Here is a 56826-nt window from a genome sequence, read left to right on the forward strand (position 1 = left end):
GGTCGGTCGTCTGCCCGGCGATCTTGGGCAACCAGAAGAAGGCCCGGCCACCCACCGCTGGGGTGGCCGGGCCCACCGCGCCGCCTCCCGCGACCCGCGTCCGATTCCTCCAAGACACCCGCCCGCCGCCCGCCCTAGCGTGACCGCCATGAAGGTCCTGCACCGAACCGGCCTCGCGCGCGCCGCGGAGTTCATGCGCCTCAACGGGCGCCTCATCGACCGGCACCGCTTCGCCCTCCACTTCCGCGGCGCCCCCGCCGCGCCCCTCCTCGCCGCCCTCCGGGCCTACGAGAACCCCGACGGCGGCTACGGGCACGCCCTCGAACCGGACCTGCGCGGCGAGGACAGCCAGCCCGTCCCCGCCCAGCACGCCCTGCAGATCCTCCACGAGGCGGGAGCCGACGACGACCCCGCCGTCACGCGCGTCGCGGACTACCTCGCCTCCATCACCGCCGACGGCGGAGGAGTGCCGTTCGTCCTGCCGACCGTCCGCGACGCCCCCCACGGCCCCTGGTGGCGGACGCCCGACGACCCGCCCGCAACGATCAACCCCACCGCGACCCTCGCCGGCATGCTCCACCGGGCCGGCGCCGACCACCCCTGGCTCGGACCCGCCACCGACTTCTGCTGGCGCTACCTGGAGACCCCCGGCGCCGAACCCGGCGCCTACGACGTCCTCGCCGTCCTGACCTTCCTCGACCACGTCCCCGACCGCGACCGCGCCGAGACCGCCTTCACCCGCGTCCGCGACCTCCTCGCCGCCCACGCCGCCAGCGACCACCAGGGACCGCTCGACTTCGCCCCCGCCCCCGGCGGGTACGGGCACCGGCTCTTCGACGCCGACGCCATCGACACCCGCCTCGACGCCCTCATCGACGAGCAGGACGACGACGGCGGCTGGGACGTCGCCTTCCCCATCTGGACCCCCGTCACCGGCCCCGAATGGCGCGGCCACGTCACCGTCGAACGCCTCATGACCCTCCGCGCCTACGGGCGCCTCAAGCCCTGACCGGTCCCGGAGGCGGTCACAGCAGGGTCCGGACGGGCTCACCCGCCAGGGCCCTCACCTCGTGCGCGAAATGGGCCTGGTCGGCGTAGCCCGCCGTGAACGCGACCTCCGCCAGCGGCCGGCCGGCCCGCGCCAGCCCCAGCGCCCGCTGGAACCGCAGCACCCGCTGCAGCGTCTTCGGCCCGTACCCGAACGCCGCCAGCGACCGACGCCGCAACTGCCGCTCACCCAGCCCGAGCGCGTCCGCCGCCTCGCGGACCGAGACCTCCGCCAGGCGCCCCGCCATCGCCGCGACGAGCGGATCCGCAGGCACCATCCGCGCCCGCAACGCCTCCACCAGCGCCGCGCGGCGGTCGCTCGCGGCCGCCACCGCCTCCGCCAGCCGGTCGGCCTCCCCGCCCCACAGATCCCGCAACGGAACCCGCCCGTCCCGCAGCGCGTCCGCCGGGACGCCCAGCACCGGCGGCGCCGCCCCCGGCGCGAACCGCACCGCCGCGAGCTCCTCGCCCGGCCGCACGACCGCCGGCATCGGGCCCGTGTCCGGCCCCGCCACCAGGATCCCGCCGCCCGTCCAGATGAGGTCCACGCAGCCGTCCGGGAGCACGCGCTGGACGAACGGCTCGGCGTCCGGCGGCAGCGCCGCCGTCCACGAGCACGCCAGGCCCGGCGTCCGGTACTCGCGGTAGCCCATGGGATTCACCCTTCCTGCATACCACCCGCGTTCCCGGGCAGGGCCTCCAGGACACCGACCAACGGAGGAGACCGATGCCGAACAACGATCTTCAGGGCAGGACCATCGCCTTCCTGTGCGCCCCCGAGGGCACCGAGCAGGTCGAGCTGACCGAGCCGTGGAAGGCCGTGGAGCAGGCCGGCGCCACCCCGCGCCTGGTCTCCACGCAGTCCGGCCAGCTCCAGGCCTTCGACCACCTGGACAAGGGCGACACCTTCCCCGTCGACACCACCGTCGACGCCTCCGACCCCGCCGAGTTCGACGGCCTCGTCCTGCCCGGCGGCGTGGCCAACCCCGACTTCCTGCGCACCGACCCCGGCGCGGTCGCGTTCGTCCGCTCGTTCTTCGACGCGGGCAAGCCCGTCGCCGTCATCTGCCACGGGCCGTGGACCCTCATCGAGGCCGACGTCGTCCGGGGGCGGACCATGACGTCCTGGCCGAGCCTGCGGACCGACCTGCGCAACGCGGGGGCCACCTGGGTGGACGAGGAGGTCAAGGTCTGCGAGGACGGTCCCAACGTCCTGGTCAGCAGCCGCAAGCCCGACGACCTCAAGGCCTTCTGCCAGGCCGCCGTGGAGGCGTTCAAACAGTGACGCGGCCACATGTGGTCTAGACCTCTGACCTAGACCACTGGGTGAACCCCGGGGGACCATATCCTGCACGAATATCCGTACCGACAAGTAACTAAGTACGGTTGTTGACGTGACCCGTCGAGCGAAGATCGTCAGCACCATCGGTCCGGCCTGCTCCAGCAGCGAGCAGATCAACGCCCTCGTCGAAGCCGGCATCGACGTCGCCCGCCTCAACATGAGCCATGGCGACTACGCCGTCCACGAAGAGGTCTACCACCGGATCCGCGCCGCCGCCGACGCCACCGGCCGCGGCGTCGGCATCCTCGCGGACCTGCAGGGACCCAAGATCCGGATCGGGCGCTTCCCCGACGGCCCCGTACGGCTCACCCTCGGCGACGAGTTCACCATCACCACCGACGACGTGCCCGGCACCCGCCGCGAGGTGTCCACCACCTACCAGGGGCTGCCGGGCGACGTCGGTCCCGGCGACACCGTCCTCATCGACGACGGCCGCGTCGCCCTCAAGGTCACCTCCGTCGAGGGCGCCCGCGTCCACACCACCGTCACCGTCGGCGGCATGGTGTCCGACAACAAGGGCCTCAACCTGCCCGGCGTCCCGGTCAGCGTCCCCGCCCTCACCGAGAAGGACGAGCGCGACCTGCGCTGGGCCCTGCGCCTCGGCGTCGACCTCGTCGCCCTGTCCTTCGTCCGCACCCCCGCCGACGCCGACATCTGCTACCAGATCATGGAAGAGGAGGGCATCCGCGTCCCCCTCATCGGCAAGATCGAGAAGCCGCAGGCCGTCGAGCGGCTCCCCGAGATCGTCGCCGCCTTCGACGGCATCATGGTGGCCCGCGGCGACCTCGGCGTCGAACTGCCCCTCGAACAGGTGCCGATCGTCCAGAAGCGCGCCATCGAGCTGTGCCGCGAGAAGGCCCGCCCGGTCATCGTCGCCACCCAGATGCTCGAATCCATGATCTCCGCGCCGCGCCCCACCCGCGCCGAGACCTCCGACGTCGCCAACGCCGTCTTCGAGGGCGCCGACGCCGTCATGCTCTCCGGCGAGACCAGCGTCGGCCAGTACCCCATCGAGTCCGTCCTCACGATGAGCCGCATCGTGCAGACCGCCGAGCAGGCCTCCCTCCAGGCCACCCACACCCTGGAGCGGATGCCCGAGACCGTCGGCGGCGCCATCGCCCGCGCCGCCGCCGAGGTCGGCGCGATCGTCGGAGCCGAGGCCCTCGCCGCCTTCACCATGTCCGGCGAGACCGCCCGGCGCCTGTCCCGCTACCGCTCGCCGATCCCCCTGCTCGCCTTCACCTCCGTGCCCGCCGTCCGCGGCCGGCTCGCCCACGTCTGGGGCGTCGAGACCTTCATCGTCCCGCAGGTCGACCACACCGACACCATGGTCCGCCAGGTGGAGCAGGCCCTCCTCGAACTCGGCCGGTTCCAGAAGGGCGACAAGATCGTCGTCGTCGCCGGCTCGCCCCCCGGCACCCCCGGCTCGACGAACGCCCTGCGCGTGCACAGCCTCGGCGACGCCATCGCCATCCCCCACTGACCACCACCCCTGCCGGGCACCGCGCGACCCGCACCCCGCGCGGTGCCCGGCTCCTTTCTCCCCTTCCACGCCCGGCCCCGGCGGACCTCGCGCGGCACGCGCCAATCACCGCCCGGTCTCAATTCCGCGACGCTCCGGAAACCCGCCGCGCCCTCAGTGCTTCGGCCCGACGAACGCGTCCAGCCGCGCCACCGCCTCCCTTCTCGCGACCGAGATGTTCTTCGCGTTCATCTGGGTCCACGCGACCCCGAGCCGATCAAGCGCACCGGTGAACAACCCCTGGATGTCCAGCGACACGCTCGTGAAGTTGTAGCGGGGGTACTCGTACCATCGATCTTCGTTCTTGAGCGGCCGCCGGACGCGGTTGATGAAGCGACACCCGTCGGAGTGGAGCAGCCCGCGGACGAACTCCTCGGCGAACTCGTCCACGATCTCCTGCTGCCAGGGATGGAGTTCTATCTTCCGCTCGTGCTTCTTGCCCGGCCCATGCTGGGGGAAGAAGCAGGGCCAGTGCTTGGAGTGGCTGTTGACCTCGACGCACCCGACCCGCTGGATGATCCGTACCCTGTTCCCCGGCCGGACGGCGCCGACGGCCGCAACGCACTGATCGATCAACCCGGGCCAGGCGTCGGCGCAGGCGATCCGGAGAGCCCAGATCGTCTTTCTGCGGTCGCCCACGGGGCTTATGCAGCCGTCGCCCAGATAGAGGCCGAGGAGATAGGCGTAGGAGTCTTTCGGTTCGGGCGGCCGGGGTAATGCCGTGCACCGCGGGCAGTCTCGGTGGGGCTGGACGTAGAGATCGCGTCCTTCTTCAGTTCGCAGAAGCCATTCGCGGATCGCGCCACGCGAAATGCCCGTCCGGCGGCTGACGTCGCTGATCGTGAGGCCCTGTTCCAGCAGCGCGAGAGCGTGACGACGCACGGTGGTGTCATACATGCGCTCAGTGTCGCGAGAGGCTACGACAAAACCGTGCCGGCCGGGAGAGGCGCTAATGGGGGACGGCGAAAGCCGATTTGGACCGCTTTGCGGAGAGGTGCCCCGAGTGGGATTCGAACCCACACTTGATGTGGTTTGAGCACATTGCCTCTGCCATTGGGCTATCGGGGCTAATGTCCTGATAATTTGGACATCTAGGTTGTTCGTGAGGGACGGGCTCTACGGGTAGCCCTGGCGGGGACCAGGGTAGCGGGTTTCGGTAGGCTCGTGGGCGTGGAGAGCGCTCGGCGGGTTGTGATCGCGGAAGACGAGGCCCTGATCAGGCTGGACCTGAAGGAGATGCTTCAGGAGGACGGCTACGAGGTGGTCGGGGAGGCCGGGGACGGTGAGACGGCCGTCCGGCTTGCCGGGGAGCTGAAGCCCGACCTCGTGATCCTCGATGTGAAGATGCCCGTGCTGGACGGCATCTCGGCGGCCGAGCGGATCTCAGCGGAGCGGATCGCGCCGGTGGTGATCCTGACCGCGTTCTCCCAGCGCGAGCTCGTCCAGCGGGCGACCGACGCGGGCGCGATGGCCTATCTCGTCAAGCCGTTCTCCAAGACCGACCTCACGCCGGCGATCGAGATGGCGGTCAGCCGGTACACCGAGCTGCGCGCGCTGGAGGCCGAGGTCGCGGGGCTGCAGGAGCGGCTGGACACGCGCAAGGTGGTCGACCGCGCCAAGGGGCTGCTGCAGCAGGCGCACGGGTGGTCCGAGCCCGAGGCGTTCCGGTGGATCCAGAAGACCTCGATGGACCGGCGGCTCACGATGCGGGCCGTCGCCGAGGCGGTCGTGGCGGGCGCCTCCGGAGGCCGGGACGAGCCCGCCGCGGGCTGACTCCTCAGCGCGGTCGAACGCCCGGTTGTCAAGGTCCAAAGCGAAGGTACCGGACCGGGCCGTTGACGTCACGTTTCGTAATCGTCCCAGGCAATGCCCGGTATCGGATGGGCACAGGGGAGTAACGAACGAGTAACCCTTCGATCCGGGGGTCCTGCTCTGGGGTGGGTCGACGGTGTACGACATACCTGGTCCCCGAGTGACCGGTTTCCTCCTTTCGGGGGGGTCGGCGTCGGGGCTTCACTCGTACCCGATCCACCCGGATCCGGATGGAAAGGTTGGGCACCTTGCGGCGCAACATGATGAGGATCACCGGCGCGGTTGCGGTGAGCGCGGCGCTCGCGCTCAGCGCCGTGGCGTGCGGTGACGGCGATAGCGACTCCGGCAACGGCAACGAGGTCACGATCGGGTTCATGGGTGACCTGACCGGTGAGAACTCGGGCCTGGTGATCCCGCCCAAGCAGGGCGCGCAGCTGGCCATCGAGCAGTACAACGCCACGAACCCGAAGGTCAAGATCAAGTTCAAGACCTACGACAGCCAGGGCAAGCCGGAGCAGGCGACGACGCTGGCGCAGGGCGCCATCAAGAACGACAAGATCGCCGGCCTCATCGGCCCCGCGTTCTCCGGTGAGTCGCAGAGCGTCGCCCCGATCCTCGAAGAGGCCAAGGTCCCGAGCGTGTCGCCGTCCGCGACCAACATCACGCTCGGCGAGAAGGGCTGGAAGTACTGGCACCGGGTGGTGGCCGACGACGCCGTGCAGAGCGAGGGCGCCGCGAACTTCCTGGTGAACTCGGTGAAGGCGAAGAAGCTCTTCACGGTGTCGGACAACCAGGACTACGGCAAGGGCCTCGCCGACGCCATCGGCAAGGCCGCCGGCGCCAAGGGCGTGCAGACCCAGACCGACGCGGTCGACGACAAGGCGACGGACTACTCCTCGACCGTCAACAAGATCAACCAGTTCAAGCCGGACGCGGTCTACTTCGGCGGCTACTACGCGGTGGCGGGCCGGCTGTTCAAGCAGCTCCGCGAGGCGGGCTACAAGGGCAAGATGATGTCCGGCGACGGCTCGCTGGCGACCGGCCTGATCGAGGGCGCCGGCCAGGAGAACGCGCAGGGCGCGCTGCTGAGCTGCGGCTGCCTGATCGATGCCGAGGGCAAGACGAACCCGAAGGCCAAGAAGTTCGCCGACGACTACAAGGCGAAGTTCAACTCCGAGGTCGCCATCTACTCGACCGAGGGCTTCGACGCGGCGACGGCGTTCATCGAGGCGGTCAAGGCCGGCAAGACCTCGCCGGAGGACATCAACAGCTTCCTGAAGACCGAGGACATCCAGGGCGTCGGCAAGCAGATCAAGTTCGCCGAGAACGGCGAGCTGGCGGCCAAGGACATCTTCATCTACGAGGTGAAGGACAACAAGCTGCCGCTGCTCGGCAACAGCAACGAAGCGAAGGTCTCGTAGGCGTCACCACGCCCCGGACCGACCGCCCCCGTCCCGGGGGCCCCTGATGGCGCGGGAGCGGGAGCGCTACAGCGCTCCCGCTCCTTTTGACGAAGGCGACCGAAGGTGCTCGACGACTTCATCAATCAATTCTGGCCGTCGACCGTCGACGGGCTGGCGCTGGGCGCGATCTACGCGCTGCTGGCGCTGGGCTACACGATGGTCTACGGCGTGCTCCGGCTGATCAACTTCGCGCACGCCGACATCTTCATGGTCGGCACGTTCGCCGCGCTGTGGACGGTGCGAACCCTGGACGTGTCCGCGGTGGGCGGCGTCGCGCTGATCGGCGTGGTGGCGCTCATGGCGGTCGTCGGCGGCGCGGTCGCGGGCGGCGGCGCGATGCTGCTGGAGGTGGCGGCCTACCGGCCGCTGCGCAAACGGGGGGCGTCGAGACTCGCGGCGCTGATCTCGGCGATCGGCGCGTCGATCTTCATTCAGCAGCTGATGGGCACGGTGCTGATCCACAAGGTGTTCGGGACGTCGAAGGAGGGCGGCAAGCTCGACGTCAACGAGCACTTCAAGAAGCTGTCGGACGTCGTGGACGTCGGCCCGATCCTGATCCGCAACGACCAGTTGATCGTCTTCGTGGGCGCGGTGCTCATGATGATCGCGCTGGACCAGTTCGTGAACCGCACGAAGCTCGGCCGGGGGATCCGCTCGACGGCGCAGGACCCGGAGACGGCCGTGCTGATGGGCGTGAACATCGACCGGGTGGTGCAGGTGACGTTCCTGGTCGGCGGGGTGATGGCCGGCGTGGCGGCGGCGCTGTACTTCCTGCGCTTCGAGAGCACGAACTACTTCGTCGGCTTCCTGCTCGGCATCAAGGCGTTCACGGCGGCGGTGCTCGGCGGCATCGGCAACATCCGGGGCGCACTGGTCGGCGGCTTCACCCTCGGGCTGCTGGAGATGTACGGTTCGAGCTTCTTCGGTTCCCAGTGGCGCGACGTGGTCGCGTTCTCCGTGCTGATCTTGGTCCTGATGTTCCGTCCCACCGGCATTCTCGGTGAGTCCCTCCAGCAGGCGCGCGCATGAACCTCACGAAGAACGGAAACGGCAACGGCGGCGCGGGCGGTCTCCGCTCGGCGCGCGACATGTTCTCCCTGGATCCGCTGCGCGACTGGTGGGGTTCGGCTCCCGGCGCGGTGCGGTGGGCCGTCTACCTCCTGCTGATCGTCGGCGCGCTGCTGCTGCCGAGCGAGGCGATCGGCTCGTTCATGGCGCCGAGCGGCAGCGACTGGCCGTCGATGCTGAGCAGCCAGATCGCGATCTACGTGCTGCTGGCGATCGGGCTGAACGTGGTGGTCGGCATGGCCGGTCTCCTCGACCTCGGTTACGTGGCGTTCTACGCGGTCGGCGGCTACACGATGGCCATCTTCGCGACGCGCTACGAGTGGAACTTCTGGGAGTCGCTGGGGCTGGCGATCGGGTTCTCGGCGCTGGCGGGGGTCATCCTCGGCGCGCCGACGCTGCGGCTGCGCGGCGACTACCTGGCGATCGTGACGCTCGGCTTCGGTGAGATCGTCAAGCGGACGGCGAACAACAGCTCGTACGTGAACGGCCCGCGCGGCGTGCAGGGGATCCCGCATCCGCCGTCGCTGTCGGAGTTCGAGATCCTGGGCGTCCAGCCGCTGAAGTACGGGCTGCTGGACGCGCGGCCGTACTACTACCTGCTGGTGCTGTTCATCATCATCGCGATCGTCTTCGTGAAGCGGCTGGAGCGGTCGCGGGTGGGCCGCGCGTGGGCGTCGATCCGGGAGGACGAGGACGCGGCGGAGCTGATGGGCGTGCCGACGTTCAAGTTCAAGCTGGCGGCGTTCGCGATCGGCGCGGCGATCGGCGGCAGCGGCGGCGTGGTGTTCGCCGGGCAGATCACCTCGATCAACCCGCAGAACTTCGAGTTCCTCGTCTCGGCGCTGATCCTGGCCGGCGTGGTGCTGGGCGGCTCGGGCAACCTGCCGGGCGTGATGCTGGGCGCCGCGGTGCTGGCGTGGCTGCCGGAGCGGTTCCGGTTCCTGCACGACTACCGGATGCTGATCTTCGGTGCCGCGCTCGTCGTGATGATGATCTTCCGTCCGGAGGGTCTGTGGCCGTCGCGGCAGCGGAAGGCGGAGCTGGCCGAGGGCACCGGCGGCATGGGCAGCATGGGCGCCGAGGTGGCCGGTCCGGGCCAGTCGGACGCGGCCGCCGTGGAGGAGGGCAAGTGAGCGAGGCGAAGGGCGCGTCGCCCGTCCTTGAGCTGCGGGACGTCGTCATGAGGTTCGGCGGCGTGGTCGCGCTCAACAAGGTGGACATCACGATCCGCGAGGGTGAGATCTTCGCGCTGATCGGCCCGAACGGGGCGGGGAAGACGACGGTGTTCAACGTGACCACCGGCGTCTACCGGCCGACCGAGGGGCAGGTGGTGTTCCGCGGGAAGCGCATCGACGGCAAGAAGCGCTACGTCGTGACGAAGCTGGGTGTGGCGCGCACGTTCCAGAACGTGCGGCTGTTCCACAACATGACGGCGCTGGAGAACGTCATGGTGGGCGCGGACGCGCACCACCGGACGGGGTTCGTCGGGGCGGCGCTCGGGCTTCCGTGGCACCGCCGCGAGGAGCGCCGCGGGCGCGAGCGGGCGCGGGAGCTGCTGGAGCTGGTGGGGATCCCGCACCGCGGCGAGGAGGCTGCGAAGAACCTGCCGTACGGCGACCAGCGGCGGCTGGAGATCGCCCGGGCGCTGGCGACCGAGCCGAAGCTGCTGCTGCTGGACGAGCCGGCGGCGGGCATGAACCCGGCGGAGAAGGTGGCGCTGCAGCAGCTGATCCGCGACATCCGGGACACCGGCGTGACGGTGCTGCTGATCGAGCACGACATGAGCCTGGTCATGGGCATCAGCGACCGGGTCGCGGTGCTGGACTTCGGTCAGAAGATCGCGGACGGCCTGCCGGCCGAGGTGCAGAACGACCCGCGGGTCATCGAGGCGTATCTGGGGGCTCCGGCCGATGCTTCTTGAGATCAGTGACATCCACGTCCACTACGGGAAGATCGCCGCGCTGAAGGGCATCACCGCGGAGGTCGGCCAGGGGGAGATCGTCACGCTGATCGGCGCGAACGGCGCCGGGAAGACGACGACCCTGAAGACGATCTCGGGGCTGCGGGGCCTGTCGTCGGGCGCGATCAGGTTCGACGGCGAGGACATCAGCAGGATGCCCGGGCACAAGCGGGTGCTGGTCGGCATCGGGCAGGCGCCGGAGGGCCGGGGGATCTTCCCCGGCATGACGGTGGAGGAGAACCTGCTGATGGGCGCCTACGCCCGCAAGGACGACCCCGCCAAGGAGCTGGCCGAGGCGTTCGAGCTGTTCCCGCGGCTGGCCGAGCGCCGCAAGCAGCTGGGCGGCACGATGTCGGGCGGCGAGCAGCAGATGCTCGCGATCGGGCGGGCGCTGATGGCCAAGCCGAAGGTGCTGCTGCTGGACGAGCCGTCGATGGGGCTGGCGCCCATGCTCGTCCAGCAGATCTTCTCGATCATCCAGGAGATCAACCGGCGCGGCACGACGGTGCTGCTGGTGGAGCAGAACGCGCAGCAGGCGCTGCAGATCGCGCACCGGGCGTACGTGCTGGAGACCGGCCGGGTGGTCAAGTCGGCGCCGGCGGCGGAGCTGCTGGACGACCCGGAGGTCCGGGCCGCCTACCTGGGCGGCGAGCTGGGCGACGGCGCCGCTCCGGCGGCCGGGGAGGCCGGTCCGGCGTCCGAGGGCCCGGCCGAGGATCCGGCCGAGGGTTCCGGGGGCGGCTCCGGCGAGGAGTCCGCGAAGTAGCGGCGCGTCCGAGCGCGTCAGGCCCGCTCGGCCCGGTTCGTCCGGGTCGGGCGGGCCTCGCGCGTCGCGGGGTCCTTGCGCGTCGCGGGGGTCAGGGCAGTCGGATCTCCGCCGGGGCTGGGTCGGTCGTGGCGCCGACGGGCGGGGAGCCGTACAACCGGACGGACTTGGTCCTGGCGCCGCGGGGGACGTCGAACCACAGGTCGAACTCGACGCGCATGGACGCCCCGACCGAGAGCCGCTCCGGCTGCCGTTTGATCATGGTGGCGTTGACGTCGGGGGAGTAGGTCCTGCCGTCGGTCGTGACGAGCCGCTGCCGCCAGGTGTCGAAGACCTGGATGTCGCGTCCGGTGTTGACGGCCAGGACGCGCACGCGGGTGAAGGCGCCCTTGGCGTTCATGGAGGCGTGGGTGCCCATGACGTCGGTCATGGCCTCGCGGAAGCCGACGACGGTGAACCGCATGTCGGCGCTCCTGCCCGTCTTGCCCTCGGGGACGGCCTCGCCCTCCCGCGCCTTCTCGGCGGGGATCTTGTAGTCGGGGAGGGATGTGGCCTGCCCGGAGCCGGAGCACCCCGCGAGCGGGAGGGCCGCGGCGAGGGCGAGCGCGGCGCCCGCGAGGACGGTGCTCGCACGGCGCAGGGGGCGCGGGCCGGGGGTGCGCGTGTCAGCGTGGCGCATGCTCGGACGGTACGTCCGGGGCCTGGGACGGGTGAACGGGCGGGATCGTTTCGCAACGCAACCGCAACCGGTGATGAACCTACGCCGGTGTCGGGCGGCGGCGACCGACCCCGGACATGCGTTGACCCGGGGTCACCTTTGGGGCCGTACGAACCTTCCCCGGGCGCGTACGTTGTCTACTCGGTGACCCCGGGCCGGTCTGATCCACGCTACAGACCCGGGGGCGCGCATCGCAAAGAAAGCGCGGATCACGCCGTGTCAGCGGCCGGGCGGGGCGTCGCGCAGCATGCAGGTGAGGCGCGCGGTGCAGACCCGCCGGTCCTGGTCGTCGGTGATGACGATGTCGTAGGTGGCGAGGGTGCGGCCCCCGTGCGCGCGGGTCGCCACGCCCGTGACGTGCCCGTCGGTGGCGGACCGGTGGTGGGTGGCGTTGATCTCGATCCCGACGGCGATGCGGTCCGGGCCCGCGTGCAGGGCCGCGCCCACCGAGCCCAGGGACTCGGCCAGCACGCAGGAGGCGCCGCCGTGCAGCAGCCCGTACGGCTGGGTGTTGCCCTTGACCGGCATCCGCCCCACGACGCGCTCGGCCGAGGCCTCCAGGTACTCGACGCCCATGTTCTTCGCCAGGTCGCCGTGCGCGTCGAACTCCTCCCCCGCGAGGATCTTCGCGCCCAGGTCCTCCGGGCTCGCGCCGTCGGTGTCAGTCACTTACGCCTCCACAAAACTGTCGTACGCGCAGACTAGAGTCCTGGTGTGGCGACCTCACCAACGACCCCTGACAAGCGCGACCGGCTACTGCTGCTCGACGGCCACTCCCTGGCCTACCGGGCGTTCTTCGCATTGCCCGTGGAGAACTTCTCCACGACCGACGGGCAGCCGACCAACGCCGTGTACGGCTTCACCTCGATGCTCATCAACGTGCTGCGCGACGAGCAGCCGTCCCACATCGCGGTGGCGTTCGACCGCTCCGAGCCGACGTTCCGGCACGAGCAGTACGTGGAGTACAAGGCGGGCCGGCAGAAGACGCCCGACGAGTTCCGCAGCCAGGTCAGCCTGATCTTCGAGGTGCTGGACGCGCTGCGCATCCCGCGGCTGTCGGTCGCCGGGTTCGAGGCCGACGACATCATCGCCACGCTGTCCGTCCAGGCCACCCGCGCGGGGATGCAGACCCTCATCGTCACCGGCGACCGCGACGCGTTCCAGCTGGTCGACGACTCGGTGACGATCCTGTACCCCGTCCGCGGGGTGTCGGAGCTCGCCCGGATGGACCCCGCCGCCGTCGAGGCCAAGTACGGCGTCCCGCCCGAGCGGTACCGCGAGCTCGCCGCCCTCGTGGGGGAGAGCAGCGACAACCTGCCCGGCGTGCCCGGCGTCGGCCCGAAGACCGCCGCCAAGTGGCTCAACAAGTACGGCGACCTCGACACCCTCGTGAACCGCGTCGACGAGATCAAGGGCAAGGCCGGCGACAACCTGCGCGAGCACCTGTCCGGCGTGCTGCGCAACCAGCAGATCAACAAGCTCGACTGCGAGGTCGGCCTGGAGCTGACGCCGCCGCAGCTCGCGATGGGCCAGTGGGACCGCGAGGAGATCCACACCCTGTTCGACTCGCTGCAGTTCCGCGTCCTGCGCGAACGGCTGTACTCCTCGATCTCGGCCGCCGAGCCCGAGGCCGAGGAGGGCTTCGACGTCGAGGTGGAGTCCCTCGACCCCGGCGCCCTCGGCGCCTGGCTCGACGCCAACACCGCCGAGCGGATCGGCGTCGCCGTCACCGGCACCTGGGGCCGCGGCACCGGCGAGATCACCGCGCTGGCGCTGGCGTCCGGCAAGGGCCCCGCCGTCCACCTCGACCCGGCCGAGCTGATCGAGGACGACGAGCGCGCCCTCGCCGCCTACCTCGCCGACCCCGCCCGCCCCAAGGCGATCCACGAGGCCAAGGGCCCGATGCTGGCGTTCGCCGCGCGCGGCATGCGGCTGGAGGGCGTCACCAGCGACACCGCGCTCGCCGCCTACCTCGCGCTCCCCGGCCAGCGCACGTTCGACCTCGCCGACCTCGTCCTGCGCTACCTCCACCGCGAGCTGCGCAGCGAGACCGAGGACTCCGGCCAGCTGACCCTGGACGGCTCCGGGGAGGAAGAGGCCGCCGAAGCCCTCGCCGTCCGCGCCCGCGCCGTCACCGAGCTCGCCGACGTCCTCGACAAGGACCTCGACAAGCGCGGCGCCACCCGCCTCCTGCGCGAGGTCGAGCTGCCGCTGGTCGGCGTCCTCGCCGCCATGGAACGCGCCGGCATCGCCGTCGACGCCGACCACCTGGCGGGCCTGTCGGCGTCCCTGGGCGGCCAGGTCAAGGAGCAGGAGCAGCTCGCCCACGCCGCCGTCGGGCGCGAGTTCAACCTCGGCTCGCCCAAGCAGGTCCAGCAGGTCCTGTTCGACGAGCTGAACCTGCCCAAGACCAAGCGCACCAAGACCGGCTACACCACCGACTCCGAGGCCCTCACGACCCTCCTGGAGAAGGACGGCCACCCCGTCCTGGAGCACATCCTGCGGTGGCGGGAGGTCGCCAAGCTCAAGAGCATCGTCGACTCCCTGATCCCCATGGCCGACGACGCCGGCCGCATCCACACCACGTTCAACCAGATGATCGCCGCCACCGGCCGGCTGTCCTCCACCGACCCCAACCTGCAGAACATCCCCATCCGCACCGCCGAAGGCCGCCAGATCCGCGAGGCCTTCGTCGTCGGCGACGGCTACGAGTCCCTCCTCACCGCCGACTACTCCCAGATCGAGCTGCGCATCATGGCGCACCTCTCCGAGGACGACGCGCTCCTGGAGGCCTTCGGCTCCGGCGCCGACTTCCACACCATCACCGCGTCCCGCGTCTTCGGCCTCCCGCCCGAGCAGATCGACTCCGAACTGCGCGCACGCATCAAGGCCATGAACTACGGCCTCGCCTACGGCCTGTCCGCCTACGGCCTCTCCCAGCAGCTGCGGATCTCCCCGGACGAGGCGCGCGGCCTCATGGAGGAGTACTTCGAACAGTTCGGCGGCGTCCGCGACTACCTCCGCGACATCGTCGCCAAAGCCCGCCAGGAGGGCTACACCGAGACCATCCTCGGCCGCCGCCGCTACCTGCCCGACCTCAACTCCGACAACCGCCAGCGCCGCGAAATGGCCGAACGCATGGCCCTCAACGCCCCCATCCAGGGCTCGGCCGCCGACATCATCAAGGTCGCCAGCCTCAACGTCGACCGCGCCCTCCGCGACGCCGGCCTCACCTCCCGGATGCTCCTCCAAGTCCACGACGAACTCGTCTTCGAAGTCGCCCCAGGCGAACTCGACGACCTGAAAACCCTCGTCAGCACCCAGATGGCCGCCGCCTACGAACTACGCGCCCCCCTGAGCGTCTCCATGGGCACCGGCCGCACCTGGCAGGACGCTGCTCATTAAATTGCTTTTTTCTCCTCCTTCGGGCCTGGCGGCCCTCCATCGTCGATAAAAGCGGGCGATCGCTGGCATCGCTCCGTCTCGCCTTGCGGCTCGCTGCGCGATCAGGTTCTCGCTTCGCTTGAACCTGCCTTCGGACGCGATCGCGACCATTGAGGTTGTTGAGGGGTTGCGGTGGGGGCTGGGGTTGTTGTGCTGTGTTTTTTGCAGTGCTCTCCTGCTTCGGGGCTGGTGGTCCCCCGTCGTCGAGTACTGGGGGCGATGGCTGGTATCGCTTCGTCTCGCCTGGCGGCTCGCTGCGCGATCAGGTTCTCGCTTCGCTTGAACCTGCCTTCGGACGCGTTTGCGGGTTCTGGTTGGTGTGGGGCCCTGGGACGGGTGATGTGGGCACAGTGGTGGGTGCTGGGTGGTGTGCGCGGCTCAAACTGTGCGGGGCGCTGCTGGCCCGGCTGCTGTGCGGGTGGGGCCGCGCTCGGTGGTGGTGGCAGTCGCCTACGAGCTGGTCTTCTCGGTTCTGCGGGGCGCACGGGCACCGTCATTGGTGTTCGCGGTGATGCCGCGGGCCGTGGACGCGGGCGTTGAGTTCGTTCCGCTCGGCGGGGCGTGCGGGCTCGTGGCGGTCGGAGGCGGCTTGGTGGTGAGTGCTCTCAATGTTGGCTGCGGCACCGGCATGACTGCCGGCTGTGCATCGCGGTCGGGTGGTGGGTAGGCGGGGCGCTGCGCCGCTTCTCATCGGGCACGCACGTTCTGCGGAAGGTGGAACACCGCTTGGGCTCTTCCCCCGATGGGGTGGCTGAGGGGCGCTTCGGTTGGCTGCCTGCGCTGATCGGCGCGGTGGGGTGAGTTGTCGCCGCGGTTCTGGATCGGAGTGAGGGCGTCGGGTGCCGGGGGCGCGGGGTTTGGTCTTCCGTATCTGTCAGCGTGCGCCGTTCTGCTGGGAGGCGGTGTTTTGGGCCGTCGTGCCTTTCGGCCGTGGAGTATGCCTTTGTGGGGGTATTTATCCTGGTTTGTCGGGTTGTGGTGATGGGGTGAGTGGAGGTTTGTGGCGGGGGTGTTGTTTTTCGGGGGTGGGTGGGTTTTACCGGGGGTTTTCGGACTTGGTTCTCTGTGGGGCGGGGTGGGAGTGGTGCGTGGGGATCATTCGGGTACGCCAGTGGGTGTCCGTAGATGTCCGGGGGGTCGTACGCTGTCCCCCTGGTCCTGTTCGGGTCTACCGGCGGGGGTACTGTGCCTCTCCTTCACAAGATCGCTGGAGTTGTGGTCGTCTGTGCCGTGGTCCTGGGGCTGACGCTTCCCGGGGGGCGCAAGGAGCATCGCAAGGAGAACGTGGCCCAGCGGGCCGGGGCCGCCTCTGATGCGACGCCCACCGCGCGGGCGGCCAAGGCGGGGATCACGCCCGTTCCCGGGCCGCCGGGGGCCTCGGGGAGTGCGGCGCCTTCGGTGACGGTGTCCACGCCCATCGCCGCGGCGGCGGCCGGGGCGGTCGCGGCCAAGGCCAACGAGCTGGGGCAGATCCCGGTGCTGATGTACCACCGGATCATGAAGAAGCCGGAGCTGTCGCTGGACCGGTCGAGCAAGGAGCTGTACGACGAGCTGACCGGGCTCGCCAAGGACGGCTACTACCCGATCACGGCGGCGGAGTTCGTCAGCGGGCGGATCGACGTGCCGGCGGGCCGGCACCCCGTGGTGCTGACGTTCGACGACAGCACGCCCGGGCACTTCGGGCTCGACCCGCAGGGCAACCCGGCGCCCGACACGGCCGTGGCGGTCATCGAGCAGGTCGCGCGGGAGAACCCGGGGTTCCGGCCGGTCGCGACGTTCTACCTGAACAAGGAGCTGTTCGGGATGGACGAGACGCGGGCCGCGGCCGGGCTGGGATGGCTCCGGCAGCACGGGTTCGAGCTCGGCAACCACACCGTGACCCACCCGAGCCTGTCCGGCATGTCCGAGAAGGGCGTGCACAAGGAGATCGGGGACATGGAGGACCGGATCGTCCGGCTCACCGGGGCGCACGCGACCACGTTCGCGTACCCGTTCGGGGCCGTCCCGAAGAAGAAGGCGTGGGCCGAGAAGCAGGACGGCCGGTACGCCTTCCAGGGGATCTTCCTGGCCGGGTGGCGGCCGTCGGTCTCGCCGTTCGACGCCGACTTCGACCGGTGGAACATCGACCGGGTGCGGTCCGAGGGCAAGATCAAGGAGAACGACTGCACCAAGTACTGCTCCACGGCGTGGCTGGAGTACCTGGACAAGAACCCCGACGAGCGGTACACATCAGACGGAGACCCGAACACCGTGACGTTTCCGAAGGCGGCCGAGGACCGGATCGCCAAGCAGTACCGGGCCTACGCGCGGATGTACTGATCGCGGCGCCGCCAGGCGGATTGACCCCGGGACTTCGGTCCCATATCCTGATCGCTGCGCTGTGGGCCTGCGCGCGCTTCGGACGGAGCAGGCTCGCGCTCGGTCAGGTCGGCGACATCGGTTCGGTTCACTGACGCGGCGGTTGCCCGCGTTCCCTTCCGGTCTTCGGCAGGGCGGATAACGGCCCTCCGCGCACAAGCCCATCACGACTTCCATGTCCGTACCGGAGCCAGCCGACACATGACGAGCAGCACCGAGGCCACCTCGACCACCCCGCAGGTAGCGGTCAACGACATCGGGTCCGAGGAAGCCTTCCTCGCCGCGATCGATGAGACCATCAAGTACTTCAACGACGGCGACATTGTCGAAGGCACTGTCGTCAAGGTCGATCGTGACGAGGTCCTCCTCGACATCGGCTACAAGACCGAGGGCGTCATCCCCTCGCGTGAGCTGTCCATCAAGCACGACGTCGACCCGAACGAGGTCGTCTCCACCGGAGACCACGTCGAGGCCCTCGTCCTCCAGAAGGAGGACAAGGAGGGCCGGCTGATCCTGTCCAAGAAGCGCGCCCAGTACGAGCGCGCCTGGGGCACGATCGAGAAGATCAAGGACGAGGACGGCATCGTCACCGGCACGGTCATCGAGGTCGTCAAGGGCGGTCTCATCCTCGACATCGGGCTGCGCGGCTTCCTGCCCGCCTCGCTGGTCGAGATGCGCCGGGTCCGCGACCTGCAGCCCTACGTCGGGCGCGAGCTCGAGGCCAAGATCATCGAGCTGGACAAGAACCGCAACAACGTGGTGCTGTCCCGCCGCGCCTGGCTGGAGCAGACGCAGAGCGAGGTCCGCCAGACCTTCCTCAACACGCTGCAGAAGGGCCAGGTCCGCAAGGGCGTCGTGTCCTCGATCGTCAACTTCGGCGCGTTCGTCGACCTCGGCGGCGTCGACGGTCTGGTGCACGTCTCCGAGCTGTCCTGGAAGCACATCGACCACCCCTCCGAGGTCGTCGAGGTCGGCCAGGAGGTCACGGTCGAGGTCCTGGACGTCGACATGGAGCGCGAGCGCGTCTCCCTGTCGCTCAAGGCGACCCAGGAAGACCCGTGGCAGCAGTTCGCCCGCACCCACCAGATCGGGCAGGTCGTCCCGGGCCGGGTCACCAAGCTGGTGCCGTTCGGCGCGTTCGTCCGCGTCGAGGAGGGCATCGAGGGCCTGGTGCACATCTCCGAGCTGGCCGAGCGGCACGTGGAGATCCCCGAGCAGGTCGTCCAGGTCGGCGACGAGATCTTCGTGAAGATCATCGACATCGACCTCGACCGGCGCCGGATCAGCCTGTCGCTCAAGCAGGCCAACGAGGGCGCCGCGGGGATCGAGGAAGAGGACTTCGACCCGACCCTGTACGGCATGCCGGCCGAGTACGACGACCAGGGGAACTACAAGTACCCCGAGGGCTTCGACGCCGACACCGGCGAGTGGCTCGAGGGCTTCGACGAGCAGCGCGAGACCTGGGAGCGGCAGTACGCCGAGGCCCGCGCCCGCTTCGACGCCCACCGCAAGCAGATCGAGGAGGCCCGCAAGGCCGAGGCGGAGGCCGGTGCCGAGCCCACGGGCGGCGGCGGTGGCGAGACCTCCTACTCCGGCGGCGGCGAGAGCGAGTCCGGCGGTGGCGCCCTGGCCACCGACGAGGCGCTCGCCGCACTGCGGGAGAAGCTCTCCGGCGGGCAGTGACGCCCAGCCGACGCGCCGTCCGCGCGCGGCCGCCCCGGCGGCTCGCGCGCGGCGGCCGGTGAGACCCTGAACACGGCCGGAGAACGATCTTTCGAGATCGGCCTCCGGCCGTGCTGCGGTTGCGCCACCATGACCCTGAAGGCACGCGCCGGTCCGCGGCGCTCCGCAGCATCCGCACGTCCCGAAGGTCCGCTCGTCCCCCGGGAGCAGTCGTTCAATTGGCCAGCACAGACGTAGGCACCAGGACCGGCGGCCCGGCCGCGGCCGGCCCCCCGATCGTCCCGCAGGGCCCCGCCAGACTCGCGCTGATCGCCGTGACCGTCGCGGTGCTCGCGCAGACGCTGCGGTTCTCGCTTCCGCAGCTCGACCACTTCGCCGACGAGGCCGGGACCGCGGCCGCCGCCGGCGCGGTGCTCGTGGTCTACCTCGCCGGGTTCGCCGCCCCGCTGATCCGCCGCTTCGCCGGCCCGCGCGGGCTGCTGCTCGCCGGCGTCGGCGGGCTGTTCGCCGTCCGGCTCCTCGCCCAGGCGCTCGACCCCCGCACCTGGCTCGCGTTCGCCGGCACCGCCATCGGCATGATCGCCGTCGCGGCGCTGTACGAGGGCGCCCGCGGCCTGTCGGGGGTTGGTTTCGCCACTGCCACCGTCGCGGGCCTGTCCATCGACGGCGCCGTGCGGATGTGCTTCGCCACCTGGGACCCGGTGTGGCGCGACGGCCTCGGCCCCTGGCTGGCCTGCCTGGCGTTCGTCGGCGTCGGCGCCGCCGCGCTCTACCGCGAGCTGGCGTCCGGACCCGTCACCGCGCCCGGCGTGTCCTGGCGGGACGCGCTCGGCGCCGCGGCGTTCGGGCCGTTCCTCGCGCTGCAGATCCTCGTCCTCGCCAGCCCCGCGTTCGTGGCCTCGTCGGGGTGGCAGTCGCTGACCGGCGCGCACGTCGCGATCGTGATCGGGCAGGGCCTCGCGCTGGCGTTCCTGGCCTCCGGGCTCGCCGTGCGGGCCGTGCCGGGCGGCGTGTGCGTGCTCGGCGGGACGGTCCTCGGCGTCGGCGCGGGCGCCGTCGCCGGCACGTACGCGGTCTCCGGCATCGAGGTCGTGCCCGTCGTGATCGTCGGGCAGGTGCTGTCGGCGTGGCTGCTCGCCGTGGCGTGCCGCGCGCCGCTGCGCCGCGCCGGGACCGGCGGGCCCGTCTGGCGGGTCGACGCCGGCGCCGCGCTCGGCGGCCTGCTTGTCGCCGCGATCCTCATCCCGTACCAGGTCAGCGCGGTCTCGCCGCTGCCGGTTCCCAACAACCTGCTGCCCGGCCTCGCCGGCATCCTGCTCGGCGCGCTCGCGGCGATCGCCGCGGCGCGCGGCGGGCCGCTGCCCGCCCGCGCCCCGCTGCGGGCTCTCACCGCCGGCGCCGCCGCGCTGGTGCTGCTGGCCGGCACCCTCGTGTTCACCGTGGCCGCGCCGGACGGCGAGGCCCCCGCGGCGCCCGCCGCGGGGCAGGTGCGGGTGCTCAGCTACAACATCCACGACGCGGTCAACCAGTCCGGCCGCCTCGACCCCGAGGGCGTCGCGCGCGTCATCGAGGGGCAGCGCGCGCAGGTCGTCCTGCTGCAGGAGGCCGGGCGCGGGTCGCTGCTGTCCGGCACCACCGACGTCGCCGTGTGGCTGTCGCGGCGCCTCGGCATGAAGCTGATCTGGGGGCCCGCCGCCGACGGCCAGTTCGGCAACGCGATCCTGACGTCGCTGCCGGTGCGCAGCTCCGGGACGGGCCGGATGCCGAAGGGCGACTGGTCGCAGATCCGCGGCTACGTGTGGGCGCGGCTCGCCGTCGGCCGGACCACGGTGGACGTGTGGTCGACGCACCTGGAGGGCGGCGACGACCGGGGCCACGAGCGGGCCCGGGAGATCGCGGCGCTGCTGCGGGCGTGGGGCGGCGCTCCCCGCACGATCATCGGCGGCGACTTCAACGCGGGCCCGGGCAGCCCGGAGCTGACCGCGATGACCGACGGCACCGACCTGCGCAACACCGCGATCGGCGGCGAGCAGTACCCGACCAGGTCCGACGGCACCAGCACCGACTGGGTCTTCGGGTCGGACGGTGTGCTCGTCACCGACTACGACGTGCCCGAGTCCGACGCCTCCGACCACTACCCGGTCGCGGTGACCGTCCGGATCGGCCGGTGAGCGGACGCAGGCGGCGTCCGCCTCTAGGGTCAGGGCATGAGCGAAGCGCACCGGGGGGCGCGGGGCGTCGGCCCCCGCAAGGAGACCGCGCATGAGCACTGAGACGGTCGTGATCGAGCGGGCGGCCCCTGCGGACGCGGGGGAGATGATGACCGTGCAGCGGGCCGCCTACGTCTCGGAGGCCCAGCTGTACGGCGACCCGTTCATCCCGCCGCTGGTGGAGTCGGTCGAGCAGCTCGGCAAGGTGCTGGCCGGGGACGCCGTGGTGCTGAAGGCGGTCGAGGACGGCCGCCTCGTCGGCGCCGTGCGCGCCCAGTTCAGCGACCGCACGTGCCTGGTCGGGCGGCTCGTCGTGGCCCCCGACCTGCAGCGCCGCGGCGTCGGGCGGCGCCTGATGACGGAGCTGGAGGACGAGATCGCCGGGCGCGCCGACGCGTGCGTGCTGTTCACCGGCCACCTCAGCGAGGCGAATCTGCGCCTGTACCGGCGGCTCGGCTACTCCGAGACGCATCGGGAGCGCGTCGCCGCGCACCTCACCCTCGTCCACATGCGCAAGGCCCTCGTCCCCGCCGGGACCCCGTAGCCGCCGGAAGCCCTCAGCCGACGCGCCGCTAGGGTGAGTCCCGTGCTGAAAGTGGGACTCACCGGCGGGATCGGTTCGGGCAAGAGCGAGGTGTCGAGGCGGCTGCGCGAGCACGGCGCGGTCGTCATCGACGCCGACAGGATCGCCCGCGAGGTGGTCGAGCCGGGCACTCCGGGTCTCGCCGCCGTGGTGGCGGAGTTCGGCGAGGACGTGCTGCTCCCGGACGGCGCCCTCGACCGGGAGAAGGTCGGCCGCATCGTGTTCGCCGACCCGGACCGGCTCGCCGCCCTGAACGCGATCGTCCACCCGCTGGTGGGGGAGCGGATGCAGGAGCTGATGGACGCCGCCCCCGCGGACGCGGTCGTCGTCTACGACGTGCCCCTCCTGGCGGAGAACGGGCTGGCCGGCATGTACGACGAGGTCGTCGTCGTGGACGCGCCCGAGGAGGTCCAGCTCGACCGCCTCGTCGCCCGCCGCGGCATGACGGAGGAGGACGCCCGCGCCCGCATGGCCGCCCAGGCGTCCCGCGCCGACCGCCGCGCCGTCGCCACCCACGTCATCGACAACTCCGGCACCCTCACCGACCTGAAGACCCGGGTCGACGCCCTCTGGGCCTCTCTCACCCGCCGCGCCGCCCCCTAGAACGGGGCGTCGAGGGGGAGGCGGCGGACCTCGGGGAGGTAGGCGTCGAGCTCGCCCGGCTCGAAGCGGCACAGGCCCACGGCGTACCAGAACTCGGCGGTGGCGTTGCCCTCCCACTTGTAGCGGCCGTCGGGGGCCAGGGCGGCCCAGCCCTCGGCCAGGCCGAGGAGGGTGGCGCGGCGCGCGGGGGCGGTGCGGTCGGTGACGTCCCACAGGATGACGGCGCCGTCGTCGCCCGCGGTGGCGAGCAGGGAGCCGTCCGGGCTGAACGCCGCGGACCAGACGCGGCGGGTGTGGCCGGTGAGGGTGTGCAGCAGCCGCCCGTCGGACGGGTCCCAGAGGCGCACGACGAGGTCGTCGCCCGCGCTGGCGAGCATCGCCCCGGACGGGTGGAACGCGGCCGTCCACAGGCGCCCGGTGTGCTCGGTGAGGGTGTGCAGGAGCTCGCCCGTGGACGGGTCCCAGAGGCGGACGGTCCCGTCGTTGCCGGCGCTGGCGAGCGTCTCCCCGGACGGTGAGAACGACACCTGGTACACGCGGTCGCCGTGGCCCCGCAGCTCGGCGGAGAGCTCGCCCGTGAGGGGGCTCCAGAGGCGGACGACGCCGTCGTCGCAGCCGGTGGCGACCAGGGCGCCGCCGGGCTGGAAGTCGATGGAGCGGACGCGGCCCCGGTGCCCGGCCAGGTTGACGATCTCGCGGCCGGTCGTCCAGTACCAGAGCCGGACGGAGTCGTCGTCGTTGGCGGTGGCGAGGACGTCCCCGGACGGCGCGAACGCCTGCGCCCAGACGTGGTCGGTCTCGACGTTCAGCTCGCGTTCGAACGTGCCCGTCCCGGCCTGCCACAGGTGGACGCCGCCGTCGTTGGTGGCGGTGGCGAGCTGGGAGTCGCGGGTGTTGAACGCGGCGGAGGTGAGGTTGTCGGCGACGCCGCGCAGCTCGCGGATCATGCGGCCGGTGCGCGGGTCCCAGAGCCGGACGAGGCCGTCGTTGCCGCTGGCGGCGAGCATGCCGCCGTCGGGGCTGAACGCCACGCCGGTGACGCGGCGGCCGTGGCCGCGCAGCACGACGCGGCACTGCCCGGTCTCGGCGTCCCACAGCCGCGCCGTGCCGTCGTTGCTGCTGGTGGCGAGCTGGGCGCCGTCCGGGCGGAACGCGAACGGCCACACGGCGCCGCGGTGCCCGGCCAGTTCGAGGCGCTGCCGGCCGGTGAGCGGGTCCCACAGGCGGACGGACCCGGCGCTGTCGGCGGTGGCGAGGCGGCCGCCGTCCGGGCTGAAGCCGGCCTGGTAGATGCCGCCGCCGTGGCCGGTGAGGGCGCCGCGCTGCTGTCCGTCCTCCCAGATGCGGATGGACCCGTCGGTGTCGCCGGTGACCAGGAGGCCCCCGTCCGGGTGGAACGCGATGGCGTAGACGCGGCCGGTGTGGCCGAGGAGCTCCTGGCGGATCTCGCCGGTGCGGATGTCCCAGAGCCGGACGACGCCCGCCTCGTCCCCGGCGGCGAGCAGGGAGCCGTCCGGGTGGAACACGGCGCGGAACACCGCGCCGTGGTGGCCGGCCAGCTCCCGGCGCAGCGCGCCGGTGGCGAGGTCCCAGACGCGCAGCGTGCCGCCCGCGTCGCCGGTGACCATGAGCGAGCCGGCGGGGTCGAACACGGCGGTGTAGACGGGGGCGGTGTGCCCGGGCAGCTCGTGCAGGAGGAGGCCGGACACGGCGTCCCACACCCTGATGGTCCCGTCGGCGGCGCCGGCGGCGACGAGGTCGCCGCCCGCGGGGGAGCGCCCCCCGACGACCAGGGGCCACACGCCGTCGGGGTGGACGGCGAAGGTGTGCGCGGTGTGGCCGGTGGCGAGGTCCCACAGGCGGACGGAGCCGTCGGCGGACGCGCTCGCCAGGAGGCCGCCCGCGCCGTCGAAGGCGACCGCGTAGGCGCGGTCGGTGTGGCCCTGGAGGTTGCGCAGCGGTGTGCCCGTGACGGCGTCGCAGACGAGGACGCCGCCGTCCTCGCTGCCGATGGCCAGGACGGAGCCCGCGGGGCTGTAGGCGAGCGGCTGGGGGAGGCGGCTGGTCTGGAAGTGGAAGCCGTAGGGGACGCCCACCGCGGCCGGCGCGACCTGGATGTCGATCGGGCGGCCCGGCGCGATGGCCGCCTCGCGCAGTTCGGGGGCGTTCGCGACGCGGTCGGGGAGTACGGCGTCGACGAGGGCGGCGCGGGTCCAGCGGCTGCCCTCGACGGCGACGTCGCGCAGGTCGGCGCGGGCCAGGCGGGCCCGGGACAGGTCGGCGCCGCGCAGGTCGGCCCCGGTCAGGGTGGCCTCGTCCAGGCGCGCCCCGGCGAGGGAGGCGTCGCGCAGGACGGCGCGCGAGAGGTTCGCGCCCACGAGCTGGGCGTCGGTGAGGTCGGCGCCGGTGAGGTCGACCTCCTGGAGGTCGCGGTAGGACAGGTCCTCGCCCTGCAGGCGGGCGCCGCGCAGGTCGGTGTGGGCGGGGGTGCGCAGCCGCGTCGTGATGCGGATCGCGTTGGCGCGGGCGATGTCGTCGGCCTCGGGGTCGGCGAGCACCCGGGCCGTCCATTCCTGGCAGGCGCGTGTGTCGGCGAGGTCGCAGAGGAAGTCGACGGCGAGCTGGGTCAGGGCGCGGCGGCCGAGGGCGGCCGGCTCCTCGCCCTTGGCGAACTCGTCCGCGATGTGCCGGGCGACGAGCCACTCCATGACGGACGTGTGGATGAAGCCGAACAGGCCTTCGGGGGTGCGCACGAGCAGGCTCCCGGCGCCGACGGCGTGGGTCACCTGGTGCGGCGACATCCGTCCCCCGGCGAGACCGGTGAGGGCGTCGGCGACGTCGGCCAGCTCGGCGAGCCGCAGGAACTGCTCGTTGCCCTCCCACAGCCGCAGCGCGAGCGTCCCCACGGCCTGCCACATGTCCTCGACCTCCAGCCCGGACGGGCCGCCCGCGCCGCCGACCCGCTCGGCCTCGTACGCGAGCCAGGACGACAGGATCTCCTGGTAGAGGTCGGCGGGGCTGACGGCGCGGCGCGCCTGCGCGACCGCGCGCAGCCGCTCCTCGGGCAGGTCGGCGATGAACGACAGCATCCGCGGGTTGGACGTCAGCGCCAGCAGCTCCTCGATCCCGGCCAGCAGGGTCAGCCGGTCCTCGGCGGCGTCCTCGTCGCCGTACCGGTTCACCAGGTACGAGCGGACCTGCGGGGGCGTGAACTCCTCCAGGGAGAGGACGCGGCGGTGCGGCAGGACGCCGACCTTCTCGCCGAGGGCGGTCAGCACCTGCGCCTGGGACTTGAAGTGCTGCGTCCGGCTCGCCACCACGATCTTCGCCTTGTCCTGGGCGGCCTGCAGCAGCGTGTCGAGGTGGTCGGCGGCCCGGTCGTAGGTCATCCGCGTCACCAGCTCGTCGAACCCGTCGAAGAGCAGGACGATGCGGCCCTGGCGGAGCATGTAGTGGAACGCCTTGAGGTCGATCAGCTCCTCGCCGTGGTTGGCCAGGTGCGCGGCGACCAGGCCGTCCACCGAGTGCGCCTTGTCGAGCGCCCGCAGCTCGATGAGGATCGGGACGACGTGCGGCAGCTCCTCCGGGATGCGGCGGGCCAGCTCCCGCAGGGCGAAGGTCTTGCCGCGGCCGAAGTCGCCGAGCAGCAGCAGGAAGCGCCCGTGGTCGGCGGCCAGCAGCCGCAGCATCTCGCCGACCACGTCGTCGTGGACGTCCGCGCCCGACCGCCGCCCGTCGCCGGGTTCGCTCTCCGGGAGGAACCGGTCGAGCTCCCGGTAGCGCTGGGGGACGTACAGGGACGGCGGGTAGAGCCCGCCGGCGGACAGCCGTCCCGTCTGGGCGGCGACGTACTCAGACAGGTCGACCAGGCCCTGGAACTCGGTGAGGCTGCGCACCCGGATGCCGCGGCGCAGCGCGTCTTCGCGCACGGACCGGGCCGGGGCCGGCCCCAGGTACACCAGTTCCGAGCCGTGGTCGGTGCCGTCGGCGTGCACGTGCCGGACGAACGCGTCCACGTCCGCCTCGGTGACCTGCCCCACGTGGGCGCCGATGCGGTACTGGCGGACGAAGCCGTCCTCCAGGTGGGTGAGCAGGAGGTGCGGCGGGTCGGAGCGGCCGTCCTCGCGCGCGGGCGGGACGACGCGCCGGATGGTGGCGCGCTCGAACCGCGTCTCGCACGCCTCCGTCAGGCGGTCCAGCAGGCGCCCCGCGGGATCGGGGACGGGGTCGGCGGTGCCGTCGCCGCCGGGCCCGAGTTCGGGGGAGGGAGGGGCCGGCGGGGTCTGCGCGAGGGGCGGCGGGAACGTTCCGCCCACGGCCGTCCAGGACCGTTCGAGGCGTTCCGGGCCGCGCCTGGCGGCGTCCTCGGGGATCCAGCGCTCCAGCCCGTCCCCGCGCACGACGACGAGCTGGTGCCGGCCGGGGCCCAGCGCCGGGACGCACGGGACGTCGCCGGAGGCCAGCACGGGGACGGCGCCGTACTCCGACTCGGTCCCCTGGAAGAACAGGTTGATGTGGGCGGCGAGGAGCGTCTCCACCGTCTCGGGATCGCGCAGCGCGCCCGGCTCGCCCGCGATGGGCGTGTGCTCGACGGCGCCGAGGCGCAGCCAGCCCTCGTCCTCGAAGTGCCGCAGCCGCTGGTTGAACCAGGCGGCCTGCGCCTGGCCGACGCGCCCGTAGCGGTCCTCCTCGCGGTGGGACTGCGGCAGCGTCGAGTTGAGCCCCGCCACCACCACCTTCAGGTCGGGGACGGGGAACAGCGTCCACGGCTGGGCGCTGTCGAAGATGAGCGCGTCGATGCCCTGGTAGAACTCCTTGAACAGGCCCGCGTAGTGCCGCCACTTGGGCCAGTACGGCGGCTGCGGCTCGATGTCGTCGGCCTCGCAGCTGGAGAAGTACGCCTGGCAGGCCGCGCGGGTGACGTCGTGGGTGCCGGGCACGACCACGACGCGCTGCGCCTCCAGGCCGAGCAGCGCGCGCAGGCTCGTCAGGAACGACAGCGCCTCGGTGAACTCCTTGCGGCTTCCCGAGTGGGTGAGGTTCCCGGTGACGACGATCAGGTCGGGGCGCGGCACTCCGGCGTCGGCCAGCCGCGTCACGTCGCTCCAGATCCGGTCCTGGAGCTCCACCGCGGTCGTCGGCTCGCCGGGCTCGGCCAGCGTCCGGCCGAAGCGGGGACCGGAGACGTGCAGGACGGTCAGGTGCTCGCGCGGCTCGTGCCCGGAGTCCGCGGCGGGGAACGCCGGCGCGGCGACGGGCGCCCGCCGGGCGGGCCGCTCACCGGCCGGCCCGGGCCGGCCGCCCCCGCCACCGCCTCCGGGCCCGTCAGGCTCCTCCAGGCGGCCTACCAGCGGTTCCCGGCCACCGGGAAGCGGCCCGGGGCGGTACTGCCCGGCTCCGGGGAAGCCAGGGCCGTGGAGGGGGCGCGCGTGGCCGGCGAGGGCCTCCTGGATGCGGCGCATCAGCAGCCGCCGCGCCTCGTCCGGGTCGTCCACCCCCACCAGGTCCACGTAGGTGATCGTGGAGAGCAGGCCGTCGATCGGGCAGTCCTCGATGCGGACCGTGACCAGCTTGCGCGCCGGGTCGTCCGGGTCGGCCCGCAGCGCCGCCATCCACTCCATCCGCCCGTACCGGGAGCGCAGGTAGTTGCGCGACAGCACCGCCACCACGACCTTGGCCTCCGACAGGCCCCGGTCCATGTAGTCGATGAAGTTGGTCCCGGGCACGAAGTCCCACGCCTGCATCATCGTGCGGTGCCCGGCGGCCTCCAGCTGCCAGGCGATCCACGACGCCCACCGTTCGTCGGCCGGCGAGTAGCTGATGAAGAAGTCGGTCGGGCGCTCCTGGGGGTGGCCGGGGGTCGTCATGGCGCCAGTATCGCGCGGAGCACGGCCGGACCGCAGTCACCCGGCCGCCTGTGGAATCATGACGCGCGTGCCGCCCCCTCCGACCGAGGCCCTCCGCCGTGCCGCGGGCTCCCTGGGCGTCCTCGACTGGATCCGCATCGCCGTCCTGGGGCTCGGACTGGTGTTCGTCGCCACCGGCCTGCTGCCCGCCGACACGGCCCGCTCCAGTGTCGGACGGATCGCGCCCCTGCTGCTCTTCCTGTTCAGCGTCATCATCCTGGCGGAGCTGACCAAGGAGGCCGGGGTCTTCGACGCGATCGCGCAGCGGATGGCCCAGGCCGGCCGCGGCAACTACGCCGCGCTGTTCCTGCTGTGCGTGGCGTTCGCGTCGCTCACCACCGTCTTCCTCAACCTGGACACGACCGCGGTACTGCTGACCCCCGTCATGCTGGCCCTGGCGGCGCGCGCGCGGATCGCGACCCTCCCGCTGGCCATGACGACGGTGTGGCTGGCCAACACCGCGAGCCTGCTCCTCCCGGTGTCCAACCTGACCAACCTGCTAGCCGCCGACCGCGTGGCGCTGGAGACCCGGGCGTTCGCAGCGCGCATGTGGGCGCCGCAGTTGGCGGTCCTGGCCGTGACCATGGTGCTGCTGTGGGTCTTCTACTGGCGGCGGCGGATGCGCGGAGAGGAGACCTACGACCCGCCCGCTCCGGCGCCCGTCCAGGACCGGGTGCTGTTCTCCGCCACCGGCGCCGCGTGCCTGCTGTTCATCGGGGCGATCCTCGCCGGCGTGCACACCGGGATTCAGCTGGGCTTCGCCGCGACCGCCGCCGCCGCCGTGGCCGTGGTCGCCTTCGCCGTGCGCGACCGGTCGGCGCTGCGCCCCGCGCTCATCCCCTGGCAGCTCATGGTGTTCGTCACCGGGCTGTTCCTGGTCGTCCCCACCCTGGAGCGTTTCGGGCTGGACGACGCCATGCGCGCACTGATCGGCGAGGACGGCGGCACGGCCGGGGCGGTCCGGGCGGCGTTCTCGGGGGCGGGGCTGTCGAACGTCCTCAACAACCTCCCCGCCTACGTGGCGGGGGAGTCGGCCGTGCCCGCCTCGAACAAGGACCAGCTGCTGTCACTGCTCGTGGGGACGAACGTGGGGCCCGTCATCACGCCCTGGGGGTCGCTGGCCACGCTGCTGTGGTTCGAATGGTGCCGGCGCTGGGACGTGCGCGTGCCGATGCGCACGTTCGTGCTGGCGGGGACGGTCCTGGCCGTGACGGGCTCGGCCGCCGCAGTCGGAGCCCTCCTGCTGACCGGCTGAGCCCGCCCTGGTGAGGGGCTCACCGGGTCAGGGAGGCGCGCCCGCCCTTCGGGTCGATCTTCGCCGTGGTCTCCAGGAGCCGGCCGAGCAGTTCGGGACGCGCCGCCACGAAGCCCAGCTCGGACGCCGGGCGGTCGATGCCCAGCTCGTACGGGGCGCCGTCCAGGCGGCGCAGCTCGGCGCCCGCCTCGGCCGCCACCAGCATCCCGGCGGGCAGGTCCACGATCTCGGGCAGGTACCCGACGATGCCGTCGATGTCGCCGCGCGCCAGCATCGTCCACGCCACCAGCGGCGCCCACAGTTGCAGCATGCGCGCGCAACGCAGCTCCAGGGCCGAGCGCATGGCGAACGCCACCGGATCGCCCGCCCCGACCTGGTGGCCCTGCGTCCAGGCCAGCAGCGGGTTCCTCTCCCGCCCCGGCCGGGGGCGGTCGGCCAGCGTCAGGGGCCCCTCCGGGCCGAGGGCGCCCCGCCCGCGCACCGCCGACCACGTCCGGCCGCTCACCGGGTCGTGGACGACGCCCAGGACCGGCTCGGCGCGCGCGCACAACGCGAGCCCGACCGCGTACACCGGCATGCCGATCGCCACGTTGTTGGTGCCGTCCAGCGGGTCGACGAGCCAGACCATCTCCTCGCCGGGCGCGCCGTCGAGGATCCCGGACTCCTCGGCGATGATCCGGTGCCCCGGGTACGCGGCCCGCAGCCGCCCGACGATCAGGTCCTCGGCGGCGGTGTCCAGCTCGGTCACCACGTCCCCGCCCGCGCCCTTCGGCCGCACGCCGAGGGGGCCGTCCACACGGGCGCTGAGCAGCGCGCCCGCCGCCTCCGCCGCCTCCACCGCCACGCGGCGGGCCTCGGAGAGATCGACCGGAAGGGCCGCTGACGGGGTCGTGGGTCTCATCGGGCCTCTCCAGGGGGATCCGGCGTCCGGCTACCGGCGCGGTGAGCAGTGGGCGGCGGCGATCCTGCGGGCCGAGCGCCGCAGGGCCCGCAGGGTGTCGGCGTGGTCGGAAAGCGAGCGGCGCACCTTGTGGCTGGGAACGTCCAGAGGGCCGAGCGACAGGTCGCCCCCGCCCGGCGTCTGCCGGCCCAGGGCGACCGTGGCGGCGTCCAGCCCATCTTCTATGAGCGTGCTGTGGAAGACACCGGCGGGCAGGGTGTACGACTCCCCGGTCCGGTGCGTGCTGGACTTGGCGGGGGCGCAGTGGACGACCCTCCCGGTCGCCCTCAGCTCGTCCAGGTCGCCCCGGCTCACGACCTCGAAGACCTGCTGCGCCCCCGTGGCGGAACCCTCGCTGACGTCCATCCGCACGTTCCGGACCGTCCCGTACAGGACGAAGCTGAGCAGGTCCCAGCTGTGGCAATGGACCGGCGACGTGGTGGACGGCGCCGGACGAACCTCCGGCGTCCAGATGTGCAGGCACACCCCGAAGTCGCCACTGCGCTCCAGGGGAAGGCACAGGAAGCCCAGAGGATGCCGCACGGCGGGAACGGAGGAGCGGCCCGCCGCGGCGTCCTCCAGGGCTCCGCCGAGGATCCGCCCCGCCCACGCCGGCAGGGTCCGCGCCGCGGTACCGGCGTGGATCTCCTCGCGGATCTCCTCGTACTTCACTCCGGCGGCCTCACCTTTCGCCGACACCTTCTGCACCGGCCCCGTCCCCCCGGCCCCGCCCGTCGCGTCCGGCGGTCACTCGTAGGGGTCCTTGGCCCGCAGGGCCTTTCGTATGATCTCGATGACGTCGCGGTCGGTATAGCCCTGCGCGAGGTCGATTCCGATGACCTCGAAGAGCTTGCGCGCTTCCTCCACGGTCGGCTCGTCGTCCAGGGGCGCCAGCCTGGCCTGCTCGACCGGGACGCGCCGCGCCTGGTCGAGGCTGGTCTGCAGTTCCGCGCTCACCCAGCTGTAGTAGAACTTGGCGCTGTCGACGACCAGGGCCTCGCCGCGCGGGTCGTCGCGGGTGACCACCACGCGCGAGGAGGCGAGGTCGTAGCGCAGGGTCGTCATCGTCTGCGCGAGGCCGATGTCGATGTCGAGCATCGCGAACCGCTGCTTGTGCCAGCACGCCGCCAGGATCGTGGCGTACGCCTCCTTGCGGGTGCGCTGCAGCGTCCACGGCTCGCCCGTGGCGTCCGGTCCGTCCGACACCGAGCGCCGGTGGCGCGCGTACGCCTCGCACACCTCCACGTTCGTGGGGTCGAGGATCTCCAGGCGGAACAGCAGCGTCCGCCGTTCCCGGCGCGCGGCGGCCACGCACTCGGGCAGCGTGCGCGCGCGGATGTAGGTGCCCGTCCCGCCCTTGAAGAACCACCGGTCGGTGTCGCGGCGGGCCTCCGCCAGGACCTGCGCCACCTGCGCCCCGCTGATGACCCGCACGACCGTGGTCTCGTCCAGCGCGCGCTTGGTGTCGGCCAGGACGCCCTCGAACCCCTCGATGCGGGTCAGTTTGGCGTCGAGCTCGCCGAGCGTGGCCGACGAGGCGCGCAGCGTGTCGCGGACCTCCGCCTCGACCGGGATCCGCCGCCCGCGGTCGCGCAGCACCGACGTCGCCAGCAGGCCGATCACCGCGAGGATCCCGCTGTTGGTGATCTCGGTCTCGTTCGGCAGGTTCACCCCGAGGCCGAGGACCGCCACGACGATCGCCAGGACCAGCGCGATCACTGCGTCGGCGTTCTTCCCGAACCAGTCGGCGAATCGGGCCATTGTGCGGTTTCCCCGTCCTTGTCGGCGCCGGGGCGTCGGGGACGCGGAAGGTCGTCCCCCCCGACGGCACGACCGGCGCGGTCATCGTAACCACAGCGCCCATTCGCTTTGAAAGCCCTGCAGGTAAGGGCTTCGCTTATGTGAGCGACAGGCGCCCTTCCGATCGCTATAGGCTCGTCGCCATGCGCGTACGGGGATGGTGGTCGGGGGCATGGCCCACCCGGCGTTCCCGTGCCTTCGACATCGCGATCGCCGTGTCGTTCGCGGTGCTCGACGGCGTCTTCCTGTGGTTCGCCGACCAGAAGTTCTGGCTGCCTCCGCCCGTCGTGTCCGCCTGCAGCGTCGTGCTCGGCCTGGCCCTGATCGTGCGGCGCTCCCATCCGGTCGGGCTGGCCGTGTTCGCGGTGGTGTACGGCACCGTCACGGGCGCCGGAGCGTTCAGCACCCTCATCGTCCTGTACTCGCTCGCCGCCTACACCGCGTCCCGCCGCACGGTGGTGGCCATCGCGGTCGGCGGCTACGTCGCCAGCCTGGTCTTCCCGGCCCCGACCGCGGCGACGGAGTCCTTCCTCGCCCAGTCGATCTTCGGGATCGCGTTCGTCGGGGTCCCCGTGCTGCTGGGCCTCTACATGGGCGCGCGCAAGCAGCTCCTGGCCTCGCTCCAGGAACGCGCGGCGAGGCTCGAACGCGAGCAGCACCTGCTCGCGGAGCGCGCGCGGGGCGAGGAGCGCACCCGCATCGCGCGGGAGATGCACGACGTGGTCGCCAACCGCATCAGCGTGATGGTCGTCCACGCCGGCGCGCTGAAGGCGATCGCCGTCCGCGACCCGGCGCGGGCCGCCGAGACCGCCTCGGTCATCGGCGACATGGGGCGGCAGGCGCTGGAGGAGCTCCGCCACGTCGTCGGGGTGCTCCGGCAGGGGGAGGAGGCCCTCCCGCAGCAGGTCGTGACGCTGGCCCACCTCCGCGAGCTGGTCGGCCAGTCCGGCGCCGCGGGCCTGCGCGTGGACCTGACGATCCGCGGCGAGGAGCGCCCCATGCCCGCCGCCGTCGGCCGGACGGTCTACCGGCTCGTGCAGGAGGCGCTCACCAACGTCCACAAGCACGCCGGCGCCGCCGACACCCGCGTGGAGCTCGGCCTCCTCCCGGAGGCGGTCGAAGTGGAGATCGCCAACGAACCGCCCACGGCCGGGCCCGAGCACCGGCTGCCCTCCGGCGGGAACGGCCTGGTGGGGCTGCGCGAGCGCGTCACCGCGCTCGGCGGCAGCTTCGACGCCGGCCCCCGCGGCGGCGGCTACGCCGTCCGGGCCCGGCTCCCGCTGCCCGCCTCCTGAGCCGGGGCGCGCCGCCCGCGCGGCCGCGGAATGTCGGAGCCCCTGCATACAGTTGGGAGAGCAGGGAGAAGGCCGATTCCAGGGGAGTGTCGATGCGCCCAGTCACGGACCTGCGGCGCCGCGTGGCGCCGTTCGAGGTCGTCACCGAGATGACGCCGTCGGGCGACCAGCCGCAGGCGATCGCCGAGCTCGCCGCCCGCGTCTCGGGCGGCGAGAAGGACACCGTGCTGCTCGGCGCGACCGGCACCGGCAAGACCGCCACGATCGCGTGGCTGGTGGAGAAGCTGCAGCGGCCCGTCCTCGTCATGCAGCCGAACAAGACCCTCGCCGCCCAGTTCGCCAACGAGCTGCGCGAGATGCTGCCGAACAACGCCGTCGAGTACTTCGTGTCGTACTACGACTACTACCAGCCCGAGGCGTACATCCCGCAGACCGACACCTACATCGAGAAGGACTCCTCGATCAACGACGAGGTCGACCGGCTGCGGCACTCGGCGACCAACTCGCTGCTCACCCGCCGCGACACCGTCGTCGTCGCGTCCGTGTCGTGCATCTACGGCCTGGGCACCCCGCAGGAGTACGTCGACCGCATGGTCCGGCTGAAGGTCGGCCAGGAGATCGACCGCGACGACCTGCTCCGGCAGCTCGTCGGCATGCAGTACACCCGCAACGACCTCGCCTTCACCCGCGGCACCTTCCGCGTCCGCGGCGACACCGTCGAGATCATCCCGCAGTACGAGGAGCTCGCCGTCCGGATCGAGATGTTCGGCGACGAGATCGAGAAGCTCGCCACCCTGCACCCGCTCACCGGCGAGCTGATCACCGAGGACGAGGAGCTGTACGTCTTCCCCGCCTCCCACTACGTCGCGGGCCCCGAGCGCATGGAGCGGGCCATCGGCCAGATCGAGGCCGAGCTGGAGGAGACCCTCGCCGTGATGGAGCGGCAGGGCAAGATGCTGGAGGCGCAGCGCCTGCGCATGCGCACCACCTACGACATCGAGATGATGCGGCAGGTCGGCACCTGCTCCGGCATCGAGAACTACTCCCGGCACATCGACGGCCGCGGCCCCGGCACCGCCCCCAACACCCTCCTCGACTACTTCCCCGAAGACTTCCTCCTCGTCGTGGACGAGTCCCACCAGACGGTCCCGCAGATCGGGGCCATGTACGAGGGCGACGCGTCCCGCAAGCGGATGCTGGTCGAGCACGGGTTCCGGCTGCCGTCCGCCATGGACAACCGCCCGCTGAAGTGGGAGGAGTTCCTCGACCGGATCGGCCAGACCGTCTACCTGTCGGCGACGCCCGGCCCCTACGAGATGAACCGCGTCAAGGGCGATGTCGTCGAGCAGGTCATCCGCCCCACCGGCCTGATCGACCCGGAGATCGTCGTCAAGCCGACCAAGGGCCAGATCGACGACCTCATCCACGAGATCCGCGAGCGCACCGAGCGCGACGAGCGCGTCCTCGTCACCACCCTCACCAAGAAGATGGCCGAGGACCTCACCGACTACCTCCTCGAACTCGGCATCCAGGTCCGCTACCTGCACAGCGAGGTCGACACCCTGCGCCGCATCGAGCTGCTGCGCGAGCTGCGCGCCGGCGACTTCGACGTCCTCGTCGGCATCAACCTGCTGCGCGAGGGCCTCGACCTGCCCGAGGTCTCCCTCGTGGCGATCCTGGACGCCGACAAGGAGGGCTTCCTGCGCTCGGAGACGTCCCTCATCCAGACGATCGGCCGCGCGGCCCGCAACGTGTCGGGCCAGGTCCACATGTACGCCGACACCGTCACCCCGTCCATGGAGCGGGCGATCGACGAGACCACCCGGCGCCGCGCCAAGCAGCGCGCCTACAACGAGGAGCACGGCATCGAGCCGCAGGCGCTGCGCAAGCGCATCGCCGACATCCTCGACTCCCTCGCCCGCGAGGACGCCGACACCGAGACCCTGATCGGCGGCGCCGGCCGCCAGCAGAGCCGCGGCAAGGCGCCCGTCCCCGGCCTCGCGTCCCGCACCAGGGAGGCCGGCCGCCACGCCGCCGACCTGGTCGGCGAGCGCCCCCGCGAGGAGCTGGAGGGCCTCATCGAGCAGATGACCGACCAGATGCACCAGGCCGCCACCGACCTGCAGTTCGAGCTGGCCGCCCGCCTCCGCGACGAGATCAAGGAACTCAAGCGCGAACTGCGCGACATGAAGGAGGCCGGGGTCAGGTAGGCGCCCCGGTCAACGGCCTCCGCCGCCGACCACCGACCGGGACCCTGCGGTGCGCCGGCACCGCAGGGTCGGTTGTTTCCGGCTTCTTCAGGGCCGGGCGGTCGACGTGAAGGCGAGGACGAGGCGGTCTTCGACCGGGCGGTAGCCGAGGCGGTGGTAGACGCTGTTGCTGGTCGGGTTGGCGAGGTCGGTGAACAGCACGACGTCCTCGGCGCCGGCGTCCTGGGCGGCGCGGGTGACGGCGGCGGTCACCGCGGCCCCGTAGCCGCGGCGGCGGTGCTCGGCGGGGGTGTACACGGGCGCCACGCGCGCCGTTCCCGCGATCGCCGGCGTCCGCCCCGCCAGGGCCACCGGGCGGCCGCCCGCCTCCCACAGCACGATGCCGCCCTCCGCGAGCCGCCCGTCGACCACCGCGGGGTTCGGGTCGCCGTGGCCGCCGGTGTCACGGCGGAACGCCGCGTACCAGTCGCGCACCAGCTCCCGGTCCCCGCCGTCCGCGACCCGCGCGGCGCCGTCCGGCGGCGGGTCCGGCATGTCGAGATCCGCCAGTCTGTGGAGCCGCTCGTGCCGCGCGACGCGGGCCGGGCTCCCGGTGCGGCGGGTCCACGCGTCCGCGAAGTCCTCGGCGGCCTCCGGCGTCCCGTTGACGCCGGGGATCGCCGACTCGCGTCCGGCCAGGACCTCGGCCAGCCCCGATGCCGCAGGCCCCGGCATCGCGCTGAGCAGGACCGGATACGGCCCCGTCCACACGCAGGTGCCCGCGACCTCGCCATCCGCCGTCCACCAGCCGAACAGCGCATCCGGGTAGAGGCCGGATCCCAGTGTCTGGATCGCCCTGGTCACCGTCAGCGGCACGGTGTTCGCGACGGGATCGGCGCGCAAGAACCCTACCGCGCGCGTTAGGAACTCTTCGACATCGCTGGTCAGCTTCCACGCCATGCCTCAGCATGCCCACGGCCACGCCCCGGACGCAGCCCAATTTCGGTGCCCTCAGGTCATGGCGGGGGAGGGGCGCTGCCTGCGGCGGAGGCAGTAGGCGATGGTCGCGGCCCCCAGGAGGGGGCCCCAGGCCACGATGGGGCCGTAGGAGACGACGAAGAGGATGAGCCTCCAGCCTTCGAGCCGCACCGCGGTCCCGTCCGGGGCGGTGAAGTCGTTGAAGCCGGGCAGGGCGACGAGCGTTCCCACGGTGAGGAGGGCGGCGCCCGCGCCCGCCGGGACGGCGGCGGCCAGGACCGGCACCCTGCGTCCGGCGAGCCCGGGGACCCAGCGCGGGACGACCTCGCCCCACCGGGAGACGAGGCCGACGGCGAGGAAGGCCAGCGCCTCGCTGAGGACGCTGAGGAAGATCGTGTATCCCCACATCGGGAGCCAGGCGGGGACGTCGCCCCGCGCGTCGCTCGTGTCCCCGCGGAGCGGGCCGATCGGAGCGCCGAAGCCGAGCGCGATCCGCCAAACGCAGGACGGCAGGACCACCAGGCTCGCGGCGTAGGCGGAGACGACCGCCCACCGCGGCGCGTCCTCGACGGTTCGGCCGTGTATCCGGCGGACCATCGCCATTGCGTTCCTCAGCATGTTCGCCCTTCCGGTCGTGCGGTTGCCTGCACGGACAGTGAAGGGCCTGCGCCCGATGCGGGGCCTCCCTCGTGCGCGTGATCCGGCTCCCCTCCGGGAGGGAGCCGTCACCCCTGCCGGCCGGGGGGCCAAGGCGGGCCCGGCGCGGGCTTCCCGGGCGGCGGCGGGGAGGGATCGGTAGCGTGTCGGGAATGACGGACACGGCGGGCGATCGGATGCTGGGGTGCCTGTTCGGAGGGGCGGTCGGTGAGGCGCTCGGACGTCCCGTGGAGGGGATGTCGCTCACCGAGATCCGCGCGGCCTGCGGGCCCGCGGGCGTGACCGGGCTTCCCAGGCGCGCGGAGATCGGGGAGGCGACGCAGCTGAGCCTGCTCACCGCGCAGGCGGGCGTCCAGGCGTCCATCCGGGCCAGGGCGAGGGGGATCGGCGGCGCGTACTTCGGGCTGGCGCAGGCGAACTACCTCGCGTGGCTCCGCGCCCAGGGCGAGCCGATCCCGGAGCAGGACTCGCTGGTGAGCGGTCCGGCGCTGCGCGACCCGGCGGTGACGGCCGGACGCGGCGCCGGCCGCACCACCCTCGCCGCGCTGCGCAGGGCGGCGGAGCGCGGCAAGCCGGGGTGGCCGCTCGGAACGGTGGACGAGCCCGTCAACGACTCCAAGGGCTCCGCCGGGACGGTCCGGGCCGCGCCGTGCGGTTTCGGGTATCCCGATCCGGAGGCCGTCTTCACCCGGGGGCAGGGCACGGCGGCGCTCACCCACGGCCACCCGTCCGGCCGCCTCCCCGCGGGCACGCTCGCCGTGGCGGTGTCGGCGCTCGTCCAGGGCGCCGCCCTCGCCGACGCGCTGAGGCTCGCCATGGCGGAGCTGCGCAAGCACGCCGGGCACGAGGAGACGTCGACGGCGCTGGAGAAGGCGCTGGCGCTGCCGCGCAGCGGTCCGGCGCCCGAGCGGCTGGAGAGCCTCGGCGGCGGGTTCACCGGTCCGGAGGCCCTCGCCATCGCCGTCCACGCCGCGCTGGCCGCGGAGGCCGCGGGCGGGTATCCGCTGGAGATCGTCCCGCGCGGGATGCTGCTCGCCGTCAACCACTCCGGCGACAGCGACTCCACCGGGGCCGTCTGCGGGAACCTCCTCGGCGCCCGGTACGGTTCGCGGGCCGTCCCCGAGCACTGGCGGGCGGGCGTCGAGGCCGCCGGGACCATCGCGGTCCTCGCCGAGGGCAGCGCCGTCGAGTTCGGGCCGAACCCGCCCGCCGACTCCTACGGAGAGCCGCCGATGGACTGGCACATGCGCTTCTACTCCTGACCAGGGGCGGTTAATCGGTGGGACGGTGCCCGGGGGAGCCCCTACGATCGCGGCATGGAGCATGAGGTCCGGACGGCGCGGGCTGAGGATCTGCCGGGGCTGGCGGAGATCGAGAACTCGGGGGACGCGATGTTCCGCGAGATCGGGATCGTGTTCCCGCCGGGCCCGACCGTGGTCGAGCAGGTGATCGGGAAGGGCGCGGAGATCGTGGTGGCGGGGGACCCGCCGGTCGGGTTCGCCGCCGTCGAGGAGGTCGACGGGGCCGCGCACCTGGAGCAGATCTCGGTGCGCGGAGACCTGGTGGGGCGCGGGATCGGCGTTCTGCTCCTGGAGGAGGTCAAGGCGCGGGCCGCCGCGGCCGGGGCGCCCGGAGTCAGCCTGCTGACGTTCCGGGACGTCCCGTGGAACGGCCCCTGGTACGCCGCGCATGGGTTCGCGGAACTGCCGCGGGAGCGGTGGGGGCCGGGGATCACGGCCTACTGGGACGCCGAGATCGAGGCCGGCCTGCACGAACTGGGCCCCCGGCTGGTCATGTGGGCGCCGCTCGGGCGCCCCAGTTAAAGATCTACAATGTAAAGGCGGGAACCTGGGGCGCCCGGCGGACGTCTGGCCCATGGACGTCCGGTGCGTGCACGGAGGAGAACGATGATCAGCCCGGTCGCGTGGGTGCGGGGCCGTCTCGGCGAGCGGGGGGCCGCGCTCGCGCTCCTGGCGCTGCTGCTGGCGCTGGCGGTCGTCCCCCTGGTGGCGATGCCGGCGGCGCGGTGCGAGGTGTTCGGGGGCGGGTGCCGCACTCCGGACCCTGAGCAGCGGGCGGACCCGGTCGTCGCGGGCACCCGGACGATCACCCCGGTCGAGGTGGCGACGCGGGGCGCCTACGTCGCGCTGGGGGACTCGTACTCGGCGGGCGTCGGGGCGGAGGCCACCGTGGGCGACCAGAACCCGCTCGACCGGTGCCACCGGACGTCCAAGGCGTACTTCCACGAGGTCTCCCGGGCGTTCCGTTTCGCGAAGGGCTCCGCGTTCTGGGCGTGCTCCGGCGCGACCACCGAGGACGTGCTGGACGGACGGGGCGGCGAACCCCCGCAGATCGGCCGCATCGGACGGGACACCAGCCTGATCACCATCAGCATCGGCGGCAACGACGTCGGGTTCTCGCGGGTGCTCGCCGGCTGCGTGGTGAAGCTGCCGTGGGGGCGGGGCTGCTCCGCGCAGGGCGAGGAGATCGCCCGGCGGATGGCCGAGCTCCGGCAGAGCCTGCCCGCCCTGCTGACCGAGATCACCGCGCGGGCCCCGTACGCGCGGGTGGTCGTGATGTCCTACCCGAAGGCGTTCTCCGAGGTCAGCGGCGTGGACGGGGACAACATCACCGTGCCGGACCAGCGCTGGCTGAACGCGCGGGCGTACGAGCTGGGCGGGGTGATCCGGCAGTCGGTGGTGGAGGCCGACGCGCGCAAGGCGGCCGGGCACCGGCACGGCAGCGTCGAGTTCGTGGACGCCTACAGCGCGTTCGCCGGCCATGAGGTGGGCAGCCGCGACGCCTACATGAACGGCCTGACGCTGAACCTCGCGGCACTCGAAGCGGAGCCGCGCAGCTACCACCCGACGGTCGCCGGGCAGCAGGCGCTCGCCCGGCTCTTCGTCGACCAGATCAAGAAGGGCCCGGGCCGCGCGCTCTCCTGAGCGCGCCACCTGATCTCGCCGCGGCCGGTGAGAGCCGTCCCCGGACAGGGCACGACTGTTCTGGGGGTTCTGCGATGGCCATCACGATCGCGCTCGCGGGGGACACGATGCTGGGACGCGGCGTGGCGGAGGAGATCGCCGCGTCCGGCCCGCACGGCCTGTTCTCCGAGGGGGTGCGCGAGGTCTTCCGCGAGGCCGACCTCGCCCTGGTGAACCTGGAGTGCTGCGTGTCGGGGCGCGGACGGCGGTGGGACGCGCCCGGCAAGCCGTTCCACTTCCGCGCGCCGCCGGCCGCGGCCGAAACTCTCGCCGACCTCGGCGTCGACTGCGTGACGCTCGCCAACAACCACGCTCTGGACTACGGGCCGGACGCGCTGGCGGACACGCTCGACATCCTCCGGCGGACGGGCATCCGGACCGTCGGAGCCGGCGAGGACCTCACGCGGTCGCGGGAGCCCGCCGTCCTGGAGGCGGGGGGAGCGCGGGTCGCGGTCGTCGGCGTCACCGACCATCCGGCCGATTTCGCCGCCGGGCCGGACCGGCCGGGCGTCGCCCTCGCCGACCTGGAGGGCGGCGTCCCCGGCTTCCTGCTGGAGGAGATCCGGCGGCTCCGCGGCGGCCACGACGCCGTCCTGGTCATGCCGCACTGGGGGCCGAACATGATCCCGGCACCGCTGCCCTACGTCCGGCGCGCGGCGGGAAGGCTGGTGGACGCGGGCGCGACGCTCGTCGCGGGGAGTTCCGCGCACGTCTTCCACGCCGTGGCGTGGCCGGTCGTGTTCGACATGGGCGACTTCGTCGACGACTACGCGGTGGACGCCCTGCTGCGCAACGACCTCGGCCTGCTGTTCCTGGTGACGCTGGACGCCGCCGGGCCGTCCCGGATCGAGGCGGTGCCTATCCGGCTGGACTTCTGCCGCACCCGCCTGGCCGGCGGCGCCGACCGCGCCTGGATCATCGACCGCTTCGCCAAGGCCTGCGCCGCCTTCGACACTCCGGTGACCGTCCGGGACGATCGGCTCGTCATCGAACGGCTCTGAGGGACGTTCAGCGCAGCGCGGCCGCGACGACCCCGGTGACCGTCCTGCGCACGGCCTCGTCGTCCGGCGGCGCGGCGGTCCGGTCGGCGAACAGCAGGTGGGCGGCGCCGACCAGGGTGGGGGCGAGCAGGTCGACCTCGGCGTCCGCCGCGACGCGGCCGAGTTCGCGCTCGGCGGCGAGGTAGGAGGCGATCATCTCCACGGCCTCGGTGAGCACCGGCACGCCGGCCGGCCAGGTCCGCCGCAGCCGGGCGCGCAGCTCGTCCCGGAAGGTGACGAGGGGGAGGATCGCGACGGCGACCGACGCGAAGACGGCCTTCAGGGCGGCGGCGAGGTTGCCGACGACGGTGCCGGTGCCGGCGGCGTCGCGGAGGGCGGCGGCCTCGGCGTCCATCCGGTCCACGCGGTCCAGCACGAACTCGGCGAGGAAGGCGTCGAAGTCGGCGAAGTGCCGGTGCAGGACGCCCTTGGCGCAGTCGGCCTCCGCGGTGACGGCCCGGCTGGTCAGCGCGCTCGGCCCCTCCCTCAGCAGGACGCGTTCGGCGGCGTCGAACAGCTGTCCGCGCACGTCGCGCATGGCGACCCCTGTCGGCACGGCGGATCCCCCTTGACGAGTGGGCAAGCGCCCATTCATAGTGGGCACATGCCCACTATAGCGACCGACCCGTCCCCCGAGCCGCATCGCGCCCGCGAGGTGGCGGAGTCCTTCGGCACGGACCCCGAACGCTACGACCGCGCACGGCCCCGCTACCCCGACGCCCTCGTGGAGCGGATCGCCGCCGCCTGCCCCGGCCCCGACGTCCTCGACGTCGGCTGCGGCACGGGCATCGAGGCCCGGCAGTTCCAGGCGGCCGGCTGCACGGTGCTCGGCGTCGAGCCCGACGCCCGGATGGCCGCTTTCGCGCGGCGCGGCGGCCTGGAGGTCGAGGAGGCGACGTTCGAGACCTGGGACCCCGCGGGCCGGAACTTCGACGCCGTGATCGCCGGGACGGCCTGGCACTGGGTGGACCCGGTCGCCGGAGCGGCCAAGGCGGCGCGGGTGCTGCGTCCGCGCGGCCGGCTGGCGGCGTTCTGGCACGTGTTCCAGCTCCCGCCCGCCGTGGCGGACGCCTTCGCCGCCGTCTACCGGCGGGTCGTGCCCGACTCGCCGTTCACCGTCCACGCGGACAGGCCGGCCATGGAGATCTACCAGATGATGTTCGCCAAGGCCGCCGACGGGATCCGGACCGCGGGCGGCTTCGGTGAGCCGGAGCAGTGGCGGTTCGACTGGGAGCACACCTACACCCGCGACGAGTGGCTGGACCAGATGCCGACCCACGGCACGCTCACCAGGCTCCCGGAGGCCGAGCGGGCGCGGGTGCTGGAAGGGGTCGGCGAGGCCGTCGACGCCATGGGGGGCTCCTTCGTCATGCCCTACGCCACCATGGCCGTCACCGCGGTGCGCGACCCCGGCCAGGGGTGACGGGCGCCCTCAGGTCTGCTTCACCGGGTGCACGCGGCGCCGGGTGTCGATCCCGGCGGCGTTGCGCGGGTCGCGGCCCGGCAGGTGAACCTCGTATCCGGTCGCGTCCGCGCGGTAGAGGCGCAGCGGGGCGTCGCCGCTGAGCTCGTCCGGCTGGAAGGCCACGGCGCCCGGACCGGCATCGCGGAACGCCTCGGCGCAGCGCCGCGGCAGCTCCTCCTCCGGAACGACGGAGGCCGCGGCGTCGACGTAGACGGCGCGGCCCTGCCCGATCTCCACGGACGAGTCGTAGATGACGATGGCGACCTCCGGGCGCGCGGCGATGTTGCCGGAGTGCCGCGCGTCCGGGGAGGACACCCAGTAGAACGTGCGGTAGCCGGCGTGCGTGAAGTACACCGGCGACAGGCGGGGCCGGTGATCGGCCTCGCTCGTCCCCAGGGTCATGTACCGGTTCTCGTCGATGACGGCTCGGGCGAACTCGTCCAAATCCTCTGGCAGGCTCATGGGGGAGAAGTCTCGCGGATGGGACTGACATCCGCGGGCGCGGAAGGACGTGCATGAACGAGCAGACGGAGGCGTCCGGCATCGCCGTCAGGGCCATGCGCCCGGACGACGCCGAACGGGTGCTGGCGATCTACCAGGAGGGCCTGGACACCGGCCAGGCCAGCTTCGAGACCAAGGCCCCGGCCTGGTCGGATTTCGACGCCGCCAAGCTGGAGCGCCACCGGTACGTGGCCGCCGACGCGACCTCGTCAGGCGAGGTCCTCGGCTGGATCGCCGCCGGCCCCGTCTCCGACCGCTGCTGCTACAGCGGGGTGGTCGAGCACAGCATCTACGTCAGCCCTCGTGCGCAGGGCCGGGGCGTCGGTTCCGCCCTGCTGGCCGCCCTCATCGCCTCCACCGAGGCGGAGGGCATCTGGACGATCCAGTCGGGCGTCTTCCCCGAGAACACCTCCAGCCTGCGGTTGCACGCCAAGGCCGGGTTCCGCACCGTGGGCGTACGGGAACGCCTGGGCCGGCTCAACGGCCGCTGGCGCGACGTCGTCCTCCTCGAACGCCGCAGCCCCATCGTCCTGTAGCGCGAACGGTTCCGCTGGAGAACGTCGTCGTCGATGCCGGTATCCGCGCGGTAACCGAGGGACTCGAAAGTCCCGTCTTCCATGCTCACTGACGGTGCCAGACGATGTTGCCGGTAACAAGAGGGAACCGGCAGTCGCCAGGGGAACCACCCCCGGTTCCCCGCCGAAGGAGAGCCGGGCAACGATGTCCGATTCGAGTGAGCGAATGAACGGACGCGCCTGGGGCCGCGCCGGCAAAGACCGCCGCCTGAGCTGGAAAGGAGACGACCGTGGCCACGAAGGTGAAGTCGTTCACCGAGATCAAGGAGCAGTTCGACGCCTACATCGGCGACATCGTGTACGCGACGATGACCACCGTCGACGCGAAGGGCCGGCCCCGCGCGCGCGTGCTCATCCCCGTCTGGGAGACCGTCGACGGCCGCCCTCTGGGCTGGCTCGCCACTCACAAGACACCCGTGAAGGCCGCGCATCTGGCCGGCAACCCGCACACCACCTTCTCCTACTGGACACCCAGGCAGAACGCGGTGAGCGTCGACGCCGTCGCCGCCTGGGCCGACGACCTTGAGACCAAGCGCCGCGCCTGGGACCTCTACCGGCGGACGAGCCCGAAGGGAGCCGGGTACGACCTGGGCCGATTCTGGCGCGGCGGGCCGGAGGATCCGGAACTGCACGTCCTGCGGCTGGAGCCCTGGCGCGTGCAGGTGATCAGGGGGTCCGACCTCCGCAGCACGATCTGGTACGGGGAGGGGGAACGCTGACCGGACGCCGCGGACGGCGGTGCGGACGCGGTTCCCTGTCCCCGTTGAGGCGACCTCGGCGGGTCGGAGCTTCGGGGGCGGGGACTCCGTCATTGCGGGGCCGGGCCGCAAGCCCGACCCCTCAGGGCCGGGCCTCCGGGTCCTCGCCGGTGATGCGGTTGAGGCGCTCCACGGCGTCGGCGAAGTCCTCGACCATGTCGTAGACGACCTGGCGGGCGGGCCTGACGGTGTTCATCAGGCCGACGCACTGGCCGACGAAGTAGTTCGCCAGGGCGCGCGCGCCCGGATTGCCGGACTCGGCCACCTTGGTGATCTGCCGCATGGCGCCCTCCGCCACGATCATCTGGAGCGGCATGCCGAGCGGGCCGGGGCTGTCCGGGCCCTCCCACTCCTGCGTCCACGCGGACCGCAGCTGCCGGGCGGGCTTGCCGGTCCGCGACCGCGACCGGACGGTGTCGCGGGACGTGGCGGCGAGCAGCTTCTCCTTGACCGGCGGGGACGTCTCGGCCTCCTCGGTGGTGAGCCAGACCGAGCCGCACCACACCCCGGACGCGCCGAGCGCCAGGGCCGCGGCCATCTGGCGTCCGGTGGCGATCCCGCCCGCGGCGAGGACGGGCACCGGCGCGACCGTGTCGACCACCTCGGGGACGAGCACCATCGTGGAGATCTCGCCGGTGTGCCCGCCGGCCTCCCCGCCCTGCGCGACGACGAGGTCGACGCCTGCGGCGACCTGGCGGCGGGCGTGTTCGGGCGTGCCGACCAGCGCGGCGACGGGGATTCCGGCGGCCTTGGCCTTCTCCACCATCAGCGGCGGCGGGGTGCCGAGGGCGCTGGCGATGAGGCCGATGGGGTGGGCGAGCGACACGTCGATCAGCTCGGTGGCGCCCTCCTTGGTGACCTGCGCGCCGCCGCGGGCGTTGGACCGCTTCGCCTTCTCGAAGTCGGGCAGCGGGACGTCGTACTTGGCGAACAGGCCGACGAGGAAGTTCCAGTGCTCGTCGGGGACGGCGGCGAGCAGGGCGTCCAGGCCGCCGCCGCCCTCCGCCGCCTTGTCGATCTTGCCGGGGACGAGCACGTCGACGCCGTAGGGGCGGCCGCCCACATGGTCGTCGATCCAGCGCAGCTCCTCTTCGAGCCGGTCCGGGGTGTACGCGACGGCGCCGAGGACGCCGAACCCGCCGGCGTTGGTGACGGCGGCGACGACGTCGCGGCAGTGGCTGAAGGCGAACAGCGGGAACTCGATGCCGAACCGTGCGCAGACCTCGGTGTTCATGGCCCGACGCTAACGGACCGAACCGCGTTCGGTCCAGGGGCGGAACAGCACGTACGACTCGCCCTCCTCCGGATGCTCGAACGCCGCGCGCAGCGCGAGCCCCTCGCGCAGGTCCGCGCGCTCCACGCCGTCGAGGCGGGCGTGCAGCCACGGCCCCTCGGCCAGCTCGACCAGCGCCAGGAACACGGGCGGCTCCTTGGGAAGGATCGTCCAGGTCACCAGGGTCGCCGCGCCGCTCGCCTCGGCCCAGCCGAGGTCCTCCTCGCCGCAGCCGGGGCAGCCGCTCGCGTCCGGCGCGAACCACCGGTCGCACGCCTCGCAGCGCCGGACGACGAGCCGGCCGGCGGCCGTGCCGTCGAAGAACGGGTCGGTCCTGCCGTCCCGCCGCAGAACGCCGACGTCCATGGCTAGGCTCCCTTCTCGTGCGGGCTGACGACCAGCGTGGAGTGGTGGTCGAGGATCCCGCCGTTCCCGCTGACGAGGATCACGTCGGTGGAGGGCGCCTGCCGCTCCCCGCCGTCCCCCCGCGCCTGGATCACGGCCTCCGACAGGGGCGTCATGCCCCACATGTAGTACGCCGACAGCTGCCCGCCGCCGGTGTTGGTCGGCAGCGACCCGCCGGGCCCGAGCGCGCCGGACGCGGCGAACGCGCCGCCCTCGCCCTTGGCGCAGAACCCGTAGTCCTCCAGCGTCACCAGGACCGTGTAGGTGTAGCAGTCGTACAGCTCGCACACGTCCACGTCGGCGACGGTGACGCCGGCCATCCTCATCGCCGCCGCGCCGGACGCCGCCGCGCCCGTCGTCAGGCCGAAGTCGCTTCCGCGCTCCTTGCGTTGACCCGGGTGCCCCTGCCCCCAGCCCCACAGGTGCACGGGCGGGCGCGCCAGGTCGCGGGCCCGGTCGGCGCTCGTCACGATGACGGCGACGGCGCCGTTGGACACCAGGCAGCAGTCCAGCAGGTGCAGCGGCTCGGACACCCAGCGGGAGCGCTGGTGGTCCTCGATCCTGATCGGCTCGCGCATCTGGGCGAGCGGGTTGCCGGCGGCCCACCGCCGGGTCGCCACGGCGATCGCGCCGAGCTGCTCGCTCGTCGTGCCGTAGCGGGCCATGTGCCGCTGGGCGGCGAGGGCGTAGTGGGAGTTCACGCTGCGCAGACCGAGCGCCGCCGTCATCCCCCCGAACCCGTACCATTCCGCCTTGCCGCGGGCGCCGCGGTCATAGGCCGAGCCGGCCGACTGCTTCGGTTTCAGCGGCGCGTCCGCGAACACGCACGCGACCGTGGTCGCCGAACCGTTCAGCACCGACATCGCCGCGTACGACACCATCGCCCCGGCCGTCGCGCCGAAGGAGTTCACCAGGGCCAGCAGCCGCAGGTCGCGCAGGCCGAGCGTGTCGGCCAGCTCGATCCCGGGCGAGCCGCCCAAGCCGTGACTGACCAGCAGCCCGTCCAGGTCGCCGAGCGCGAGGCCCGCGTCGGCGGCGGCCAGCCGCACCGCGTCGGCGGCGAGCCGCCGCGGGCTGCGCCCGTACACCCTGCCGAGCTCGGTCATGCCGAGCCCCACGATCGAAGTGCCCATCGCCTCGCTCTCCTCGTCCGTCGGCGCCACGGTACAGAATCGCGTTCGGTAGGGGAGCGGGCGGGGTGATCGCAAGCCCGGACGCCGCCCCCGCGCGGGCGGCCCCGGAAAGGGAGTCGCCCGCGTCCCCGGGGCGACGGGGACGCGGGCGACGCGGGGGACACGGTCACGGCCGGCGGGCCCGGACCGGTCAGGAGGCGAGGACGGCCTGCAGGAAGTCGCGGGTGCGCTGCTCGGACGGCTCGCCGAAGATCTGGTCCGGGGGCCCCTCCTCCACGATCTGGCCCTGGTCGAACATCAGGACCCGGTCGGAGATGTCCTTGGCGAAGGCCATCTCGTGGGTGACGCAGAGCAGGGTCAGGTCGCTCTGCCGCGCGATGTCGCGCAGCAGGTCCTGGACGCCGACCACGAGTTCGGGGTCGAGCGCCGAGGTGACCTCGTCCAGCAGCAGCACCCTCGGCTGCATGGCCAGGGCCCGCGCGATCGCCACCCGCTGCTGCTGGCCGCCCGACAGCTGGGTGGGGTGCGCGTTCTCCTTGTCCGACAGGCCGACCATGTCCAGCAGGCCGCGGGCCCGCTCGACCGCCTCGTCCTTGGACACTCCGAGCACGCGCACCGGCCCCTCGGTGAGGTTGCGCAGCACGTTCATGTTCGGGAACAGGTTGAACTGCTGGAACACCATGCCGACCTGCTTGCGCATCTCGTGCAGGTGCTTCTGGTTCGCCGGGACGCGCTTGCCGCCGCGGTCCATGTGCCACAGCGTCTCGTCGCCGATCCAGATCAGCCCCTCGTCGAGCTTCTCCAGCGTCATCAGCAGCCGCAGGATCGTGGTCTTGCCCGACCCGCTCGGCCCGATGAGCGTCACCCGCTCGCCGGGCGCCACGGTGAAGTCGAGCTCGCGGAGCACGACGTTGGACCCGAACCGCTTCACCACCTTCTCGAAGCGGATGCCCGGCGCCTCGCCGCGCGGCAGCCCCGCGGCCGGCTCGGCCTTCGCGGCGGCGCCCTTCCGCACGGACGCGCTTGCGCCGCCGGCCGCCTCGCCCGGGACGGGATCGTGCGCCGTTGCGGCGCCTTCCGGGGCCGCGCGGTCCGCCGCGTCCCCGGGGTCGACTGCGTCGGTGTCAATTGGTGGCATAACGCCTCTCCAAGCGGCGGACGAGTATCGAGGATATGACGCTGACCACGACGAACAACAGGCCGACCATGGTGATCGGCTCCAGGAACTGCAGGGTCTTGGACCCGACCTGGTACGCGGAGAACAGCAGCTCCGCGACGTTGATCGCCAGCAGCATCGGCGAATCCTTGAACATCGCGATCAGATAGTTGCCGAGCGTCGGGATCACCCGCCGGATCGCCTGCGGCAGGACGACGTCCAGCCACACCCGCGAACGCGGCAGGTTCAGCGCGGTGCACGCCTCCCACTGCCCCTTCGGGACGTCGGCGATGCCGGCCCGGTACACCTCGGCCGTGTAGGTCGAGTAGTGGATCCCGAGCGTGATGGTGCCCGCGGTGAGGGACCCGATGGTCACGCCCCAGGCGGGCAGCACGAAGAACACGAAGTACAGCTGCGGGATCAGCGGCGTGGACCTGATGAACTCGGTGACCCACCGGATCACCTGGTTGAAGACCCGGCTCGGGGAGCGGCGCAGCAGCGTCCACACCAGCCCGAGGACCAGGGCGATCACGTAGCCCAGCAGCGTCGCGGTCAGCGTGTAGCGCAGCCCGTCCAGCAGGTCGGGCAGGATCTCGCCGGAGTAGTGCCAGTCCCAGCTCATCAGCCGCTCACCCCCGCCCCGGGCGCGCCGGCCGCGATCGTCCCGAGGGACTGCTCAGCGGGCAGCCTGCGGCCCAGCATCCGGTCCACGCGCCGCTCGGCGTAGCGGACGAACAGCTGCAGGACCTGCGCGATCACGAAGTACAGGACGAGCACGACCGTGAAGGCCGCCACCGTCTGGCCGGTGCTGCCCTGGATGTTCTTGGAGACGCGGGTCAGGTCGACCAGACCCACCAGGGACACGATGGCGGTGCCCTTCATCAGCTCGATGATCAGGTTGCCGAACGGGGGCAGCATCAGCGCGAACGCCTGCGGCAGCAGCACGCGCCGCATGCGCTGGAACGGGGTGAAGTTCAGCGCGATCGTCGCCTCGTACTGCGCCTTCGGGACGGCGTTGATCGATCCGCGCACCACCTCGGCGCCGTAGGCGCCGACGTTCAGGCCGAGGGCCAGCACGGCCGCGAACATCGTGGAGAACCGGAGACCGATCAGGGGGAGGGCGTAGAAGAACCAGTAGAGCAGCACCAGCGTGGCGTTGCCGCGGAAGAACTCCACGTACACGCGGTTCAGCCCGCGCACCCACGCGTGGCGCGACGTGCCCGCCATCCCGAAGGCCAGCGCGAGCACGAGCGCCAGCGCGCCGCCGAGGAGGGTGAGCCGGATGGTGACCCACGCCCCGTCCAGCCACTGTGGATAGCTGTCGAGGACCTCGGACACGGGTCAGCCCTGGCAGAACTTGGCGGCGGTGTCGTCCGGACCGGGCATCTCCGCCTGGGTGAAGCCGAACGGCTGCAGGATCGGCAGCAGCTTGCCGCCCTGCTGGAGCTTGGCGAGCTCGCCGTTCCAGGCGTTCAGCAGGTCCGAGTCGGCCTTGCGGAACGCGAACGCGCCGGCGCCGAGCTGCTCCTTGCCGTCGATGACGGGGGTGAACGCGTCGGTGACCTCGAAGCCCTCGCCCTTGTGCTTGGTCAGCAGGTCGGCCAGCGAGATGCGGGTCAGCCAGATGCAGTCGATGCGCCCGGCCTTCAGGCCCTCGTAGGCGCTCGCCTGGTCGGCGAACGTCTTGATGTCGCCCTTCTTGACGCCGGTCTTCTCGGCGTACCCGGCCTCGACCGCGCCGGTGAGCACGCCGACCTTGGCGCCCTTCTTGCCCGGGTCCTCGGCGGCCTTGAGGCCCTTCGGGTTGCCCTGCGGCACCATGAAGGCGCTCTTGGCGACGTACTCGGGGTTGGCGAACGCCGCGGAGGCGCACCGCTCGGGCGTGATGAACATGCCGGCGGCGATCGCGTCGAAGCGCTTGGCGTTGAGCCCGCCGATGAGCCCTCCGAAGTCGACCTGGACGCCCTTGATCTCGTCGATGCCGAGGTTCTTGAAGATGGCGCGCGCGAGCTCGGGGGCCTCGCCGGTCAGCTTCCCGGACTTGTCGGTGTAGCCGTAGGGCGCCTCGTTGGCGAACCCGACCGTGATCGTCCCGGAGTCCTTGGCCTTCTGCAGCGTCCCGCCGCCGGCCTTCTCCTTCTCCGGATCCGTCGTGGAGCAGCCCGCCGCGGCCAGCGGCGCCGCGGCGGACAGCAGCACGGCGGTGCGGAGGAAGTCGCGTCTCGAGGAAGTCATCGTCGAACTCCTGGTGATGGGTGCGCTCCGCGCCCGCAGGGAGGCCGGACGGCCCCCTTGCGGGCGCGGAGCGGGTGGGTCGGGTTATCGAATTGTGCGGCTCAGGCGCCGGCGGTCCCCTCCGGAGCGGTGTCGCCTCCGACGGGAGTGAAGTCACGGGCGCCGATGAACGAGGGACGGGGCGCGGGGGCGGAGAACGGCTCGACGCACGTGTTCTCCACGCTGTTGAACACGATGAACACGTTGGAGCGCGGGAACGGGGTGATGTTCCCGTTCGAGCCGTGCATGCAGTTGCAGTCGAACATGGTCGCCGAGCCCGCGGGTCCGGTGAACAGCTCGATCCCGTGCTTGTCGGCCAGGATCGACAGGCTGGCGGGGTCGGGCGTGCCGATCTCCTGTCCGCGCAGGGACTCCTTGTAGTGGTCGTCCGGGGTCTCCCCGACACAGGCCACGAAGGTCTTGTGCGAGCCAGGCATGATCATTAGCCCGCCATTGTGCACGAAATTCTCGGTGAGCGCGATGGATATGCTCACCGCGCGCATCCGGGGCATGCCGTCCTCCGCGTGCCAGGTCTCGAAGTCCGAGTGCCAGTAGAAGTCCTTGCCCGTGAAACCTGGCTTGTAGTTGACCCGGCTCTGGTGCACGTAAACATCCGAGCCGAGGATCTGCCTCGCCCGGCCGACGACGCGGGGATCGCGGACGAGGCCGGCGAACACCTCGCTGATCTTGTGCACCTCGAAGATGGAGCGGACCTCGTCCGAGCCGCGCTCGGTCACCGTGCGCTCGTCGGCCAGGATCTGCGGGTCCGACGACAGCCGGCGCAGCTCGGCCCGGAAGTCCTCGACCTCCTCCGGCGCGAGCAGCTGGTCGACCGACAGGAACCCGTTGGCCTCGAAGGAGTCGAGGGTCGCACCGTCGATGGGCCCGTCCTCCGGCTTGCCGTACACGACCGGGTCCTGGCGGTACAGCAGCGCGGCCTCGGCGGCCTTCCGGGTCGGGTAGGCGTCGTCGATCGTCGGATGGGACTCGATGATGCTCATGCGTCCTCCTCGGTCAGCAGGGGGTAGACACCGTTCTCGTCATGGACCTCCCGGCCGGTGCAGGGCGGGTTGAACACGCAGACGGTGCGCACGTCGGTGTGGGCGCGCAGGGTGTGGTGCTCGTGGCCGTCGAGCAGGTACATCACGCCCGGCTCGATCTTGTGCTTCTCGCCCGTCTCGTCGTTGGTCAGCTCGCCCTGGCCCTCGACGCAGTACACGGCCTCGATGTGGTTGGCGTACCACATCTTCGTCTCGGTCCCCGCGTACAGGATCGTCTCGTGCAGCGAGAACCCGACGCCCTCTTTGGCCAGCACGAAGCGACGGCTGCACCAGGTCGGCGCCTGCACGTCGCGCTCCGTGCCGATGATCTCTCCGAGGGAACGAACGATCATTGAAACTCCTCTGCTGTGTCGGTGCCGGGCGGGCTCAGGCGGTGACCTTCTGGCGGACGGCCTCCAGGGAGTCCGCGATGATCTCCAGGCCGGTGGCCAGGTCGGACTCGGTCGTGGTGAGCGGCGGCAGCAGCTTGACGACCTCGCCCTCGGGCCCGGAGGTCTCCATCAGCAGCCCGCGGGCGAACGCCTCGCCGCACACCTGCGTCGCCGCCTCCGGGTCCTTCATCACCAGGCCCCAGGCGAGGCCGCGGCCGCGGACGCAGTCGATGGCGCCGGCGTGCGCGATCGCGATCTCGTTCAGCGCCGCCTGGACCTGCTGGCCCTTGGCGAGGGTCTGCTTCTCGAAGTCGTCGCCGGTCCAGTAGTCCTCCAGCGCGGCGACGGCGGTGACGAACGCCGGGTTGAAGCCGCGGAAGGTGCCGTTGTGCTCGCCCGGCTCCCACACGTCCAGCTCGCGCTTCATCAGCGTGATCGCGAAGGGCAGCCCGTAGCCGCTCAGGGACTTGGACAGGCAGACGATGTCCGGGGTGATCCCGGCCTCCTCGAAGCTGAAGAACGGCCCGGTGCGGCCGCACCCCATCTGCACGTCGTCGACGATGAGCAGGATGTCCTGCCGGTGGCACAGGTCCTGCAGGCCCCGCAGCCACTCGGCGGTGGCCACGTTGATGCCGCCCTCGCCCTGCACGGTCTCCACGATGACGGCGGCGGGCTTGTCCAGGCCGCTGCCGCTGTCGTCCAGCATCGTCTCGAAGAGCAGGAAGTCGGGCGTCCTGCCGTCGAGGTAGTTGTCGTAGGGCATCGCCACGCCGTGCCCGAGCGGCACGCCCGCGCCGGTGCGCTTCATCGAGTTGCCGGTGACGGCGAGCGCGCCGAGCGTCATCCCGTGGAAGGCGTTGGTGAAGCTGACGATGGTCTCCCGGCCGGTGTACTTGCGCGCCAGTTTCAGCGCCGCCTCGACCGAGTTGTTCCCCGCGGGACCGGGGAACTGGACCTTGTAGTCGAGGTCGCGGGGCGCCAGGACGTACTCGTTGAAGCGTTCCAGGAACTCCCGCTTGGCCGTGGTGTACATGTCGAGCCCGTGCACGACGGCGTCACTGGCGAGGTAGTCCATCAGCCGGCGTTTCAGCCCCGGGTTGTTGTGCCCGTAGTTGAGGGTTCCGGCGCCGGCGAAGAAGTCGAGGTAGCGTTTGCCGTTCTCGTCGGTCATGTGACTGCCCTGCGCGGTGGTGAACACCGTGGGCCAGCTTCTGCAGTAGCCGCGGACTTCCGATTCCATGCGGTCGAAAACGTCCATGTCTGCCTCCAGGCAGGGTCGGAGAGGAGCGGGTGGGGGGCGTGGAGCGTAGGTCAGTTCGCGGCGGCGATCGGGCCGATCCTGAAGAGCACCTCGGGCTCGTGTCCCCCCTCGGGGAAGTGCTCCGCGGCGAACAGCGGGCTGCGGGCGAGCTCGCACCCGCGGGCCCTGGCGAAGGATTCGAACATGGCGGTGGAGGCGGCGTTGTCCGGCGTGACCGTGGCCTCCATGTACCGCAGCCCGCGGGGACCGAGGCGGTCCGCCAGGCTGTCGAGCATGCGGCGGGCGAGGCCCTGGCCGCGGTGGTCGCGGTCGACCGCGACCTGCCACACGAAGAACGTGTCGGGACGGGACGGGCGGACGTAACCGGTGATGAAGCCGCACGGGCCCGCGCCGTCGCGCGCGACGACGGAAGTGTCCGCGAAATCGCGGCACCAGAGCGCGTAGCTGTACGGCGAGTTGACGTCCAGGACGCGTGAGTCCCGGGCGAGCCGCCAAAGCGCGGGTCCATCGGCGAGGCTCGGCTCCTGGAGTTGCACTTCCGCGTTCGTCTCGTTGTTCCCGGGGCGTCGGGTCGGTGATTCCAGGGGTTGCGCTGCCATGTCCAGGCAATTTAGCGAATCTCGCGCGGTGATCGCAGATAGATGTTATCGACGAGATGTTTAGTCCGCTCGCCCAGTGGGTATGGTTACACGCTTTCCCGATTCGGGTGCAATTTGGGCGGTCTTGTCGCGGGCCGCGATCCGCTTTTCCCCGGGATACGCAGGAGGTACTTCCGGGTGCGCCGGAGATGTTGCCGGCATGCTTCCTGAATGCGACCTTAACGTTTCACCGCGAGGTCGGGAGCGCTTTTTCGTATCGGTTGTGTGAGGTAAGTCACACAGAAGGGGTGTCAACGGGGCGGGTGCGGCGGGCGTCACTTCGCATCGCGGGAGGTCGCGCCGCGCGCGGGCGAGGTGGGGCGGGTGTGGGCCGAAACGCTCCACGAGGCCGTCTGTACTGACCCCTGGGGGCAGGTGCGCTCTCCAGAGGGTAAGACCGCACTTGCTAACGGGTTAGGAAATGCGGATTTTGGTCCGCTTCCGGGTGGCGGGGGCCGGACGAGCAAACCGGACCCCGACCCGGTTACGGACAGGCTGAAGCTCGTAGTCGGCGAGACCGATTCATGATCGGCCCCGCGACGTCCGATGACGTGATGTTATCAGGCGATGACTGAGCGTCACGCCTTGCCGGCGAAACGGTCGGTCGCCTCGATCAGGTGGTGCAGGATCCCCGGCTCGCTGTAGGCGTGGCCCGCGTCGTCGACGATGTGGAAGTCGGCCTCGGGCCACGCGCGGTGCAGGTCCCACGCCGTCGCGACCGGCGTGCATATGTCGTAGCGGCCCTGCACGATCACGGCCGGGATGTGGCGGATCCTGTCCACGTCCCTGATCAGCTGGTCCTCCTCGAGGAAGCCCTCGTTGGTGAAGTAGTGGTTCTCGATGCGGGCGAACGCGACGGCGTACTCCGGCTCGCCGAAGCCGCCCGCCATCTCCGGGTCCGGCCGCAGCGTCAGCGTCGAGCCCTCCCACGTCGCCCACGCCTTCGCGGCGGCGATCCGCACCTCCGGGTCCGGCGACTCGAGCCGCTCGCGGAACGCCGAGATGAGGTCCTCGCGCTCGTCCTCGGGGATCGGCTCGACGTACTTCTCCCACAGGTCGGGGAAGATCAGCGACGCGCCCTCCTGGTAGAACCAGTACAGCTCGAACGGCCGCAGGGTGAAGATGCCGCGCAGCACCAGCTCGGTCACCCGGTCGGGGTGCGTCTGCGCGTACGCGAGCGACAGGGCGCTGCCCCAGCTCCCGCCGAACACCAGCCAGCGCTCGATGCCGAGGTGCTCGCGGAGCCGCTCCATGTCGGCGACCAGGTTCCAGGTGGTGTTGCTCTCCAGCGACACCTCCGGGTCCTTCGCGTGCGGCAGGCTGCGGCCGCAGTTGCGCTGGTCGAACAGGACGATCCGGTACGCCTCCGGGTCGAACTGCCGGCGGTGCGCGGGGCTGCACCCCCCGCCCGGCCCGCCGTGCAGCATCACCGCGGGCTTGCCGTCCGGGTTCCCGCAGACCTCCCAGTAGATACGGTTTCCGTCGCCGACGTCGAGCAGCCCGGAGTCGTAGGGCTCGATCGGCGGGTACAGCGTGCGAAGCTCCATGGGGCGCGATTGTTCCACCCGGCCGGTGCCGGGGCCGGATGTGACCCACGGCACCTCCCGGACGGGCCGCACGGAGGGTGATCAGGCGTCCTGCGTGCGCGAACGCCGGCCCGGCGCCGAGAGGGCAAACCCCAAACTGGGCAAACGTTCCGCTGGTCGGGACTAGAGTGCTCCTAGTGAGCGAAGCGAGGAGCCACAGGGCCGGCAGCGGAGCGAGCGAGATGTGCACAACGACCCCCGCGAACGCGGCCGTGCGCCGCCGGGCGAGGAGACACGTGAGCGAAGTGACGAGCCGTCGGGCCGGGAACGCTGCGAGCAGGGCGAGCGGCGTGCCGCCGGTCGGTCCGCTCCCGTCCGGGAGGCGAGGAGACCGGTGAGCGAGCTGAACGGATCCGGCGGTTCCCGAGGAGTCCCCGACGCGGCGACTCCCTGGCCCGCCATGGGACGCGACCCGGGCGGCGCGCAGCAGTCGCTGCCGTCCGCCCAGCAGCCCATCCAGATGGCCAAGCCCGGGCAGCCCGCGCAGGCGGGCCTCCACGGGCAGACGGGGGAGATCGTGCGCCCCGACGTCGAGCAGGCCGAGGCCCAGCCCTGGGACATCGTCGAGCGGCTCCGCCAGATGGCCGACCTCATCGGCGACGCGCTCGCCGCCGGGGAGCGCAAGGTCAACGAGGCGCAGACCGAGACCGCGGCGCAGATCGCGGCCGTCCAGGCGGAGAAGGAGTCGGCGCAGCGCGACGCGGCCGCCGCCTGGGGCGAGGTGCAGCGCGCCCGCGGCCAGGCCG

50 protein-coding genes and 1 tRNA gene (1 of these 51 only partly in view) are annotated in these 56826 nt (G+C 72.0%); 26 read left to right on the forward strand and 25 right to left on the reverse strand.

What is annotated here, in order from left to right; translation table 11 throughout:
* Positions 1–148 precede the first annotated feature (148 nt).
* Positions 149–1009, forward strand: a complete 861-nt coding sequence (locus AB0K37_RS11435) for a hypothetical protein (RefSeq protein ID WP_363978392.1) — start codon at positions 149–151, stop codon at positions 1007–1009.
* 16 nt (positions 1010–1025) lie between these two features.
* Here the strand turns inward: AB0K37_RS11435 and AB0K37_RS11440 are convergent, their stop codons facing one another.
* Positions 1026–1700 (reverse strand): DUF6597 domain-containing transcriptional factor, encoded by a 675-nt coding sequence (locus tag AB0K37_RS11440; protein WP_363978395.1) that lies wholly within the window; start codon positions 1698–1700, stop codon positions 1026–1028.
* A gap of 74 nt (positions 1701–1774) precedes the next feature.
* On the opposite strand from AB0K37_RS11440, the gene AB0K37_RS11445 reads away from it, so the two are divergent.
* Together AB0K37_RS11445 and pyk are read left to right on the forward strand one after the other, a co-directional pair.
* Positions 1775–2332, forward strand: a complete 558-nt coding sequence (locus tag AB0K37_RS11445) for a type 1 glutamine amidotransferase domain-containing protein (protein ID WP_363978398.1) — start codon at positions 1775–1777, stop codon at positions 2330–2332.
* A gap of 109 nt (positions 2333–2441) precedes the next feature.
* Positions 2442–3872, forward strand: a complete 1431-nt coding sequence (gene pyk / locus AB0K37_RS11450; protein WP_363978401.1) for a pyruvate kinase — start codon at positions 2442–2444, stop codon at positions 3870–3872.
* A gap of 153 nt (positions 3873–4025) precedes the next feature.
* Here the strand turns inward: pyk and AB0K37_RS11455 are convergent, their stop codons facing one another.
* On the reverse strand, positions 4026–4808 hold the full coding sequence (locus AB0K37_RS11455) for a helix-turn-helix domain-containing protein (protein ID WP_363978404.1): 783 nt from the start codon (positions 4806–4808) through the stop codon (positions 4026–4028).
* A gap of 98 nt (positions 4809–4906) precedes the next feature.
* Positions 4907–4979, reverse strand: a tRNA-Leu gene (locus AB0K37_RS11460).
* Positions 4980–5081: 102 nt separating this feature from the next.
* On the opposite strand from AB0K37_RS11460, the gene AB0K37_RS11465 reads away from it, so the two are divergent.
* The 6 genes from AB0K37_RS11465 to AB0K37_RS11490 all read left to right on the forward strand — a co-directional run bounded on the left by AB0K37_RS11465 (position 5082) and on the right by AB0K37_RS11490 (position 10980).
* Positions 5082–5684, forward strand: coding sequence for a response regulator (locus AB0K37_RS11465; RefSeq protein ID WP_345175375.1), 603 nt, complete (start codon positions 5082–5084; stop codon positions 5682–5684).
* A 299-nt stretch (positions 5685–5983) separates the two neighbouring features.
* Entirely contained in the window at positions 5984–7144 is a 1161-nt protein-coding gene (locus AB0K37_RS11470) for a branched-chain amino acid ABC transporter substrate-binding protein (RefSeq protein WP_363978408.1), read from the forward strand.
* Positions 7145–7249: 105 nt separating this feature from the next.
* Positions 7250–8215, forward strand: coding sequence for a branched-chain amino acid ABC transporter permease (locus tag AB0K37_RS11475; protein WP_363978411.1), 966 nt, complete (start codon positions 7250–7252; stop codon positions 8213–8215).
* Complete coding sequence (locus AB0K37_RS11480; RefSeq protein WP_363978413.1) at positions 8212–9387, forward strand: branched-chain amino acid ABC transporter permease; 1176 nt, start codon at positions 8212–8214, stop codon at positions 9385–9387. The genes AB0K37_RS11475 and AB0K37_RS11480 overlap by 4 nt, the downstream gene beginning before the upstream one ends.
* A gap of 47 nt (positions 9388–9434) precedes the next feature.
* Positions 9435–10175 carry an ABC transporter ATP-binding protein gene (locus AB0K37_RS11485; RefSeq protein WP_185033662.1) on the forward strand — a complete coding sequence of 247 codons (741 nt, stop codon included), beginning with the start codon at positions 9435–9437 and terminating at the stop codon, positions 10173–10175.
* Entirely contained in the window at positions 10165–10980 is an 816-nt protein-coding gene (locus AB0K37_RS11490; RefSeq protein ID WP_363978416.1) for an ABC transporter ATP-binding protein, read from the forward strand. Before AB0K37_RS11485 ends, AB0K37_RS11490 begins: the two co-directional genes overlap by 11 nt.
* A 91-nt stretch (positions 10981–11071) precedes the next feature.
* Here the strand turns inward: AB0K37_RS11490 and AB0K37_RS11495 are convergent, their stop codons facing one another.
* Both AB0K37_RS11495 and AB0K37_RS11500 read right to left on the reverse strand, forming a co-directional pair.
* On the reverse strand, positions 11072–11659 hold the full coding sequence (locus AB0K37_RS11495) for a DUF4352 domain-containing protein (RefSeq protein WP_363978419.1): 588 nt from the start codon (positions 11657–11659) through the stop codon (positions 11072–11074).
* A gap of 258 nt (positions 11660–11917) precedes the next feature.
* Positions 11918–12274 (reverse strand): hotdog fold thioesterase, encoded by a 357-nt coding sequence (locus tag AB0K37_RS11500; protein WP_363978523.1) that lies wholly within the window; start codon positions 12272–12274, stop codon positions 11918–11920.
* Between the two features lie 138 nt (positions 12275–12412).
* Between AB0K37_RS11500 and polA the strand changes: the two genes are divergently transcribed.
* The 6 genes from polA (at position 12413) to coaE (ending at position 22579) form a co-directional block, all read left to right on the forward strand.
* Positions 12413–15103, forward strand: coding sequence for a DNA polymerase I (polA, locus tag AB0K37_RS11505; RefSeq protein WP_363978422.1), 2691 nt, complete (start codon positions 12413–12415; stop codon positions 15101–15103).
* 1269 nt (positions 15104–16372) lie between these two features.
* Positions 16373–17461 (forward strand): polysaccharide deacetylase family protein, encoded by a 1089-nt coding sequence (locus AB0K37_RS11510; protein WP_363978425.1) that lies wholly within the window; start codon positions 16373–16375, stop codon positions 17459–17461.
* 240 nt (positions 17462–17701) lie between these two features.
* The gene (rpsA, locus tag AB0K37_RS11515; protein WP_363978428.1) at positions 17702–19183 is read left to right on the forward strand and encodes a 30S ribosomal protein S1; all 1482 of its coding nucleotides are present in this window, start codon (positions 17702–17704) and stop codon (positions 19181–19183) included.
* Positions 19184–19401: 218 nt separating this feature from the next.
* Complete coding sequence (locus AB0K37_RS11520) at positions 19402–21354, forward strand: endonuclease/exonuclease/phosphatase family protein (protein ID WP_363978431.1); 1953 nt, start codon at positions 19402–19404, stop codon at positions 21352–21354.
* 91 nt (positions 21355–21445) lie between these two features.
* A complete protein-coding gene (locus AB0K37_RS11525; protein WP_363978434.1) occupies positions 21446–21937 on the forward strand; it encodes a GNAT family N-acetyltransferase in 492 nt (163 codons plus the stop codon).
* A gap of 42 nt (positions 21938–21979) precedes the next feature.
* Entirely contained in the window at positions 21980–22579 is a 600-nt protein-coding gene (gene coaE / locus AB0K37_RS11530) for a dephospho-CoA kinase (RefSeq protein WP_363978437.1), read from the forward strand.
* Here the strand turns inward: coaE and AB0K37_RS11535 are convergent.
* Positions 22576–28446: a TIR domain-containing protein gene (locus tag AB0K37_RS11535; protein ID WP_363978440.1), complete on the reverse strand. Its 5871-nt coding sequence runs from the start codon at positions 28444–28446 to the stop codon at positions 22576–22578. The two genes, coaE and AB0K37_RS11535, sit on opposite strands and share 4 nt — an antisense overlap.
* Positions 28447–28513: 67 nt before the next feature.
* On the opposite strand from AB0K37_RS11535, the gene AB0K37_RS11540 reads away from it, so the two are divergent.
* Positions 28514–29740, forward strand: a complete 1227-nt coding sequence (locus AB0K37_RS11540; RefSeq protein ID WP_363978443.1) for an SLC13 family permease — start codon at positions 28514–28516, stop codon at positions 29738–29740.
* Positions 29741–29759: 19 nt separating this feature from the next.
* On the opposite strand, the gene AB0K37_RS11545 is transcribed toward AB0K37_RS11540, so the two are convergent.
* Genes AB0K37_RS11545 through AB0K37_RS11555 form a run of 3 tightly spaced genes read right to left on the reverse strand, consistent with a single transcriptional unit; the run spans position 29760 to position 32441 of the window.
* Entirely contained in the window at positions 29760–30641 is an 882-nt protein-coding gene (locus AB0K37_RS11545) for an inositol monophosphatase (protein ID WP_363978446.1), read from the reverse strand.
* 30 nt (positions 30642–30671) lie between these two features.
* On the reverse strand, positions 30672–31388 hold the full coding sequence (locus AB0K37_RS11550; RefSeq protein WP_363978449.1) for a hypothetical protein: 717 nt from the start codon (positions 31386–31388) through the stop codon (positions 30672–30674).
* Positions 31389–31427: 39 nt separating this feature from the next.
* Positions 31428–32441 carry a hypothetical protein gene (locus AB0K37_RS11555; RefSeq protein WP_363978452.1) on the reverse strand — a complete coding sequence of 338 codons (1014 nt, stop codon included), beginning with the start codon at positions 32439–32441 and terminating at the stop codon, positions 31428–31430.
* A 182-nt stretch (positions 32442–32623) separates the two neighbouring features.
* Between AB0K37_RS11555 and AB0K37_RS11560 the strand changes: the two genes are divergently transcribed.
* Both AB0K37_RS11560 and uvrB read left to right on the forward strand, forming a co-directional pair.
* Complete coding sequence (locus tag AB0K37_RS11560) at positions 32624–33775, forward strand: histidine kinase (RefSeq protein ID WP_363978455.1); 1152 nt, start codon at positions 32624–32626, stop codon at positions 33773–33775.
* A gap of 92 nt (positions 33776–33867) precedes the next feature.
* Positions 33868–35985 (forward strand): excinuclease ABC subunit UvrB, encoded by a 2118-nt coding sequence (gene uvrB / locus AB0K37_RS11565; protein ID WP_363978458.1) that lies wholly within the window; start codon positions 33868–33870, stop codon positions 35983–35985.
* 87 nt (positions 35986–36072) lie between these two features.
* On the opposite strand, the gene AB0K37_RS11570 is transcribed toward uvrB, so the two are convergent.
* Together AB0K37_RS11570 and AB0K37_RS11575 are read right to left on the reverse strand one after the other, a co-directional pair.
* Positions 36073–36867 carry a GNAT family N-acetyltransferase gene (locus AB0K37_RS11570; RefSeq protein WP_363978461.1) on the reverse strand — a complete coding sequence of 265 codons (795 nt, stop codon included), beginning with the start codon at positions 36865–36867 and terminating at the stop codon, positions 36073–36075.
* Between the two features lie 108 nt (positions 36868–36975).
* Entirely contained in the window at positions 36976–37560 is a 585-nt protein-coding gene (locus AB0K37_RS11575) for a hypothetical protein (protein ID WP_363978463.1), read from the reverse strand.
* A 191-nt stretch (positions 37561–37751) separates the two neighbouring features.
* Here AB0K37_RS11575 and AB0K37_RS11580 point away from each other — a divergent pair, with 191 nt between their 5' ends.
* The 4 genes from AB0K37_RS11580 (at position 37752) to AB0K37_RS11595 (ending at position 41584) form a co-directional block, all read left to right on the forward strand.
* A complete protein-coding gene (locus AB0K37_RS11580; RefSeq protein WP_363978465.1) occupies positions 37752–38861 on the forward strand; it encodes an ADP-ribosylglycohydrolase family protein in 1110 nt (369 codons plus the stop codon).
* 54 nt (positions 38862–38915) lie between these two features.
* Positions 38916–39422 carry a GNAT family N-acetyltransferase gene (locus AB0K37_RS11585; protein ID WP_363978467.1) on the forward strand — a complete coding sequence of 169 codons (507 nt, stop codon included), beginning with the start codon at positions 38916–38918 and terminating at the stop codon, positions 39420–39422.
* A gap of 84 nt (positions 39423–39506) precedes the next feature.
* Entirely contained in the window at positions 39507–40544 is a 1038-nt protein-coding gene (locus tag AB0K37_RS11590; protein WP_363978469.1) for an SGNH/GDSL hydrolase family protein, read from the forward strand.
* A gap of 74 nt (positions 40545–40618) precedes the next feature.
* Positions 40619–41584, forward strand: a complete 966-nt coding sequence (locus AB0K37_RS11595) for a CapA family protein (RefSeq protein WP_363978472.1) — start codon at positions 40619–40621, stop codon at positions 41582–41584.
* A gap of 7 nt (positions 41585–41591) precedes the next feature.
* On the opposite strand, the gene AB0K37_RS11600 is transcribed toward AB0K37_RS11595, so the two are convergent.
* Positions 41592–42161, reverse strand: coding sequence for a TetR family transcriptional regulator (locus tag AB0K37_RS11600; RefSeq protein ID WP_363978475.1), 570 nt, complete (start codon positions 42159–42161; stop codon positions 41592–41594).
* 66 nt (positions 42162–42227) lie between these two features.
* On the opposite strand from AB0K37_RS11600, the gene AB0K37_RS11605 reads away from it, so the two are divergent.
* Positions 42228–43046, forward strand: coding sequence for a class I SAM-dependent methyltransferase (locus tag AB0K37_RS11605; RefSeq protein ID WP_363978478.1), 819 nt, complete (start codon positions 42228–42230; stop codon positions 43044–43046).
* A 9-nt stretch (positions 43047–43055) separates the two neighbouring features.
* Here the strand turns inward: AB0K37_RS11605 and AB0K37_RS11610 are convergent, their stop codons facing one another.
* Positions 43056–43550, reverse strand: a complete 495-nt coding sequence (locus AB0K37_RS11610) for a pyridoxamine 5'-phosphate oxidase family protein (RefSeq protein WP_363978481.1) — start codon at positions 43548–43550, stop codon at positions 43056–43058.
* Positions 43551–43603: 53 nt separating this feature from the next.
* Between AB0K37_RS11610 and AB0K37_RS11615 the strand changes: the two genes are divergently transcribed.
* On the forward strand, positions 43604–44125 hold the full coding sequence (locus AB0K37_RS11615) for an N-acetyltransferase family protein (protein WP_363978484.1): 522 nt from the start codon (positions 43604–43606) through the stop codon (positions 44123–44125).
* A gap of 269 nt (positions 44126–44394) precedes the next feature.
* The gene (locus AB0K37_RS11620; protein ID WP_363978487.1) at positions 44395–44883 is read left to right on the forward strand and encodes a pyridoxamine 5'-phosphate oxidase family protein; all 489 of its coding nucleotides are present in this window, start codon (positions 44395–44397) and stop codon (positions 44881–44883) included.
* A 121-nt stretch (positions 44884–45004) separates the two neighbouring features.
* Here the strand turns inward: AB0K37_RS11620 and AB0K37_RS11625 are convergent, their stop codons facing one another.
* From AB0K37_RS11625 to pip, 12 genes are all read right to left on the reverse strand, one after another.
* The gene (locus AB0K37_RS11625; protein WP_363978490.1) at positions 45005–46156 is read right to left on the reverse strand and encodes a nitronate monooxygenase; all 1152 of its coding nucleotides are present in this window, start codon (positions 46154–46156) and stop codon (positions 45005–45007) included.
* A 9-nt stretch (positions 46157–46165) separates the two neighbouring features.
* Positions 46166–46561, reverse strand: a complete 396-nt coding sequence (locus AB0K37_RS11630) for an OB-fold domain-containing protein (protein WP_363978493.1) — start codon at positions 46559–46561, stop codon at positions 46166–46168.
* Between the two features lie 2 nt (positions 46562–46563).
* Entirely contained in the window at positions 46564–47733 is a 1170-nt protein-coding gene (locus tag AB0K37_RS11635; RefSeq protein WP_363978496.1) for a thiolase family protein, read from the reverse strand.
* Positions 47734–47923: 190 nt separating this feature from the next.
* Positions 47924–48871: an ectoine/hydroxyectoine ABC transporter ATP-binding protein EhuA gene (gene ehuA / locus AB0K37_RS11640; RefSeq protein WP_363978499.1), complete on the reverse strand. Its 948-nt coding sequence runs from the start codon at positions 48869–48871 to the stop codon at positions 47924–47926.
* Positions 48858–49511 (reverse strand): ectoine/hydroxyectoine ABC transporter permease subunit EhuD, encoded by a 654-nt coding sequence (gene ehuD / locus AB0K37_RS11645; RefSeq protein WP_363978502.1) that lies wholly within the window; start codon positions 49509–49511, stop codon positions 48858–48860. Before ehuD ends, ehuA begins: the two co-directional genes overlap by 14 nt.
* A complete protein-coding gene (ehuC, locus tag AB0K37_RS11650; RefSeq protein WP_363978505.1) occupies positions 49511–50227 on the reverse strand; it encodes an ectoine/hydroxyectoine ABC transporter permease subunit EhuC in 717 nt (238 codons plus the stop codon). The genes ehuD and ehuC overlap by 1 nt, the downstream gene beginning before the upstream one ends.
* Positions 50228–50230: 3 nt before the next feature.
* Positions 50231–51124 carry an ectoine/hydroxyectoine ABC transporter substrate-binding protein EhuB gene (gene ehuB / locus AB0K37_RS11655; RefSeq protein ID WP_363978508.1) on the reverse strand — a complete coding sequence of 298 codons (894 nt, stop codon included), beginning with the start codon at positions 51122–51124 and terminating at the stop codon, positions 50231–50233.
* 101 nt (positions 51125–51225) lie between these two features.
* Entirely contained in the window at positions 51226–52164 is a 939-nt protein-coding gene (gene thpD, locus AB0K37_RS11660) for an ectoine hydroxylase (protein WP_363978511.1), read from the reverse strand.
* Positions 52161–52556: an ectoine synthase gene (locus tag AB0K37_RS11665; RefSeq protein WP_089312209.1), complete on the reverse strand. Its 396-nt coding sequence runs from the start codon at positions 52554–52556 to the stop codon at positions 52161–52163. The genes thpD and AB0K37_RS11665 overlap by 4 nt, the downstream gene beginning before the upstream one ends.
* 34 nt (positions 52557–52590) lie before the next feature.
* Complete coding sequence (ectB, locus tag AB0K37_RS11670) at positions 52591–53853, reverse strand: diaminobutyrate--2-oxoglutarate transaminase (protein WP_363978514.1); 1263 nt, start codon at positions 53851–53853, stop codon at positions 52591–52593.
* Positions 53854–53906: 53 nt separating this feature from the next.
* Positions 53907–54455 carry a diaminobutyrate acetyltransferase gene (gene ectA / locus AB0K37_RS11675; protein WP_363978517.1) on the reverse strand — a complete coding sequence of 183 codons (549 nt, stop codon included), beginning with the start codon at positions 54453–54455 and terminating at the stop codon, positions 53907–53909.
* 617 nt (positions 54456–55072) lie between these two features.
* Positions 55073–56041: a prolyl aminopeptidase gene (gene pip / locus AB0K37_RS11680; protein WP_363978520.1), complete on the reverse strand. Its 969-nt coding sequence runs from the start codon at positions 56039–56041 to the stop codon at positions 55073–55075.
* Positions 56042–56414: 373 nt separating this feature from the next.
* Between pip and AB0K37_RS11685 the strand changes: the two genes are divergently transcribed.
* Positions 56415–56826: part of a hypothetical protein coding region (locus tag AB0K37_RS11685; RefSeq protein WP_363978521.1), annotated on the forward strand (this coding region is incomplete at its 3' end). The annotated region continues 151 nt past the right edge of the window; the window shows 412 of its 563 annotated nt.

It is taken from the genome of Actinomadura sp. NPDC049753, from assembly GCF_040674655.1.
Classification (GTDB): domain Bacteria; phylum Actinomycetota; class Actinomycetes; order Streptosporangiales; family Streptosporangiaceae; genus Spirillospora; species Spirillospora verrucosospora.

Excerpts from the sequence above, each read along its gene's own strand:
- AB0K37_RS11435 (WP_363978392.1), top strand. The coding sequence starts at position 149 with ATGAAGGTCCTGCACCGAACCGGCCTCGCGCGCGCCGCGGAGTTCATG.
- AB0K37_RS11440 (WP_363978395.1), bottom strand. The coding sequence starts at position 1,700 with ATGGGCTACCGCGAGTACCGGACGCCGGGCCTGGCGTGCTCGTGGACG.
- AB0K37_RS11445 (WP_363978398.1), top strand. The coding sequence starts at position 1,775 with ATGCCGAACAACGATCTTCAGGGCAGGACCATCGCCTTCCTGTGCGCC.
- AB0K37_RS11455 (WP_363978404.1), bottom strand. The coding sequence starts at position 4,808 with ATGTATGACACCACCGTGCGTCGTCACGCTCTCGCGCTGCTGGAACAG.
- AB0K37_RS11470 (WP_363978408.1), top strand. The coding sequence starts at position 5,984 with ATGATGAGGATCACCGGCGCGGTTGCGGTGAGCGCGGCGCTCGCGCTC.
- AB0K37_RS11480 (WP_363978413.1), top strand. The coding sequence starts at position 8,212 with ATGAACCTCACGAAGAACGGAAACGGCAACGGCGGCGCGGGCGGTCTC.
- AB0K37_RS11485 (WP_185033662.1), top strand. The coding sequence starts at position 9,435 with ATGAGGTTCGGCGGCGTGGTCGCGCTCAACAAGGTGGACATCACGATC.
- AB0K37_RS11490 (WP_363978416.1), top strand. The coding sequence starts at position 10,165 with ATGCTTCTTGAGATCAGTGACATCCACGTCCACTACGGGAAGATCGCC.
- AB0K37_RS11495 (WP_363978419.1), bottom strand. The coding sequence starts at position 11,659 with ATGCGCCACGCTGACACGCGCACCCCCGGCCCGCGCCCCCTGCGCCGT.
- AB0K37_RS11500 (WP_363978523.1), bottom strand. The coding sequence starts at position 12,274 with ATGGGCGTCGAGTACCTGGAGGCCTCGGCCGAGCGCGTCGTGGGGCGG.
- rpsA (WP_363978428.1), top strand. The coding sequence starts at position 17,702 with ATGACGAGCAGCACCGAGGCCACCTCGACCACCCCGCAGGTAGCGGTC.
- AB0K37_RS11525 (WP_363978434.1), top strand. The coding sequence starts at position 21,446 with ATGAGCACTGAGACGGTCGTGATCGAGCGGGCGGCCCCTGCGGACGCG.
- AB0K37_RS11535 (WP_363978440.1), bottom strand. The coding sequence starts at position 28,446 with ATGACGACCCCCGGCCACCCCCAGGAGCGCCCGACCGACTTCTTCATC.
- AB0K37_RS11545 (WP_363978446.1), bottom strand. The coding sequence starts at position 30,641 with ATGAGACCCACGACCCCGTCAGCGGCCCTTCCGGTCGATCTCTCCGAG.
- AB0K37_RS11555 (WP_363978452.1), bottom strand. The coding sequence starts at position 32,441 with ATGGCCCGATTCGCCGACTGGTTCGGGAAGAACGCCGACGCAGTGATC.
- AB0K37_RS11560 (WP_363978455.1), top strand. The coding sequence starts at position 32,624 with ATGCGCGTACGGGGATGGTGGTCGGGGGCATGGCCCACCCGGCGTTCC.
- uvrB (WP_363978458.1), top strand. The coding sequence starts at position 33,868 with ATGCGCCCAGTCACGGACCTGCGGCGCCGCGTGGCGCCGTTCGAGGTC.
- AB0K37_RS11575 (WP_363978463.1), bottom strand. The coding sequence starts at position 37,560 with ATGCTGAGGAACGCAATGGCGATGGTCCGCCGGATACACGGCCGAACC.
- AB0K37_RS11580 (WP_363978465.1), top strand. The coding sequence starts at position 37,752 with ATGACGGACACGGCGGGCGATCGGATGCTGGGGTGCCTGTTCGGAGGG.
- AB0K37_RS11585 (WP_363978467.1), top strand. The coding sequence starts at position 38,916 with ATGGAGCATGAGGTCCGGACGGCGCGGGCTGAGGATCTGCCGGGGCTG.
- AB0K37_RS11590 (WP_363978469.1), top strand. The coding sequence starts at position 39,507 with ATGATCAGCCCGGTCGCGTGGGTGCGGGGCCGTCTCGGCGAGCGGGGG.
- AB0K37_RS11595 (WP_363978472.1), top strand. The coding sequence starts at position 40,619 with ATGGCCATCACGATCGCGCTCGCGGGGGACACGATGCTGGGACGCGGC.
- AB0K37_RS11600 (WP_363978475.1), bottom strand. The coding sequence starts at position 42,161 with ATGCGCGACGTGCGCGGACAGCTGTTCGACGCCGCCGAACGCGTCCTG.
- AB0K37_RS11605 (WP_363978478.1), top strand. The coding sequence starts at position 42,228 with ATGCCCACTATAGCGACCGACCCGTCCCCCGAGCCGCATCGCGCCCGC.
- AB0K37_RS11610 (WP_363978481.1), bottom strand. The coding sequence starts at position 43,550 with ATGAGCCTGCCAGAGGATTTGGACGAGTTCGCCCGAGCCGTCATCGAC.
- AB0K37_RS11615 (WP_363978484.1), top strand. The coding sequence starts at position 43,604 with ATGAACGAGCAGACGGAGGCGTCCGGCATCGCCGTCAGGGCCATGCGC.
- AB0K37_RS11625 (WP_363978490.1), bottom strand. The coding sequence starts at position 46,156 with ATGAACACCGAGGTCTGCGCACGGTTCGGCATCGAGTTCCCGCTGTTC.
- AB0K37_RS11630 (WP_363978493.1), bottom strand. The coding sequence starts at position 46,561 with ATGGACGTCGGCGTTCTGCGGCGGGACGGCAGGACCGACCCGTTCTTC.
- AB0K37_RS11635 (WP_363978496.1), bottom strand. The coding sequence starts at position 47,733 with ATGGGCACTTCGATCGTGGGGCTCGGCATGACCGAGCTCGGCAGGGTG.
- ehuA (WP_363978499.1), bottom strand. The coding sequence starts at position 48,871 with ATGCCACCAATTGACACCGACGCAGTCGACCCCGGGGACGCGGCGGAC.
- ehuD (WP_363978502.1), bottom strand. The coding sequence starts at position 49,511 with ATGAGCTGGGACTGGCACTACTCCGGCGAGATCCTGCCCGACCTGCTG.
- ehuB (WP_363978508.1), bottom strand. The coding sequence starts at position 51,124 with ATGACTTCCTCGAGACGCGACTTCCTCCGCACCGCCGTGCTGCTGTCC.
- thpD (WP_363978511.1), bottom strand. The coding sequence starts at position 52,164 with ATGAGCATCATCGAGTCCCATCCGACGATCGACGACGCCTACCCGACC.
- AB0K37_RS11665 (WP_089312209.1), bottom strand. The coding sequence starts at position 52,556 with ATGATCGTTCGTTCCCTCGGAGAGATCATCGGCACGGAGCGCGACGTG.
- ectB (WP_363978514.1), bottom strand. The coding sequence starts at position 53,853 with ATGGACGTTTTCGACCGCATGGAATCGGAAGTCCGCGGCTACTGCAGA.
- ectA (WP_363978517.1), bottom strand. The coding sequence starts at position 54,455 with ATGGCAGCGCAACCCCTGGAATCACCGACCCGACGCCCCGGGAACAAC.
- pip (WP_363978520.1), bottom strand. The coding sequence starts at position 56,041 with ATGGAGCTTCGCACGCTGTACCCGCCGATCGAGCCCTACGACTCCGGG.